The organism is Eisenbergiella porci (assembly GCF_009696275.1).
In the GTDB taxonomy this organism is placed as follows: Bacteria; Bacillota; Clostridia; order Lachnospirales; family Lachnospiraceae; genus Eisenbergiella; species Eisenbergiella porci.
In genome coordinates this window covers 57672-115342 of record NZ_VUMI01000002.1, presented here as the reverse complement: position 1 = coordinate 115342, position 57671 = coordinate 57672, and the positions used below count along the sequence as shown (strand labels likewise).

The following is a 57671-nucleotide window of genomic DNA, read 5'->3' as shown; positions in this document are numbered from 1 at the left end:
TACATTTACCGGCTCTCTCCAGCCGTTCCCGCTGTCATCAAAGATCTCTGAAAGAGTGCATGCCACCAACTGATCTTTTGTATATTCCTCCAGGGTTCCACGGTATCCGTAATACCCATTCCCGATACAGAACTTGCTTCCGAAAAATTCTGTTTTTTCCTTTTGGTATCCCGTTTCAACTATTCTCATGTTCTCATCTCCTCCACTATGCTAACTACCACAATGATAACTTTAGATATTTTATCTTTCTACGTGATTATTTGACTTTTTATTATACTTTTTTTACTTTTCGCTGTTCTGCTGGATTTCCATATTTCTATAAAAGGAAATGAATGTTATAATATCTTTAAATAATTACATTTAAGGACGTTAAAATCATGAGAAAAAAAGTCTTTGATACACTAACTGCAGTACTCATCTGTATCAGCCTCCTCTCCTTAAGTGCCTGCCAAAATAAAGCTTCTCAACCTCCAGTTGAACTCACATTTATGCACGGCTGGGGCGGCACTCAAAAAACTCATACAGTCATGACGGAGATCTATAATGATTTTACAGAAAAGAATCCCGATATTGTTATAAACAGCATTGCATACTCTACTGCATATGAAACGGTCAAAAACGGAAATGATATGCTTGCTGTTGGTAAAATGCCCGATATTATCAGTACAAACGGTCTCTCATACTTTGAAAAAAATGCGCAGAGAAGTGGCATGGCTCTGGATTTAATGCCCTATATTAAAGCCGACCCTGAGTGGGAAAAAGATATATCTCCTGCAGTCTTTGATACTTGGTCTACCAGTTCCGGCAAAATCCACACCATACCTGATGTTTTGGAAGTGGCGGGCTACTGGTATAATGAAAATTATTTCAAAGAAGCTGGTATTTCTGATGCACAGGGGAATGTTCAGCTCCCCCAGACATGGTCGGAATTTATGGAAACAGTCGAGCAGCTTCAGGCATGGATAGACAGCAGCGAACAGAACCTCTCAGTCTTTGCCTTGGAAGATACTCAGACAATCGAATTCCTTTTTCTGGCAAGGCTTGCTGGCGAAGGCCGTAATGGCTTAAGGGCTTCCCAGAATCCTTATATTAAAATCCATAAGGAAGCATTGATGCATACGCTCTCAGATATAGAAATCATCGGTTCACATGCCTCTTGGGTGGACAATATTGAAAATGCCCGTCAATATTTTCAAAACGGAAAAAGTATTATCTATTTCAACGGTGTCTGGGAAAGTGAAGAATTAAAAAACAGTCCCCTTAGTGCTCAATTAAAATATGCCAACTACCCTGCTATAGATGGACAGAGTCTCTCCTATATTTCGCCCTCTTCCGGATATGTACTTGCTGCGCAAGAAGATGAGGGAAAAGCCGAAGCTGAAGTTCGCTTTTTAAAATATATGTTAAGCGAGGAAGTTCAAACGAAGATGGCTATAGAGACAGGGCAGGCTCCGGCCAATCCTAACATTGATATGGAACAGGTAATCCAGGAATATCCTCTGTTCGGAAATGCCATTCAGCAGGCATATACAGCGGATATTCAGTTAAAAACCATTTATTCCGTCTGGCCGGAAGCCAAAATTGATGTGGTAAAACAATATTTAAATCAGAACACTTGGGCCGTAGACCAGGTTGATGAAATGCTGACTGCTTTAAATTCAGGAGATAAATAATGAAAGATAGCCTTTCAATAAAAAAAAGACCCTCTTTGAGAATGAGATTGTTAAAAACAAATCTCGCAATCATTCTGACATATTTCCTGTTATGTGGATTCCTATTTGTCATTGCTATTGGCCGCTTAGTCGGAACCTATGTAGATCATGATCTGGATTTCCTTTTAACAGAGGTAAGCAGTAACCTGAATCAACGCTTTCTATATATGGAGGATGTAGTTAAATCCGTTCGTAATTCAGATGATCTGATGGGTTTTCTGCAGGATAGCTCCAGCGCTCCTTCTTCTGAGTTTTTACAGGAAGAATTGATACGCGTCATGAACATCAGCAGTTCGGCCAACAGGGGGACTGGAAGTACTCCTCTGGTGGAAAAGATTTTTCTGTTCCGTGAAAACGGCAGCTTCGTTTCCAACTCCTACTATACTCTTCTGTATTCTGAAGTTCCAACAACTGAGCAGAAATTCATCTCCCTTTGGAATACCTATCGAAGGACAGACAAAAGAAAAAATCGTTTTGGCGGAATCTGTTATTCCCAGAAAGATATGCTTTATATGGCATATTCTGTTTTGGATGAGAATATGGAGGAACAGGGAGTTATCATTTTCGAACTGAATTCAAATGCCATCAGGGATGTCATGGGAGACTTGCAGAATTATGAAGATTCCATTTGGATGCTTTATAATCAGGACGGCATTATCTCCGGGGACTTTACCGCTGACGCAGAAGCACAACTTTCAGAGCTTCGGGTAACACAGCCCTCTAAACCATATATCGGGAAGATAGCAGAACATTCTTACCGCATCTACACAGACAAGCTGTGTATGCAGATGCAGCTGACAATGGGAATTCCTCAAAATCAGGCCTCCTTTATTTTATACAATTCCCTGAGCATTTATATCATTGGTTTTATCATTATTCTACTGGCCGGCTTGACCAGCTTCCTTCTCTTTACTTATCGAATTACTAAGCCATTGCAGGAAATTACCGGAAAAATGCATGAGGTAAAAGAGGGAGACTTTGAAACCAAGCTTCCCGAGTATGACAGTCAGGAATTTCATGAAATCAGCCATGTTTTTAACGAGATGACGGAATACATTCATCACCTTATCAAGCAGGTTTATGAAAAACAACTCTCAGTTACTGAGATGGAACTGAAATTTATACAGTCACAGATGAATCCGCATTTTATGTTCAATGTCCTTAATGCGATTGGACTTCAGGCCCGGCTCGATGGAAATGAAGAAGTAAGCAATTTGATGTCAACCTTTTCCAAGCTGATACAGGCCAAAATTTACCGCAGCGATACAGAAAAAGTACCCATTTCTCAGGAACTGGAATATGCGGAGTATTATCTTCAGATTCAGAAATTCCGTTACGGCGAAAAGCTCTCCTATACGATTGAAACAGAGGATGAGAGCATTTTGAATTATTCCATTCCCAAGCTGTGCATTCAGCTGATTGCAGAAAATGCTGTTGTACATGGACTGGAACCCAAGATGAAAGCAGGTCATGTGTATATCAATCTCTCCTATTCTGCTACCGGAATACAGATCGATGTAATCGATGACGGAGTCGGTTTTGATGAAGATGGCTATATTACGCTTCCACTGAAACTGGATTCTCAGGATACCAATCATAATCATGTTGGACTTAACAATGTTCATAATATTATTCAGTTATTATACGGAAAATCTTATGGAATAAAAATTTACAGTGTTAAGAACAAAGGAACGACCGTAAGTATACATATTCCTTTGGATCAATAATGAAAAGAGCGGCGTGATGGCCGCTCTTCCGTTATGTTTATTTTGTAATAGTAGCAAAAAAATCCTGATTTGGTATTCTTCCCAGGTGCTTTTCTGCAGCAAGCAGTACATACCTCCAGAATATGCTATCAAACATGCTTCTTCATCAAAAAGCTGCTTTTTTTTAGCACCTTTAGCTGTGTAAATCTACCTCATTTAAAAAAAACGACTGACAGATTTCTCTGAAATCTGTTCAGCAATCCCCTGCTTTTTAATTTCTTTCTCCTTCCAGGATGCTCTCCATTGCCCTGCCATTATTGAGATACATCAGATTGTATCTTATACCCGGTGCGCCGTTTCCAAACGTATTATGATTATTTTGTTCCCAGCGCAGTGGAGATATCGTCAATCATATCAAGCACTGCCTGCCTGGATGCGTCCGCATAGTTGGCGGCGCCAAACTGTGCATATTTTTCCTGCTGATATGCCGCGATGATTCCTCTGGAGGAATTCACGATAGCGCCCAGCCCGTCTTCATTGAAGAAAGGAAGCAGGTCAGCGCCTTTTCCTCCCTGCGCGCCATAGCCGGGAACCAGGATGTATGCCTTGGGCATAATTTTGCGGAGGACCGCGCCCATTTCAGGATAGGTTGCGCCCACGACAGCGCCTACATAGCTGTAGGAATCTCCCATGGCTTCCTCCCCCCACTGGGCAACCTTCTCACCCACCAGCTCATAGAGCGGGCGGCCGTCAATGAGCCTGTCCTGGAATTCGCCGCTGCTGGGATTAGAGGTCTTTACCAGAACAAAAATACCCTTTTTCTCTTCCCTGCACACATCGATGAAGGGCTTCACGCCGTCGGAACCAAGATAGGGGTTCACGGTGGCAAAATCCTCTCCGAAGCCGGACAGATGGCTGCTTCCCACCTTCGCTCTGCCCAGATGCCCCACGGCATAGGCTTCCGAGGTGGAACCGATGTCGCCGCGCTTGATATCGCCGATAACCACCAGATCCTTTTCCTTACAGTAATCCACAGTTTTCTGGTAAGCGATCATGCCTTCGATCCCGAACTGCTCATACATGGCGATCTGAGGCTTTACCGCGGGAATCAGGTCGTAAACCGCATCCACAATCCCCTTGTTGTACTGCCAGATGGCCTCTCCCGCTCCCTTTAAGGTCTCTCCGTACTCCTCAAAGGCCCTATTCTGAATCTGCTCCGGGATGTACTTCAGCATCGGATCCAGTCCCACAACGATGGGCGCATTGGTGTTTTTTATCTTTTCCACAAGCTTGTTAATCATAATACATTCGTTCCTTTCCATTATAGATATTAAACGAAGGTAACTGCGTGGTACCCTCACAGTTACGAACGAAGCTTCTTTTGTCCGCAAAAACAGAACCGCCCGGAAGCGGTTCGTCTACCGTTGCCCGGCCTGCTGAACATTTATGAGAATTGTAACATATTTACAGGTATCGCACAAGAGATTAGTTGGCCGGATTAGCTGGCCGGATGGAACACACAGCTTATGTTTGAGGGACAGGAAAAGCAGAAGTTTAAGATGGCATGCTGCCTTTTTTTCTTGTCAGGAGCAGGCCTGCCATGAGGGCGGTGAAGGGAGCGACGGTTACCAGGCCGAAGCTGCCTACCACGGTATCCAGGACTTCGGCGGCCACATATTTATAGTTCAGGATGTGATCGATGGGGGTTCCCTGGGCCATGAAAACCATGAGGAGGGAAATATAGCCGCCGGAATAGGCGAGAAGAAGGGTTGTAGTCATGGTGCCCATGGCGGCGCGGCCCACGCGCAGGCCTGACAGAACTGCTTCTGCGGGCAGGATATCCGGCTTTTTGGAAATAACCTCGTATACGGCCGAGGTAATGTCAACGGCAAGGTCCATCATGGCGCCGGAAGCGCCGATAAAAATACTCGCCATAAAAATAGAGGTCAGATCAAGATCCTGGTAGCCACTGTAAAGGAGGGATTCGGAGCTTGTCATGACCGCGCCGTGGATTTTAAACAGATCCGTAAACAGGATTCCCAGTATGCAGGTGGTGGCTACGCCGAGAAGCGCGCCCAGGACTGCGGACAGGGTACGTTTGTCCGGGCCGTATACAAAAAAGATGATAATGGCAGTGAGGACAGCCGTGATGGCAATGCCCGTCCAGACAGGGGAACAGCCCTTCAGATAGCAGGGAACAAGAACCTTCCATATCATTAATATGGTAATAAAAAAGGAAAGGATCGCCTGAAACCCGATTTTTCCTGCAAAAACCACCAGGAATACGGCGAAAACCGCCAGAAGGATAAACTCCTTGTCCAGCCGGTAATGATCCGACAGGATTACGGATTTTATTTCCTGCCCTTTGTAGCTTATGGTAAGCAGGGCGCGATCCCCTGTTTTAAAAATTTTATCCTTTTCCAGGGAACCGCTGAGGAAATTCACGCCCTCCAGGGTCTGCCCCGCAAAAATTCCGTTCTCGATTTCCAGGGTGCACAGCTGTTCACCGGACTGGATCAGGCCTGAAGTAATAATCGCAGAATTATCCGTACCCACTACCTTGCCCACGGCGCGCTCCGTCCCCTGATAAATAAGGGCATCCTCATAGCCTGTGGGAAGGCATATGAGGATACCGATGACTATCAGTCCGAAAATTGTGGTAAGTACTACGGAATTCTGCCTTTTGAAAAAAGACATTATTTTCATCATTCCACTCCTAACAGGGCGGCCAGACGGTTATAAATATCCGTATTATCATAGTAGCCGTCAAAGCTGTCCGCTCCGGTTCCCTTAACCAGCACTTCCACGGGAAGCCCTGTATGGGCATAGGAGCCAAAATTTACGCCGCTCTTGTTATTAAGAATATGAGTGATGGTTACGGTCAGCGGTTCGTAACTGCCGTAACGGATATATTCGTCCTGCGCGAACTCCTCTTCCTCCCCGGTGCGGGACATGGTCGTTTCGTAAGCACCTTTAAGAAGCCCGTATTCATAATCCGTCATGACCAGGGCGCCGTCATTTCCGGATTCCGGATGCAAATCCGCACTGTCCTTTTGCTGTGCGGCGCTGCTTCCTTCCCCGGCAGGCGCCTGAAGGCCGAACAGCTCTGTCACATCCAGCATGACTTGCGCGAAATCCGTTTTATTTTCCTTGTAAGCAGATACATAATCGGAATCAAATTTTGCATAGGAGATTTTCTGGTTTTCAAAATTCTTTAAAAAGGTATCGTAATCCGTTCCCGCAAAACCGATGGTCAAACCTCCGGTTTCATGATCCCCGGTGACGATGATGAGGGTTTCCTCCGGATGCTGCTCATAGAATTCCACGGCTTTCTCCACCGCATTATCCAGGGCAATGGTATCCGTAATTGTGGAAGCGGCGTCGTTGGCATGGCAGGCCCAGTCGATTTTTCCGCCTTCCACCATCATGAAAAAGCCGGTTTCATTATCCAGCACCTCAATGCCTTTTTCCACATAATCAGCAAGCGCCCATTCCTCCTGCCCGCGATCCAGCTCATAGGACATGGCGCTGCTGTCTGCCAGATGTTCGTCGATAACGATGACCTTTCCGCTGTCCGCGCCCAGCGCTTCCGCCTCCGCCTGTGTTTTTACCACCTGGTAGCCTGCGTTTTCCGCCAGTGTGTAAAGATCCTCCTGATCCTCATTTTTGCCGGTTGTCTGCAAAAGGCCCCCTCCGGCAAAATAATCAAAGCCGCTCTCAATCAGCTCCAGGCCGATGTCATAATAGCTGCTTCTGGACGCCTGATGCGCATAAAACGCGGCAGGCGTGGCATGGTTTAAGTTTACCGTGGACAGCACGCCGATTTTATAATCCTTCTGTGCTTTCAGCTTTTCCGCAATCGTTTCATAGGTCTGCGTAAAATCCTCGCTTACATTGATGCTTCCGCTCCAGGTCTTTTTGCCCGTGGCTATAGAGGTCGCCGTAGATGCGGAATCCGGTGCAAAGGAGGTGCTGTCAAAGGTCTGCGCGGATCCGGCCACCGGGAAATCCATCATGGCCAGATGATTTTTGCTCTGCAGGATCGTCTTTTCCTCCCCGTCCACAGCGACCGTTTTCCCCACGTCCGCCTGGGAAGCGCTCAAAAAATAATTGGTCAGCTGCACCTGCGGATAACTCATCCCATCCCCGATAAAAAGAAACACATACTTAGGCGTTCCCGCCTGCACAGAGTCCTGCGCCCCAACCTGTTCAGCCGCCGACGCGCCTGCCGCAGTCTGGATATCCTCCGCAGACTGCGTCTCCTTCACCGTTTCGCTGCCCGCCTCACTCGAAGCCTCCGGCGACGCACCCGCCCCCGAACACCCGGTAAGCGCACCCGCCAGCAGCATTCCTGTCATCAATAATGAAACCAATTTCTTTTTCACTCTCTTCATAATCTCCTTCCATATTGTAGTATGTACAATCGACAGGTTCATTATAAAGAGCCAACCTTAAATCTATTGCCGTGTTCACGCAAAAAGTATGTAAAACCAGGTAAAATCTACCGGTATCCCTGCAGTTTTTCCCGATCGAGCATAAACGGATAGTTCTTCAGCTTCGCCGGATTGGCCAGCACCTCATCCATCGTTCTTTCCCACAGCTCCTCTGATATCGCCACCTCTCCCAGCAGCTGCCTGATATATTCGCAGAAGGTCTGCTCTCCGCCGAAATCCAGCAGGTACAGCACCTTCATTGCCTCCTCCTGATTTCCATAATTCCGGATAAAGCCGGGCAGGAAGATACCCACTGCCTTGCCGTGAGGCACTCCCATTTCACAGGTGATGGGATAGCTCAGTCCATGCGGCAGGCTCGTTCCGGTATGGGCGATTGCCATGCCGCCCAACGTGCATGCACGCATAAGCGCCTGGCGCTCTTCTTCACCGATTTCAAAACGCAGCAGCTTATCCTTGATTTTCGCCCAGGTCCGCAGCCCCATTTCACTGTATATCCTGCTGTATTCCGTACTGTTGGTATTCAGGTGGCTTTCTATCAGATGGGCCAGCGTGTCCACCGCTGTATTGATGCAGCCGGTGCGGGAGGCCGTTTGAAGATAAGTTACGTCCACAAGGGCCAGCGCCGGGAAAATATGATGGCTGATGCTTTGCTTCGTCCGTTTTTCCAGATAGGCAAAGGCCTCCCGGTCCTTTTCCAGGGGAACCGTGGTAAGCACAATATCCGGAAGCACATTTTTCGTCAGAATGGCATAAGGCGTCACCTCGGAACCGGTTCCTGCCGTGGTGGGCACCTCAGCCACCGGAAACGCCTCCCTGACCGGGCCGTCCGCGGAGGTCTGCACTTTGGTGTACAGAAGCCTCTCATCATGCTCCGGGTTCGCCATCATCAGTGAAATGGCCTTGGAAGCATCCATGGGAGAACCGCCGCCCACGCCGATGACAAAATCCGCACCCTCGCTGACTCCCAGAGCCCTCGCCTTCATCACCGTTTCCACGGAAGGATTCTCTTCTATCTCATCAAAAATAACATAAGGTATCCTCTCTCTTTCCAACGCGCCCTTCACATCCTCCAGAGAGCCGTTGATCCGTGAGGAATGCTTCCCGGTCACTATCAGGGCTTTTGTCCCCAGCGCCGCCAGCTCGCGGCTGTGGTTTTCCACACAGTTCTTTTCATTATAAACTTTGGTTGGCATATAAAGCTTCATATACGTTCCTCCTCTTTCCCGCTTTTGATGCTTCTATCGTAACTGTAAGATACTGAACAGTTACCTTCTATTTTATAACAAAAAAAGATAAGCCGCCATCCCCTTACCGTAACTACGGCCAGAAAACAACAGCTTTTCTTTTTAATTCCATACAGGGCAGAAGGAGTCCTATGCGTTCACCACATTCTTCTGCTCCGAATATTTCTTAATATTGGATGCATTGATAATCTTACGATACTCTTCCCCGTTCACCACAACCAGGGTAGGCGCCTGCATCACGCCGTATTTGCCGGCCAGCTCCGCATTTTCTTCCGCATCAATCAGAATATAGCTTTCATCCTTCAGATATTCCTTCGCCAGCTTACAGTTGGGGCAGGTCTTCGTGGTAAAGAGATATTTCACATCATCCGCAGACTCCGCCTTTATAGCGGCATTCTTCCCGTAATCCGCCAGGGTAACCACCGCGGAGGAATGCTTCAGTTCGGATCTGGACAGATCATATTCTGTTCTGTTGGTAAATTCCTGTGCCTTTCCGTCGTTCCAGTTCTGCACGGGACGGTAATAGCCGGTAATACGGCTCCAGACCTCTGTCACTCTGCCGCACTTCGGGCACACCTTCTGTTCGCCGGTAAGATAACCATGCTCAGAACAGATGGAGTAGGTGGGTGACAGGGTATAATAAGGAAGCTTGTAATTTAAAGCAATTGTCCTCACCAGGTTGGCCGCCGCCTTCCAGTCGGGAAGCTTCTCACCCAGGAATGCATGGAATACGGTGCCTGAGGTGTAAAGCGTCTGGATTTCATCCTGGATATCCAGCGCGTCAAAAATATCAACGGTATAGTCAACCGGAAGATGGGAGGAATTGGTGTAATAAGGCGTATCTCCCTGTTTTCCTGCGGTTTTGATTCCGGGCCATCTTTTCCTATCATGCTTTGCCAGACGGTAGGTGGTGCTTTCTGCAGGAGTTGCTTCCAGATTATAAAGATCGCCGTACTCCTCCTGATAGTCGGCAAGGCGTTCCCTCATATGGTTCAGCACTTCCTTGGTAAAATCCTGTGTATGTTTGCTGGACAGATCCTCACGCAGCCAGTTCGCGTTCAGGCCGACCTCGTTCATTCCGATAAGGCCGATGGTTGAAAAATGATTGTCAAAATTTCCAAGATATCTCTTTGTATAAGGATACAGGCCTTCATTCAGCAGCTTGGTGATCACCTGTCTCTTGATTTTCAGGGAACGGGCGGAAATATCCATCATCTTATCCAGACGTCTGTAAAAATCTTCTTTATCAGCGGCCAGATAGGCAATACGGGGCATATTAATAGTAACCACGCCCACGCTTCCGGTGCTCTCGCCGGAGCCGAAGTAGCCGCCTGTTTTCTTTCTCAGCTCACGCAGATCCAGGCGGAGACGGCAGCACATGGAGCGCACGTCGCTGGGCTGCATGTCGGAATTGATATAATTACTGAAATACGGAGTGCCGTACTTAGCAGTCATTTCAAAAAGGAGCCTGTTGTTTTCCGTATCGGACCAGTCAAAATCCCTGGTGATGGAGTAGGTAGGAATCGGATACTGGAAGCCTCTGCCGTTGGCGTCCCCTTCGATCATGATTTCGATGAAAGCCTTGTTCACCATATCCATCTCCGGCTTGCAGTCCTTGTATTTGAAATCCATTTCTTTGCCGCCCACGATGGCAGGAAGCTCAGCCAGGTCATCCGGCACGGTCCAGTCCAGCGTGATGTTGGAGAAAGGCGCCTGCGTTCCCCAGCGGCTGGGGGTATTGACCCCATAAATAAAGGATTCAATGCATTTCTTCACTTCCGGATATGTCAGGTTATCAGCCTTCACAAAAGGGGCAAGGTAGGTATCAAAGGAAGAAAAAGCCTGCGCACCCGCCCATTCGTTCTGCATGATTCCCAGGAAGTTAACCATCTGGTTGCAGAGCACGGAAAGATGTGCCGCAGGAGCCGAAGTGATTTTCCCGGTGATTCCGCCCAGGCCCTCGGTGATCAGCTGCTTTAAGGACCAGCCCGCACAATAACCGGTAAGCATGGAAAGATCATGGATATGGATGTCCGCATTCCTGTGTGCCTCGGCAATTTCCTCGTCATATATTTCAGAAAGCCAGTAATTTGCAGTTACAGCGCCGGAGTTGCTTAAAATAAGACCTCCCACCGAGTAGGTGACGGTGGAATTTTCCTTCACGCGCCAGTCCTCTACCTTTACATAGCTGTTCACTACGTCCTTGTAATCCAGGATAGTGGACTTCATATTACGCATTTTCTCACGCTGCTTGCGGTAAAGGATATAAGCCTTGGCTACTTCTGTGTAGCCCGCCTGCTCCAGAACCTTTTCCACGCTGTCCTGGACATCCTCCACATGCACCGCTCCGTCTTTCACTTTATCCTGAAAATCTGCGGTAACACGCAGCGCCAGCAAATCAATAATGTCATTGCTGAATTCCATACCTGTGGCGTTAAATGCCTTCATAATGACATCATTGATCTTAGTGAGCGTAAAGTCTGCCGTATCGCCGTTTCTCTTAATTACATGAAACATATTACTTCCTCCTCTGTGATTTTACTGCTTTCCTTTAACATGTTCATCAGTCCTTTATGCTTAAAAATAGCAAGTGTCCATCCTTTCCGGATGAACACTTGCCCCCTTATCGGGCGTTGGGATCATTGTATCACCATTCCCAGGTGAAGTCAATGGACAACACAACATATTGTATTAGTGGTGAAATCTTGACATAAATGTAGTGCAAAATGACACCGGAGGCGTTCTCCGGTGTCTGAATATTTTACCGTGTCTGAAGGAATTCGTACTCTCTCTGGGCCTTTGCGTCATCCGGATAGGTACTGATATATTTCTGCATCAGTACGGTTGCCTGTTTAAAATCTCCCAGATATTCGTACGCCACAATTTCATTAAATTTGAGCACCTGCATCAGCTCGTTGCCCTCAATTGCAATCCCCGCCTGAAAGGCATTCAGCGCCGCTTCGTACTCACCGATTTTCAAATCACACAGCCCCAGCTGGTTATATATCTGCGCGTCCGGCGTATTGCTCAGGTAATTGCTGTACACACTTGCCGCATAGTTATAATCGCCCAGCTTTTCATAGGTCTGTCCCAGCAGGCTTACCACATCCACACCGGCGTTGGAATCCTTTGCCTTTTCCAAGCTGTTCCTTGCGCTGTTGTAATCTCCCAGGTAAAAGCTCATCCTGCCCCGGTTATAATCACTCAGCTTCTTATCGTCGTTGTCAAGAACCGTCTGCAGATACCCTTCTCCCAGCTCCTGCAGCCCGTTTTCCGCACAGCTGCAGAAAATGTTAATCCGCATGTCGTAATCCTGCGGCTCAATTTCCACCGCCTTGTCAAAGTCAGCTTTCGCCGCCTCCTGGTCACCCTGTTCGATCTCGATGACCCCTTTCAGGTAATACGCCGTTTTTTCCTTGGGTCGAAGCGCCGTAATCGAATCGTATACGGCCTTGGCCTTGTCAAGCTCACCCAGCTTGTAGTAAGCAGTGGCCAGATAATAATTGATATCAAAATCCATCTGCTCCACATTAAAGTCACTGTAGCTGAGCGCCTTTTCCAGATACTCCGCCGCCTTGTCGTATTCAGTAAGCCCCATATAGGCAAGTCCCTGTCCCCGGTAGGAAAGCCTTGCATCCTCCTTATTCAGCAGCGCCGCATCAAAACACTTCAGCGCTTCCTCATAGCTGAGCTGCTCAATCAGCTTCATGCCCTGGTCGATATTCTCCTGCCTGCCTGATCCGCAGGCCGGCAGTACTGTCATACACAGACTGCATAGAAGAACCATGGTCATATATTTTAACTTTATCATATTTATCTGCGCACCTGTAAATTTCCGTTGCTGTTCCTCGTCACAGAGGTTGTCCCTCTGCCCTCACGTCATAGTATAACAAATCAGGGGGCTTTTTTCATCCCTTTTTGCCAATAAATTTTCAGGTGTTCTCTGGAAAAATATAGTTATGTTTCACAAACCGGCTCAGGCATGTTTGGAAACAGCCCTACCGCAGCAGCGGCAGGCTCCCTGTCAGCCGGTTTACCTGCTTTTTCGTTCCCCAGATGCCGATGCCCAGATAGGTGATATCCTCTCCTCTTGCCGCCGCAGCCCTGCTGATAAATTCGTCATAGGTCCTGCAGCTTTGCGCCACATCGGAAAAATCCACCGCCACACATTCTGCAAATTCCGGCTGATAAAGCTGCTCCCTGATTTGCCTGAGTTTTTCCTTATCCGCTTTCAGGATCGGCACCGGGTAAGCGGTGATTCCCAGGTGCTCCCTGCCGTTTTTATCCAGCACGTCCGGGCCGATTACCTCCGGGATTTGTTTTCCCAGCGTCATCCCCAGGATTCCCGCCGCATTGGCAAGCACGCCCGCAGGCAGCTCCTCATCCAGTATCATTACACATTTTCTGTTTTCAGCTTCCATCGTTTCTGTCCTCATTTCCTTCTTTTCTGTTTTATTCCAGCGCCTGCTGCTCCCCTTCCGGCTGTACGGCCGCCTCCGCGGCATCCTCAGCCGTTTCTTTTCCCCATTTCTGGGACAGGAACAGGCCGCCCAGCGTCAGAAGGATGCCCACGGCGGAGGCTGCGGTTATTTTTTCTCCAAGTATCAGCGCCGAGGCCACTGCGGTAATGACCGGAACCATATAAATGTACACGCTTGTTTTCACGCTTCCCAGCGCCCTGACCGCGTAATTCCAGGTTACAAAGCAAAGCGCCGAGGCTCCCAGCCCCAGAAACAGCAGATTGCCCAGGTTGGACAGCTGTATTAGCTGTGCGGCCTCCACGCGGAAATCCATGAGGAAAAGAACAGGGAGCATAAAAATAAGCCCGTAGAAAAAGGTCCTTCTTGTCGCCTGCACCACATGGTAGCCGAAATCCCCGATTTTTCTGGTAAGCAAAGAGTAGACCGCCCATATAATGGCAGCGCCTATAGCAAGAATATCCCCCAGAGGGTTCAGGGAAAGGGCCGCTCCGCTGCTGCCGCTGATGAGGCAGATTCCGGCCATGGCCATCACAAAGCCCAGGAAAAACCTTTTTCCCGGCTTATCCTCCTTGCGCAGGAAGAAGCTGAAAATCGCCGTAAAAAATGGCGCTATGGAAATAATCACCCCCACGTTGGAGGCCAGCGTATACGTAAGCGCCATGTTTTCCATTAAATAATAAAGCGTAACGCCGCAAAGCCCCGCTGCCGCAAAGCACAATTCCTGTTTTTTCTCCGCAGGCTTCAACTGATGGGGATATACCAGCCACAGCGTGGCATAGCCTATCAGGAAACGGATAAAAAGTATCTCAATGGGGCTGAAGCTCTTCAGCAGCACCTTGGTGGAAATAAATGTGGTCCCCCAGATAAAAATCGTTACAAACGCCGCCAAATGCCCTTTCATATCACTTTGTTTCATCTTCGCCCTCTCCTGTCTCATTGCTGTCTTTTTCCTTATCCTGGAAAATACGCTGGTACTGCTTGGGCGTCAGCCCGATAAACTCCTTAAAAAAGTGGGTAAAATGGCTCTGGTCCGAAAATCCGGCCATCCCCGCTGCATCAATAGGTGCAATCCCCTCCTCCAGGAAGCGCTTCGCCTTGTCCAGCCGGATCGTCTGAAGATACCGGTAAGGCGACACCCCGGTCTGCCTGGTAAAGGAACGAAGCAGATAGGATTTCCCGAAATCCGTTATGGAAAGCAGCTCATCCAGCGTCACGTTTTCTGCAAAATGCTCCTCCATGTATTGGCACAGGCTCTGGATCTGACGGTTCGGACGCAGCACATCCGCCGATTCAAAATCGGACGCATACTCCCTGAGAATCTGGTCCAGCAGGAAAAACAGGTTCTCCTCCTTTTCCAGCAAAGGCGCATCATTCAGCACCGCCCGGTAAAGATCCTGTACGGACTGCGCAATATCGCTCTTATAGACCACGGTTTCCGTAAAATAAGGCATATAAGCCTCGCCCGTAATTTCCTTCACCGCCCGCGACATCACCTCCGGCTTGATATTCACCGCCCGGTAGTCTAAAAGCTCCCCGTTTACAGGCGCGCAGTAATGATTATCCCTGGGATTGAACAAAATCAGATCCCCCGCCGACGTATCATACTCCTTCCCCTTGCACCACAGATGGCGCTTTCCTCCCTCAATAAAGCCAATCACATAATATTCATGAAAATGATTGGGAAATTTCTGGACAATACCGCTCAGATTATAAGCCTCAATATCCAGATCCCGATCATAATATACATGCCTTTGTTCCTGTTCCTGCAGCATGGCCGTTCTCCTTTCGTTCCGCCCTGTCCGGTTCACCATCCACAGTTCCGCTTCAGAGCATGTATATCCACTTTACCATACGCCGGAAGGGCTGTCTTGTATGATCTGACACCTCACAGAATCTGGAAAAAACTCCCCTATAATACAACTGCCCCGCAGCATGCGGGAGTATTCTCAGAATACAGCCGCCGGCTGCAGGACATTTTTTTCATACTATAATATCTGAAAGTTTCACTGCTTTCCTGCCTGCATGATCCCCCGCAGGTATTTATCCCGGATCCTGACTGAGTCCCTCTTACAAGGGCAGGCTTACTCCTTCCATAGCATACATTCCTGTTCAATCACCTTACCGGTTTCCAGAATACATTTTTTCAGTCCTTCCAGAGTTTCCGGCACACTCAATTTACGAAGCTTATCCAGGTAAGCTTCCTCTACCGCCGCTGCTTCCTCCGCATACTTCAAAAAAGTTTCTTCATCCATCCACAACGGCTGAAGCTTTGGAAATATATTTTTCTGAATATGCTGGAAAATCCGGATCCCTCCATAATCAAGATCGCCCGTATGAAAATATTCCACACGTTTCTTTTTAAGAACCGTCTCCAGCTTCTTTAGAAAAAATCGTTCCTTCGGGGAAAAAAATCCATGGGTATAAACCAACAGGGTTCCTTCTTCATAAGGCATCTTCATAAAATTTGCCTTATTCTCCACGGTAACTACCTTACATATATCCTGTTCCTGGCAAATCTCCGCATTTTTCAGCATATCCGCATTCAGTCCGACGCCAAACGGGAACTCCGAAAAACCGGAAACTTTTCCACATACCTGAAGCCTGAGCGGTCCCTTTATCCACAATTCCTGACTATAGGTTTCCACAAAAATCTGACTCAGAACCTCTTCGGCGCTCATTACCTCCGGATCAGAATCCACATCAGGATGGAACCTCCTGGCAGCGCTGATTACAACTCCCTGAATTTCATTCTCAAATACCTTCGATTTTCCCAGGAAATGCTTACTGAACACCCTTTTGTAAATCGGTTCATTTAACTGGTTCAGCCCGGCAAGAGCCTTCAAATAATACTCTTTTTTCTCATACACTCTGGGTATCTTTCCAGCTTCCAGCGGCTTCCTCAGTTCCTCCAGGCTGTCCAGCAGCCAGGGTTTCCATTCCCTGCTGCCTATCAGCTCCTCCAATTCCTTCAGACGTGCCTGCGCAAGTTCCCTCTTTGGCCGCCTGCCATCCAATGCATAAAAAGCATTCATATCCTCCAGACGATATATAAAACACTCTACTTCACTGCCTGTCTGATACCATTTCACATCAAGAAGCCCCTTCTTACTGAGCTCCACTATCTGTGCTATCAGTTCCTGCCTCCCAATCTCATCATATAACTCCTGTTCCACAAAAACAGATCTGCGTCCCGCCGCACCCTCATCCCCGTACTTCTTCCAGTCAGAGGAATGCTCCTCATACCTGTCTAAGATAACCGCAACAACATTCCTGCCTTTTTCCTTCTCGCGCTTCTTCATAGTTCTTCCTCCCATGCGGCCCCTGAGTCCGCCACCTTCCCTGTCCCCGCCGGCTTCTGTCCGGGCCGGACGCTGTTCTGTAAGGGAATCACACAAAAACAGGAATATTTCTTACCGCTTCCATCCTGCCTTCTGAAGTCCGCCCCTAGCGGCTTGTCTGACGAGCCCAAATGACTAAGGTCAATTATATATAACGTAAAAGGCGAGGAGTTCCAGCCGCGTTGGACTTCAGGAGGCAGGATGGAAGCGGTTAGAAATATCCTGTTTTTGCGTCTGACCGCACAGAACAGCGCCCGGCCCGGACAGAAGCCGGCGGGGACAGGGAAGGTGGCGGACTCAGGGGCCGCATGGCGCACACAACTTAATCTTCCTTCATAAGCTGGGAAAAGTCCTTCTTTTCAAATTCCTGTATGGAAATACTTCTTTTATTGGGATTGGCATAAACAAAGGTCTTATCCACGTTCTCCAGATAGTTCTGGATCTTGTCATTTGTGGCGCTGATAATAGCCTGGAAGCCCAGCCCCCTTATCAGTTCGATACAGCTGGCCACCTTCTCGGCGTCCATTTTGGAAAAAGCCTCATCCAGCACCACCAGGCGGATGGTGGGACGGCGGGACAGCTTGGGCGACAGATTGATGTGGTAGGCCTGGGCAAAGCTGGCTAATAGGGCCACATACAGCGGGTTCTGCCCCTCACCGCCGGAGTTTTTCTTGATCATTTTGCTTAAGCCTATGACAAGGCGTTCCTCGCCTTCCACAATCTGTTCCATTTCAAAGGAAAGATAGGTGCGGTAGTCCGCATATTTTTCCATATTCTTTTTGGCTTCCTCCTGCTCCCTGGCGCTGGCATTTTCCGGAGGGATGAAAATATGGATCAGGTCGTTCATCAATGTGCCGTACCTGCTCTCATGATCCATGGAAAACATGTTTATTTGATGCTCCACGGATCCGGACAGGGTGGCCGGATCGATTTCCAGGGATTCATCCATGAACATATCGTAATATTCCCCATCCAGTCCCTTGTTTTTGCTTATCCGGAACTGATAGCGGTCCTTCCCGAAGTTCAGCTTGCGGATAATGCGGTTCAGCTCGTCACGGCGGATATAGGCTTCCTTGATGGCGCTTCGGATTTTGTAAACGAAGTCTTCCTTAAAATGCTCCACGGCCACCCTGGCCTGCTCCATCGCCTTTTCTTCATAATCCCGGATCCGGTCGCAGGCCAGCTCATCCAGCAGCTGCTGATATTCCCCGTTATTTTCCGCGCTGGCGGAGAAATCCCGGTTGGGGTGGCGTCTTAAGTACTCGGAGCGGACGTCAACCAGGCGGTTTTTCTCCGCCTCCAGGCGTTCCTCCGATTCGGTGATTGCGGAAAGTGTCTGGCGGATCAGCGCATCGTATCTGGGATTCTTCACCTGGGAAAACCAGGCGTCAAAATCTTCCTCCCAGGCAGGGGCGCCAATCAGCTGTCTCTGTCTGTCAAGAAGCTCCTCGTTTTTCTCGATGCAGGCGGCATTGTCCGCTTCTATTTTTTTCTCCCGGTCATGGATTTGCAGCTTCAGGCTGTCGATATGACCGTCCAGGACCTTTTGCTTTTCCATGATTTCCCCACGCTGCTGACGGAGGATATCCACGCTTCCCGCACCGAGTTCTTCCATCCTTTTTTCCAGCTTTCGCAGCTGGGCTTCTTTTTTCCTTTTCTCCTCCATATCCTGGAACAGCTCCAGATAGTTTTCGAAAGGTTCCTGCAGATATTCAAAATCCAGCAGGCGCTTTGCCGCCGCTGCCATGGCTTCATATTCTTCCCGGCTGCGGTTCAGCTCCTCCAGACGCTCCTGCAGCTCTTTCTGGCGCTTACGCATACTTTTTTCACCGATAAAGGCGCGTCTGGTATAGTTTTCCGGATTCAGGCGGCGCAGCTGGAAGTTCTGGTACAGCAGGCAGTCTGCGGTCACGCCGATTTTACACTGGCGCAGTTTTGCAACATCCTCGCATTTGATTACATTTCCCAGTAAAAATTGAATGAAGGACTTCACATAAGGCTCTTTACATTCGATTTCCTCTGCCAGCGCGTTTTCCCGGACAGGATATTCCTGGGCGATGAGCTTTTCCGTATCCACAAGGGAAACCCGCCAGAATTTTTTGGCATCCAGCTGCTCGTAAATCTCCATGGCCGCCTTCACATATTTCGGCTCCACGATCAGGGCAAGCTTGTTCCAGGCCAGATAGCCTTCGATGGCGTTTCTCCATTTTTCATCCCGGATATCCAGAAGATCCGCCAGGATGCGGACGGGTATGTTTTTGCCAAACTGCTCGTATAGGCTCTTTTGGATCTCTCTTCTGGCCTCCTCCAGCTCCCTTGGGTAGGTTTTCCGGCCCAGCATGATTTCCATGAGGTCCTTTTGAATCAGATCCGCTTCCTTCTGCAGGCTCTTACACTCGGCTGCCGCCTCCTGGTGCTGTTTCTCCAGGTCGGTCCGCACCTCCTGCAGGCTCTTTTTCAGACGGCCCAGCTCCTCTCCGGAGATGGTTCCCTTCCGGAATTTATCAATATCCCAGATTGTCTGGTTGGAAATGTTCTCTTCCTCCTCCCAGCTGCCGATTTTTTCAGAAAGAGCGGCCCACCTGCGTTCACTTCGCTCAAGCAGAGCAAGGTTCTCCTCCAGGCTTTTCTGCTTGGCTTCCAGCTCGGCATACCCGCTGCCTATGATCTGGCGGTTGATCTCATCGTAGGCGGCCCCATATTCCTCCCTCAAAAGAAGCTGTGCGTCCAGGGCTTCCTTCTGGGCCAGAAGATCCTTTTTCCCTTCCTCCACCCGCAGCCCAAGCTCCCTGATCAGCTCTGTCAGCTGGATAATTGTCAGCTTATCCAAACGATAACGGCAGCTTTCGGTATTTCTTTTTCCCTCCACAAAACGGTCGAACTGATTTTTGATTTCTGTCAGCTCGTTGATTTCCTGCATGGCGTCCTCAATTTTGCGGCGCATACGGCCGTAAAGGACGACGCTCTCCTGCATATCTTCTATATGAATGTCCTGCTCCATGCAGATATACTCTTTTACGAAATCCTCCAGCTTGATATTCATGCGGAAGGGAATTGCGCGCTTGAACAGCCGGGGGAATTTATCCATATCCAGCCCGCCCAGGTAAACATCGTACAGATTCCTGCGGAACCGTTCATTATTGGAGGTATAGAACCAGTCGTCCCTGGCAAAATTGTGCTGCAGGTAACTCTTTAGTTCCCCGATGGCCATAGCCCGCTCCTGCGTCCGATAGCTGTTTTCCAGCAGGCCTCCCCGATGCCAGAAAAACAGCCTGCCGATTTCATTGGTTGCCGTTTCCACATCGAAAATAACGCCCACGCATTCCTTTTCACCGCTCCCGGTCTGCTCCAGTTCCAGGACGATGGTGGTGGAAAAATTGTGGTTTCTTTTGTATTCAGCCTGGTTGTTTTCCCCGATATTGATCATGCCGCGCAGGTATTCCAGCAGGCTTCGGTCCGAATCGTCCGCCGCCGCTTTGTTGAAAAAACCCCGGCCGTCGGTATTCGCATACAGGACGATCTGCATGGCGTCGATGACCGTAGATTTGCCGCTTCCGGAATGGCCGGTAAAAAAGTTGATGCTTTTGTTCAGCGTCAGTATTTTATGATCAATGTAATGCCAGTTGTTCAGTGCGATTCTGGTAATCGCCTTGAAGGACTGGCGGCCGGCCTCAGTCAGCTGCTGTGTCTGTGTACCCGGCATCTGTGTACCCGGCATCTGTGTATCCGGCGTCTGTGTATCCGGCATCTGCATCACCGCTGTCTGTGTATCCGGCGTCCGGATCTGTGAACTCTCCGGCAGCATTGTCTGTGTCTGCTGTATCTCCATCTGGCATTTCTCCTTCTTCTTCCTCATTTGCATCCGGGACGGCTTCTTCCTCACTGAAGCTATTAAGCAGCTTCAGAATATCCTCCCGCATCAGCACCAGGTTGATGCAGGGATAGATAATGATGCGGGTGTGTTCGTTCAGCTCCTCCAGCACGTCAATCAGTTCTATCATCTGGTATTTTTTCAGCAGCGCCAGCGCCCTTTTAATCTCCGTAAGGGAGGACAGGCTTTTTGCCAGCCGGAACTCTCCCACTTTTCCATTCAGCTCCCCGAAGGTGGTGACAATGTTCACGCTGGAGGATACCGCCGCCATCTGTTCATCATAAATCAGCTTCAGCAAAAGCAGATAGATGGTTGCAAGCTTGGGCAGCCGTTCGCCCATGGTAGCCTCCCCCTGCAGCCAGATGGTTCCCAGCTCCGTATTCTGGTTCAGCCGTACGCCCGCCACCGCAAAATATGCCGTCAAAAACTCCATATGCTTGTCGCAGAAATAAAAATCCTTATTGGCAATCATCCGGCCTGCTTTTTTATCATATTTTCTTTCCAGCAGGAAGGTCTGACGGTACAGCTGCCTGATGACATCCTGCAGCTTTTCCTGTTCCTCCTGCGTCAGCTGTTCATATATTTCCAGCATCCTCTTTTTCCCCTTTTCTCTTAACGAATATCATTGCGGGATAGGCAAAGCGTTCGCCTTCCACCTGTTCTCCCGAGGTGAGCACCTCAAAACGGCTGTTTTTACGCATGCAGATGTCATAGGCAAGGATCAGCTTTTCAAAATCCTCTTCACTCTCAAGGGCCATCGTCCCTGTCTCCATCACGCCGTCCTTCATATGCTCTTCAATAAAGCTTTCAATCTGCTGTTTGGTAAACCGGTGATGGATCTTGTTCAGCTGCAGTATCTCTTCTTTGGAAAGCTCCCTGTTTTCTTCCTCCGGCAGCAGATCTCCGGCAAAATTCTTCCGACGCCTCCGCCTGTACAGGGGATTATCATTCAGTACCTCCCAGGCGGAAAGATTCATCTTCTCCGCCACCCTGTTAATCCGCGCAAGCTGCGCTCCGTCCTCCTCCTGCTCTCCCAGCTTGTTAAGCAGCTGGATCACCAGGCCATGACGGTCGCTTTCATCGCTTAAAAGATAATTCAGGCGGCTTACCGTAGCGCGGATGTACTTGCTGTGCTCCCGATCCATATTGGTTATCCTGTGTTCAATAGATTCGAAGCCCCTCTCGATCTGGTCAATCAGATCCAGCACATCGTCATCCTGCCGCTTCTTAAAAAAGCCTTCCGGCTCCTTTTCCTTTTTATCCTGAGACGCGCTCTGCTTTGCCCTGATCCGCTCTATCCATACATCATCCTCACGCATTTCCTTCAGGCAGCGTTTGATATCCATTTTATAGATATAAAAATTATCGCTTGTTTTCAGGATGTGGTATTTTCTCTTTACCACCTCTTCCACGTAGCCCTCCAGATGCTCCTCCAGAAGCTCCCCATAGGACTGTTTTGCCAGCAGGCGGTCAAAGAATTTATCCATATTATGGAGCATATCCTGAAGCGCCTTATTCAGCTTCCTGGTATTGACCAGGGCAGTCTTTAGCATGGCAATATTCATCCTGGAGTCATTTTTGAAGGAAAAAAGAGTGGCATATACGTTCTGGATATAAATATCCGTATCCTCCATCGGCTGGTTCACCAGCTGTTCAAAGGCAGCGATAAAAACCGCCGCATAGTCGGGAATGACTATGTTGGTGGTCATCGTGGTATAATCTTCTATTTTCCGCAGCCATTTTGCCCGCAGCAGCCAGTTCAGGATACGCTTGGGAACCGCTTCCAGCGCCTCCTCTTCTGTTTCCGTTTCTTCCTTTTCCAGCTGGAACCTCCGCCGGGCGCACATATCCGCCAGAATCTGCACACAGGCTTCCCTGCTTAAAAAGAAGTTGTTGTACTGATATTCATCATCTATGGTAAGGAGCGCTTCCATATAGATATCCCGGTTCACGGACCGGAAAAGGCCCCAAAAGGAGCCAGGAATCTCATATATAAATTTCAAATTTACTCATCCTCTTGTATTGTTTCCATCTGTTGGCAAGCAGAAATTTGCCTGCGTACCTCCTCGGACATGGAATCCAGCAGGTAGCTTTTTTCTGTTTTCTGCTGTTCCAGATATTCTCCCCGGAGCCTGGCCGCGGCAAGTTCAATGTCTTCCTTCAAATCCCTTGCAGAAAGCAGCCGGCAGCCCTGGCCGCGGATTATAATCTGTTCCAGGCCGTCCGAGGTGGCCACTGTAATATCATATTTTTTCCCATTTTCATGGGTAAACTTTTCAATATACTGATCCGCGGTTTCCGCCTCTCTGGTATATACCACATGAATATTATGATAGTCAAGCACTTCTGTCGTGTGCCCATGCACACGGTAGGCGTCAAATACCACGATAACCTGTGAATGCACCATGCCCTGGTAATTGCACAGAATATCCTGCAAGCGGCCTCTCGCCCCGTCAATATTCGCCTCCGCCAGGCTTTTTAACTCCTCCCAGGCAAAAATAATATTATAGCCATCCACCAGAAGATACTTTTCCCTGGGCGCCCCGTCTTTTCTGCTTCCCATATATACGGTTTCCCTGGGCGGTACGGCTGTTTTATGTCCAAAACGGTTCCAGCCGTCCTTCCTTGGAAGCTCCTTATTTCTTTTATTGGCATGGAAGGTACGGGACAGAATCTCGTCAATTTCTTCCACATCAATCCACTCTCCGGCCGCCGCATTTCCCTTTTTTCCGGCATCGGCCCTTTTTATTCCTCCGGGATTTCCTTCCGCATTCCCATTGCCGTCCACGCTTCGCCCTCCGCCGGGGCTATCTGCGCCAAACGCTCCATCACTTCCGTCAGCGCCCTCCTGTCTCGGCAGCAGATCATCAAACCTCCTGCATTCCAAATGCATGTAGTCGGTCACCTTGTCCCATGGCGCCACAAAACCTGCTCCATGGGCACAGAATACCGAACCGGTGGGGTTTTCCGTATCCCTCTCCGGATCATAGCCGCTCTGCTCCATAACCTCAAGCGCATTGTGGCAGGGCTCATAGCCCTTTAACGAACAAAACAGCCTGCCATAGCCCTTCGAATAGGCGATTACCTCCTTCTGGTAATCCCGCATCGTCACCACAGGGCAGACACCGGTCAATACGGCCATGTCTCCTTCCGTAAATGGCGCATTGAAGCTGCCGTTCATTTTTTCAATATCCGTCATGGCCCGGCCCACCAGCTTTTCCGGCACCTCCAGCCGGAAGGCATACCAGGGCTCCAAAAGGATGCTGTGAGCCTGCATCAGTCCCTGCCGCACCGCCCGGTAGGTTGCCTGCCTGAAATCTCCGCCCTCCGTATGCTTCAGATGGGAACGCCCGGTCAGCAGCGTGATTTTCATATCCGTGATGGGAGCGCCGGTCAGCACGCCTCTGTGCTCCTTTTCCTCCAGATGGGTGAGCACAAGCCTCTGCCAGTTCCGATCCAGAATATCTTCACTGCAGTCGGAGGCAAACTGCAGGCCGCTTCCCCGCTCTGCCGGCTCCAGCAGCAGATGGACCTCGGCGTAATGCCGGAGCGGTTCAAAGTGTCCCACACCTTCCACACGATCCGCAATCGTTTCCTTATATACAATGTGTCCGGCTCCGAATTCCACCGCCACGCCAAATCGATCCTGAATCAGGCTTTTCAAAATCTCAATCTGCACTTCTCCCATAACCTGGGCCTGGATTTCCTGCAGCCGCTCATCCCATACGATGTGCAGCGCAGGCTCCTCTTCCTCCAGCTGCCGCAGCCTGGGAAGAATGACCGGCACCTCACAGCCCTCCGGAAGCTTCACCTGATAAGTCAGGACAGGCTCCAGCAACGGCGCTGCGGAGGCCTGCTCCACGCCCAGCCCCTCTCCGGGACGGGTATGTCCCAGGCCTGTCACGGCACAGACCGTCCCCGCCTGCGCCTCGTTTATCAGCTCATATTTATCTCCGGAGTATATACGGATCTGGTTGACCTTCTCCTCCCAGACCTCCTGACCCGGCCGGAGCTTATCCTCCGCCCCTGCATTGGTCAGCATGCTTTTTACCTTCAGGCTTCCGCCGGTTATTTTCATATAGGTCAGACGGTTTCCCTGGTCATCCCTGACGATTTTAAATATTTTGGCGCCGAATTCCTGCGGATAAACCGGCTGTACAGTATAGCGCTCCAATCCGTCTAAAAACTCATCCACACCGGTCAGCTTCAACGCAGAACCATAAAAACAGGGAAAAAGCTTCCGTTCCCGGATCAGCTGTATCAGCTGTTCTTCCTCCAGCCGCTCTTCTTCCAGGAACTGCTCCAGCGCCGCCTCATCGCACATGGCCGCCTGTTCATAAAACGCTTCATCCATTTCCCCGGAAAAATCCACGCAGCCCTCATCCAGCCTGTCCTTCAGTTCCTTCTGAATCGCCTCTTTGTCCGTCCCCGGCTGATCCATCTTATTTATGAAAAGAAAAACAGGGATCCCATACCGCTTCAGCAGCTGCCACAGCGTCTGCGTATGTCCCTGTACCCCGTCCGCTCCGCTGATTACCAGCACAGCGGCATCCAACACTTGAAGCGAACGTTCCATCTCCGCAGAAAAGTCCACATGTCCCGGCGTATCCAGGAGGGATACATCCATGCTTTTCCATTTAAAATTTGCCTGTTTTGAAAATATGGTAATCCCCCTGGCTTTTTCCAGGGCATAAGTATCCAGGAAGGCATCTCCGTTATCCACCCGGCCCGGCTTTCTCAGCAGGCCGCTGCGATATAGAATGCTTTCCGATAAGGTTGTCTTTCCGGCGTCTACATGTGCAAGAATCCCTATAACTAATTTTTTCATATCTTATCCTGACTGTTGAATGAATTAGATGATTTATACTGGCTGTATAAGTTTTACAGTTATGTTCCTTTTGTATTTTCATGGCCTGGCCAGTTCGCAGAGGCTTTCTGACCAAAAGTTTCACGTCACCGCAGCACACGCGGCTTAGTCAGCATTGGAAGCAGCCGTCTTATGCCGTTTCTTTCATGAAAACGTTTTAAGTATACCATAAAATCAGGTCAAAAAACAGAGGAAGCTGTTCTTCAGATACGCTGAAATGAAGAAGCTGCTTCCCCTATTTTTATGTATGTTTCCTATTTATCCATATTTTCAGCAAAGTCTTCTATTGAAGCGGCTTTAATTGCTTCCTTCAGCCAGTTCTTCAACCGTTGCAAATCAGTCTCCTCCAGGAGCCTTCTGCGCAGTCCCTCCGGAACTGTACCAAGTTCTTCCAGTATTTCAAGAATACTTTCCGCTCTTCCCATAACCCTTCCTTTGACTTTTCCTGCTTTGTTACCGTCCTCCCAGCTGTACTCCTTTTCCTTTGCTAAAAAGCGTTCTTCATTGAATTCCGCCCACATTAATTCCTCCACCTCCGCTCTCTGTGTTCGCAAAATATCCGCAAGAACTCCCTCTTTCATACAGATATCCACCGCTTGCTTTACAGCTTCCTCCAGTTGTTCTCCTGCAGCAAGGCGTTCCCTGATGCGTTCCACAAACACCGCATATTCCCATAATATCCGGCAATTGTCCATCAGCTCCCGATTATGGCCCAGATTAATATTCAGCATCAGCGCACTGCATTCCAGGGAAGGCTCCGCCGCCAGCCCTTCCGGCAAATAATAGGATTCCGACAGCTTTAAAACCATGCGATCAGGCAGCTGTGCCGTTCCATTATAAAAAACCAGATATTGAGGTAACGGCAGCATCAGCCTTCTGCTTCCATATAAATCCCCTCCGGAAGCATCCACATACTTCCTGTATATATCCGCTAAATAGAAAACTCCCCGGAGCGGCATGTTGGGACAATAGGTACTCTGATGCTCATATAAATTCAGCACATCGTCAAGCAGGAAGGACAGATCATTTTTCATTCCCATATACAAGACATCATCTAACGTCGTAATCTCTAGTGCCTCAGCATCCTTATACTGTGTACCTCTCACGGCATTATATAACGCTAAAAGTTCTTACTTACTGCTGAAAATCAACCGGAATAAACGGTCCTTATAAACTCTGTTCACTTTTACGTCCAATTAATTGCCTCCATTATATTAATATTTTTTCTACAATGCAATAGTAAGTTACTTATTTTTATATATATAATTACAATAAACTGATATATCAAAGAAAAAACTCAACTTTTCTTTTCAGTGCCTTTTCGCTCTTTTCACCATCAGCTGTCATTATAATAAGCAGCTCTCCTTCATAAATACCTTCTACGATTCCGCATAAGAGCATAAACTCCCCCGTCCCGCAGCGCATATCCCGGAGTTCTCCAAGCATTACTGCAAATACGCCATTTTTCCTGCCGATTCTTGTTACCGAACGCAGGCGATATTTATCATCTTCTCCCTTTTCATAAAGAAGAGTCGGCCTGACAAAAAACAGTAATACTATTGCAAGAAGCAGTAAAAATACTGCTGCGCATATCACCGCCTTCAGTATTCTCATCCAGCCTGCTTGCTCTGCGCGGCAGTTTTCAGGGTTAATGCTGCATAACGGGCAGTCCGGATTATTCTTTTTGCATCTGGTAAGGCAGATACATTCCGCCGGCTCTTCCGTTTCTTCCAGGGCAGACACTACCTTTTCATCTGCTCCCTCATTTCTTTCCTCCGCAATATACGTTTCTTTTTCCGGCTTATCTTTCTTCGGTTTGTGCTTACGATCCGGCTGCTTCATATTATTATCTGAATTATCCGGTTTCTTTTTTCTTCCGGGTTCTTTTCCTGCGCCTTTTTCATCTGATAAGTCAGGTTCTAATAGTGGATTATCTGTTCCGCCATCATCAGGCGCAGTAACAGTTTCGTTATTATCCGTATCGTTATTATCCGTTTGGCCGCCGTCCGGCGCTCCGTCTTCATTGCCGCCGTTGCTGTTCCCGCCGCCTCCCTGATTTCCTCCGTCGCCGCCCTCGTCCGGTATCTGCATACGCCGCAGGGTAAATGAAGCTTCCGTAATATTTTCCAGTCTGTCTCTCACATAAAAATGATAGGTGCCCGGTTCGCTGAATTCATATTCTCCTATATCCGTCCATTCCTCGCCATCTGTTGAAAAGGCCTTTCGGGCCAATCCGCAACCGGAGGCGCCATCCGGCTGCAAATCCTGCGCTTCCAGAATAATCCTTGCCTTACCATACAGCCATAGCTGTGGTTTCTGGGTAAAACTGAGCCTTGGGCCGGTTCTGTCAATATTAGCCACACGGATTTCTCCTGTGGCCTGATTGCCGAAGCCATCCCTCACTGCTATATGAAAGGTACCGTTCTCCTTCACCTGTAACCTTTTATCCTCCGCCCAGGTCTTCCCGCCGTCACAGGAATATTCTTTTACACCGGCCCCCGGCAGGCCGGCATTATTTTTATCCGATGCATCCACAACTATGATGCATTCACAGCTCCAGCCCTCCGGTTCCAGGGACAAGGTAAATTCCGGCGGGGTCGTGTCGATATTCTGAATATCAATCGTCTGCTTTGCTATATTCCCGGTTTTGTCTCTCACTGCAACCGTAACGGTACCGTTTTCCCTGATATCGATTTGGCTGCTTTTTCCCCAGGTTTTACCGCCGTCAAAGGAAAACGGTTCCTCTGCCAGGCCGCTTCCCGCTCCGCCATCCGGCTGGAGATCCTCGGCCTGGACTGTCACCCGGTTTACCCGGACATTAGCCGCGGTGTCCCAGCCAATATGGATTTTGGGCGCCGTGTTGTCTATCGTATTAATTACCAGGCTCTTTTCCCCTTCATTGCCCAGTTTATCCCGCACCTTAATCAGATAAGTACCGTTTTCCGTAAATGTATGTATGTTCTCCTTCCAGGTGGCTCCCCCGTCAAAGCTGTAACCCGCTTCAGCGATTCCGCATCCCGGATTGCCGTTTTCCTGGAGGTCCTGTGCTTTTACGGTTACCTCCACACCGCCGCCGGTCCAGTCTCCGGCATAGGTAAGCTCCGTAATCTCCGGCCCCCTTCTGTCTATATTATTGACAGCAACAGATACCTCCGCTTCCGCAGAATTGTTGTTGCTTCCGGCATTCAGCCTGCAGGTATAGGTTCCGTTGCTTTCCACAGATAATTCATTCTGTGCGGACGGAGCCCCTCTATTCCAGATAAAGCTGTCGGAGGCAACCGCAATGCTGCCTTTTATTTCATACCCTGCTTGCAGCTTCACTTCTCTTGTCCACTGCGTGGTATCCGGACGCACCGTCAATACCGCAACCTCCGCTCCCTCCGTTTCACCGCAGGACATTTCATAACCTGTCACCTCGCCTTCATGGCTGCAGTCCAGTTTTTTATCTGTATGCGTAGTGCTGTCGTAGCCTCTGAAGCCGTCCGTTCCCGGACCGTGGTGTTCTGTAAAATGTATCTGTGTGTATTGATCCGCCGCACCGCAGGCGCTGTGTTTTTTAATGACATTCTGATAGATTTCATGTACCTGTCCATGGCAGTCGCAGTATGCATCCCCCTGCGACCAGAAGCCGCCGTTCCCATGTACGGTAACCGTACAGCTGACGGTACGGTAACATCCCTTCTCCTCGGAATGCTCATGAAACAGTTCCCGGAAGCAGCTTCCTCCGTTCTCCTCACTGCCTTCATGTCGATGGACTATGGACGCGGATACGCTGCCGTCCGCTTCTTCCGCTGATATTTTAAATCCGCCCAGGCCCGCCGTTATCAGTGCCAGACATAGAATGCCCGCCATAATCCCCAGCCAGGCTGTTTTTCTTATCGTTTGTAATCCCATAGGATACCTCCTTCATTGTTGTGTAAATTGAGATTCTAAAGTCCCTTAAAGGGTTGATAAATAAATCTAAGCACCAAAAGCATATTTAAGCGCCAAACCAAAAAATGAGCGCAAAAAATACACCAGAAGCTCAGTCCATAGGCATCTCTCCCTTCTTTTGTCCGACCTGTTCCGTAAAAATTGGAATTCATACCGGCTGATTCGCCATGATGCCGTCTTACATACGGCCTTTGAAATGGAAAAACGGATTACCAGGAAATGGTAACCGCCGTGAAAATACTTTATCACAAAATCATTCAGCCCGCAAGCTGTTTTTTACATCAAAAAATATGTAAAACCAAATGCCATATAACTATAAAAAGGCTTGAAAAAAGCTACAGTATAGAACCGAAAATGTATTTTCCCAAAACTATCCAGTTTCTTCGCTGATACAGCCAAAATCCGTCCTCAACCACCTTCGCCGATGGATTTTGGCATCCCTGAATCACTCTCTTACGAGCAATACAGTAAATGCGCTGCCCCGCTTAACAGTAACTTTACCCCATATTATATAGCATAATCCTGCATAAAAAACAGCGGCAGGGAAAGAACTTTACTTCCGTAAAATTTCTCCCTGCCGCCGCTGCTTTCACCGCCGCATAAAGAGTTCTTCTCCTCTGCCGGTGCCTGCGTCAGCCAGAGAAGCTAACCAAAGAAGCAGAATTATTCCCACAATCACAGTTATTACAAGCGTCGCATATTCCCCAAATCCATCCCTGTTTTTTCCCCGGGCCCCGTTCAAAAACGGAATGCCGAGTACGATGGCAAAATACCAGAATACCGGTACCGCCCATTTGATTTGTCTGCGTTGGCGTCTTACCTCCCCTGCAACTATCCCCGCCATAAAATCCGCCGCCTGATAAATCAGCAGCAGCGCCATAAAATAAACCACAATCCCAATCAGCGTATGGAGACGTTGTGCCGTCAGCCACCCGCCTCCGGCCAAAACACCCTCCAGCCGAAGCGGCAGATATATGGCTACCATTGACAAAAACAGTAAACAGATAGGAAAATACCATGCTTCCCGCCAGCCAAATAGTCTTTTTCTTTCCTGTTTTCATCCGGTGTATGCAGCCGTAAATAAGCGCTGCCATGCTCACAAGCATAAACTGGACGCCGGAACAGGAGGCGGCAATGATAAAACGCAGTTCATGATTTACATAGCCCTGCTGCGCTTCATAGGCAAAGGAAGCCCTTTTGCCAAACCTTCCGTAAATAAAAAATACCCGGGCTGCAGGGCCTTTTCCGGTAAAGGAATGTCCGCCGCAGTAAATCCGGGATATTTTTTCCTATCCTGCAGCTGTTTAAGAAAAAACCGCCGCAGGATTCATTTTTCAGTTTATTCAGGCCGTCCTGCCCGCATATCCGGCAAATAACTGCCTGATATCATACCACCTGATACTTCGCCACATAAACAGGGAAGCTGTCCGTTCCCTTGATTTCCTTATCGGCAGTAATGGTCACATTCTTATCCGAGATAATGTATTCCACATTCACTCCCGGTTCAATCACGGTATCCTGCATCAGCACACAGTTCTTTACCTTTGCGCCCTTTCCTACCCTGACGCCACGGAAGAGAACGCTGTTTTCCACTTCCCCTTCTATGATACAGCCGTCAGCGGCCATAATATTTTTCGCCTTCGCTCCTTTTATATAGCGGGTCGGGTTGTCGTCACGGATTTTGGTGTAAATATGGTTGCCGCCGAAGAGCGCGTCCAGGTTTTCCTCGTCCAGAAGCTTCATATTTTCATCGAAATAGCTCTTAATACTGCTGATACGCGCAATATAACCGCCGAACTTATAGCCGCGCACATTCAGCTTATCCAGCTGGGGCGCCAGGATATCCCGCTCAAAATACACATAGCCCCTGACAAACGCGGCGGAGATCTGGCTGATCAGCAGCTCCCTTTCAATAATATAGATGTTCAGGGACAGGTTCTGAATCCCCGGCTCCTCCGGATTGATCTGGATTTCCCTGACACGTCCGTCCTCGATATCCAGGGTATAGTACAGATCCTTATTCACATCGAAGGGTTTGATCAGCCCCTCCGGGATTTCCTCCTGGGCATAGGCCAGGGTCACATCGGCGCCGCTTTCAATATGGGCATTCAGCATGGCCTTGAAATCAAAATTGGCGGCCAGGTTAGCCTCGGACATAATCACGTATTTTTCCTTCTGATCCTTCAGAAAGTCCAGAATGCTTGCCAGCGCCTCCACACGTCCGTTGTAGACCTTCACCGTTTTTTCCGCAAAGGGGGGGACGATGTTCAGCCCGCCGTTTTTACGGGTCAGATCCCATTCACGCCCGGAACCCAGATGGTCCATAAGAGAATGGTAATTCTTGCGGACAATCACGGAAATGTTGTCAATTCCGGCATTGACCATGCTGGACAACACAAAATCAACCATCCGGTAACGCCCTGCAAAGGGAATGGAGGCCATCAGACGCTCCGCAACCAGTTCAGGTACCAGGGAATCATAGCTGTTGGGAAAAATGATGCCGAGTGCATTTGCATTGGAGTTTACCATTCTACTTCACCGTCCTTTACATTATGATCGATCATGGCATTGGGGCCTATCTTGGCGCCGTCGCCGATATACACACCTGCCCCCACCGTGGCCACGCCGTTTTCCGCGCCCTCAGGCATGGCGCCCACTTCGGCATTTTCACCGACAACCACATTTTCCGCAATGATGCAGTGCTTAACCACCGCGCCCGCCTTGATCACCGTGCCGCCCATAACAACCGCATCCTCCACATCTGCGCCAGGCTCCACAATAACGCCGGCAAACAGGACCGAATGCTTCACATGGCCGCCGATACGGCAGCCGTCCGTAATCATGGAATTCTCCACCTCAGCCTCGGAAGAAATCTTGTGGCCGGTCATACCGCTGTTCCTGCTGTATATTTTCCAGTTATCGTCAAACAGGTTGATTCCGCTGTGCTCCGGATCCAGGACCTCCATATTGGCCTCCCACAAAGAGGCGATGGTTCCCACATCCTTCCAGTATCCGCTGAAATGATAAGCATACATCTCACGGCCATCACGCAGCAGGCTGGGAATAATGTTGTTGCCGAAGTCATTCTCCGATTCCGGATCCGCCTCATCCTCTATGAGATACCTCTTAAGCACGTCCCAGTTGAAAATATAGATACCCATGGAAGCCAGGTTGGATTTGGGATTCTTCGGTTTCTCCTGGAATTCGGTGATCTTATCGTTCTCATCCGCCACCATCAGACCGAAGCGGGAAGCCTCCTCCCAGGGCACTTCCATGACGGCCACGCTGAATTCCGCGCCCTTTTCCTTATGGAACCTCAGGAAATCACTGTAATCCTGCTTGCATATCTGATCTCCTGAAAGAATAATCACATATTCCGGATTATAGCGTTCAATAAAAGGAATGTTTTGATAAATCGCATTGGCAGTTCCCTTGTACCAGTCCGATCCGGATGCCTTCTGGTAGGGCGGCAGGACATGCACTCCGCCGTAAAGACGGTCCAAATCCCATGGCTGACCGTTTCCTATGTACTCGTTGAGCACCATGGGCTGATACTGGGTCAGGATTCCCACCGTATCAATACCGGAATTCACGCAGTTGGATAACGGGAAATCGATGATACGGTATTTTCCGCCAAAAGGAACTGCAGGTTTGGCCAGCTTCTGCGTCAGGGCATACAATCGGGAGCCCTGGCCGCCGGCAAGAAGCATCGCAATCATTTCTTTTGCCATAAATGTTTCCCCCTGTTTTCTAATTTCTTATGTTAAAATTGTACCACATAATGACAATTACCGACAGCCTTTTGTGCAATTTAAGCAAAAATTTTTAGCTGTTTTTCGACCGTACATTTACAATTCCAGCCCGGGGTGTTATTCTTTTCGTAAGAAAAGGAATTCTGCGGCGCAGAATATGGGTAAACTTACAGATGGCAATCAACAAAGCGATGCGCACCGTCCTCAAGGCGCTGTCCTACGGCGACATTAACGTACAGTCCTCCGGGGCTTTTGCCAATATCAAGGCAATCGATCCGCTGAAGCGTTTTTACAGGACCATAGACACGAAGATCTACAATGGAGACTATGAGGTTCCCACCCGCATCTATCTGCCCGGCGGGGGCGAATTCATGCCGCAGCAGCAGATCCTGATCTACCCCGCCGTAAACAGCGATTACTCGGAAGCCTCCCCTTTCCCCTCCGTGCAGGAAAACGGAACTGATTTCCTGCTTACCAGGCAGAAGCTCTGCCAGTATCTGGAATATTACCAGGGTACGGAGGCCGACCGGCTGAATCCTTATTTTGCCCCCATCCTTGCACAGGATCTCTCCCGTCAGCCCCGGACGCTGATACTTACGTCCCAGTTCGATCCCCTGCGGGATGAAGGGGAAGCCTACGGAGAACGGCTCCGGGAAGCCGGAAATGAAGTGGAAATCCACAGAATCAAGGATGCGCTGCATGATTTTTTCGCCCTTGGCATCAAATATTACCACGTACAGGAAATCCTCACCCTCATCAATCAATTTCCAGCAATAAAAAAGATACGCGGGTTTTCCGCTTTTACTGTGAATTAAAGGAGCCTGTGGAAGGTAAAGCCCTGCAGGCGGCCCTGGATAAAACCATGGAAAAATATCCGGTTTTCCTGTCCGTCATGCGCAAAGGCCTGTTAGTGGTTTTCCTTCTCCTGCATCGCCGCTGCCTGCGCAGCGGTTATGGTGAATCTGATTTTCACGCCCTCCCTGCGCTGGTCCGTCTATGTCATCGGCGGCGCCCTGAGCATGTGGCTCGCGCTTGCCCTGGGCTTTTTCAAACGGCATAACCTGCTGAAAAACGCCATCTGGCAGATGCTTCTCCTGCCTACCGTATGTGTGATCTGGGATCTGTGCACAGGCTGGCACGGCTGGTCCGTTGACTATGTGCTTCCTGCGGTCTGCATGCTTATCCAGCTTTCCATGCTGATTATCACAAAGGTGCAGAAGCTGCCAGTGCAGGAATATATGATCTATTACATTTTAGCCGGCCTTATCGGACTGCTTCCCGCCCTGCTGCTGGCGCTGGGCGCGGCGCAGGTGGTATATCTCTCCGTGCTCTGCGGCGGCATCAGCTTCCTGATGCTTACCGGCCTGCTGATCTTTAAAAGCAGGGATATGTTTACTGAATTGTACAAAAAGCTGCACTTTTAGGCCTGCTCCTTCAGGTCGTTTTGTGATGGAAGGCCATATATGGCATATCCAACCGCCATGCTCACAAGGTCAAATTACTGCCGGGAAACAGAGTCCCTCCCTTCGCCCGATAAAAATAATGCCTCCGGACACCAGCTGTCCGGAGGCATTATTTTTCGTTGTAATATTTTCTCTTTTTGTATTAAAAGCACAAATTTTTATCTTTTGTTCTGTTTTCTTCCTAACATTTTCCTAAGGAAGGGTTCTCCCTTCACAAATATCTGTCCGAAGTTCTCACAGTTGTAAAAACGCTCTGTGGTCACCCATTCCGGGTACATGTTTTCCTGCTTAACAATCAGGGAATTGTTTGTGATATCAAAGCTGAATGCGTTCATAACATAACCTCCTCCGGTACGTCTGCTTACGTTCCTTTTCAATTACAATATATAATTATATGGACTTTTCGTCCATAATCTGGTAGTCTGAAAAAAACGGCATGTTTATGTACTATCAGTACATATTTTGAGGTTCTGGCTGCATTGACATCAAAGCATGGGGGAAATTGTATGGCAATCCGATTCTGGGAAATTTACGAAGAGACAAAAGAGAAGTATAAGCTGCGCATTTTAGCTGGAAAAAATGGGATGGACAACGTAATCGGCTGGGTGCACATGCTTGAGGATGAAACAATAATCAACCGTTTCAGCGGAGAGGAGCTGGCTGTCACCACCGGACTGAAGGCCCGGATTGACGGCTGGCTGCTTCATCTGGTCGCTTCCATGAAAAAGGCGGAAAGCGCCGGCATCATCATCAACACGGGAATGTATCTCAAGCAGGTGCCCCGGGATGTTATCGACTGGTGCGAAGCGCACAATTTTCCCCTTCTTGAAATGCCCTGGGAAATCTCCATCACCGAGCTGACCCAGGATTACTGCATGCGCATCATGCAGCAGGTGAGGAAAGAGGAACAATACGGAATCATGTTTGAACGGCTTCTCAAGGGTAAGGATGTCCCTGATGACTTCCTGGAGGAAATCGGGATACGCTACCATCTGGACGGCACCTTCCGTCTTTTCTATATGCAGCCCCAGTATACGGCGGAGGAAAAGGTCCTGTTCCGCCAGGCCGCGCTGAAGCTGGAAAACGTGTTCGGCCTGTGGCAAAACGGGACGAAAATCCGCTATCCCTATTTTCTCATGGACGTAAAGGAATACTACGTCCTGGCCGTCAATGATTTCCCGGAGGAATCCGTGGCGGAACTGACCTTACAGATCCGGACCATTTTTTCCTATTTCTTTGAAAGGAAGCAGCTTTGTCTGGGAATTGGCCCGGAATGCCACGGCATACGGAACTTAAGCCGCGCGCTGGGCCGCGCGCGTATTGCGGCCCAGATGGCTCTGCGCATGGAAAAGGATGTGGTTGACTTTGATCAGATGGGCTTTTTCGGCATCCTCTTTTCCTCCGATGATCCGGAGATTTTAAAGGACTATGCCGACAGGCTGCTTGGTCCCCTGGAGGAATATGACCGGCTTCATCATTCCGGCAGCGGCGAAACCATCGGCTATGTGGAAACCCTGCGCAGCTATATCGCAAATGACCGCAGCCTGATCGGGGTTTCCAGGGACACCTACACCCACCGGAACACGGTAAATTACCGGATCCAGAACATAAAAAGGCTTCTGGACAATGAGCTGAAAACTACTGCCGATCTTTTTCCCTATCAGGTTGCTTTTTGTATCCGGGATATGAAATTATAGCGTACGGATCACTTTGCAGGGATTTCCAACGGCTAGGCTCCTGGGCGGTATGTCCTTTGTGACAACACTGCCCGCTCCGATTACGCTGTCCGCTCCGATTGTTACGCCCGGCAGTATAATGGCCCCGGTGCAAATCCAGACGTTGTCGCCAATCGTAACCGGATGTGTGTATTCCAGCCCGGCCACCCGCTGCTCTACATCCATTGCATGCTCTTCCGTTACAATGCACACATCCGGCGCGATAAATACGTTGTCGCCAATCGTAATCTTACCGCTGTCCATAAGCTTACCGTTTACGTTCATGAAAAAATTTTTGCCTACCGTAGTATTGTAGCCATATGTACAAAAAAGCGGCTGCTCCACGACACAGTTTTCCCCCGCTTTGCCCAGCAGGCCGCGTATGGCTTCCTGCCGCGCCTCAAGATCCAGCGGATGCAGATTGTTGTACTCGTACAGCTTTTTTACAGTCACTGCACGGTCCGCCACAAGCTCTGGGTCGCCGGGCTGATATAACAGGCCTGCATATGATTTTTCTTTTTCCGTCATTTTGCTCCTATCCGCGCTTAACCGCGCCTGTAGATTATGTTGCCTGAAGGTTGGGCGATTGAAGCGTACTTCTTTCTATACCTTCCTATTATAAATATTTGGCAGTTGCGCTTTCAGTATACTACAGATGCTTCATGAATGGCAGGGCCATCCATGGAGATGTGTTGTTGTACCTTTGCCACAAAAACCTGCATATCCCCTTCACACAGATAGGGATATTCCCGATCCAGATCTTCGTGAGGCTCTCTGTAAAAACCCGTAATATAAATTCTACGTCTGTCAAAAGCATCCTCGGCAAACTCCTCCATAAAACAGTTCTGAAAACCAACCGCATTTTCATACTCCAGGAACGGTTGGAAATCAGGGTGGTTTCTGATAAAAAGATGGTCCAGATCGTACCAGTCCTTTTTGAAGGTCCATATGGCCTCCATCCTGTCCCTGTCGTAAAGTTCCCGGTGCTTTTCTATCGTCGGATACACCACTTCATCGCGCCACAGCTCATCCGTAAGCAGGTGCACATAGTATCCGAGGAAAAAGGATTTCGCCTTTTCTCCATAGGCAGCCCATTTTTCCCCGGTCATATATTTATTCAGGAATTTAGGGATATCAATCTCTCCGTCCGTTTTAAAATGCGAGGTATTGGTATCCGGTGTGAAAACCAACCAGTCCTCATTGGGAACGCCGCTGTCAGGAGCGATATTACCCACAATAAACTCCTGCCGTTCCAGCTTGGGAAATACTTCAAGCATCTGTTCCGCAACTCTTAAATGAACCATCCATGTTGCCATTATTTTTCTCCTCCTATTTTTATGGTAATCATTCCGCTGCCGGGTCTTCCACGATTCCTATAAATATAGGAAGATCCGTTTCCTTATCTACAATGGCATAAAGGAAGGGGCGGTCCAGAATCACATTTTCAGTTACCGTATATGCTCCTCCGGCCTCCATTTCCACTACCGTGGCCGCCCCGGCTTTTGTCCCCAGCTCGTCCACTTCAATATACGTCTTATGAAGTATGCGGCTGATACTGATATTCCCGCCTTCACAGCTGCCGATTCCTGAAAAATCAGCAAGACCGGAATCAAAGGCCAGCGGCATTCCCATTCCTGCCAGGGTATCCGACAGCTCCAGGCTCGATTCTCCCTTAAATTTGGGAAGCGCGGTTTCCACTGCCGCTTCTGCAGGGCTGGTAAACATATTCCGCAATGCTTCCCCATCCAGCTGCCTGATATATTCCTGCAAAGTCCATCCTTCCTCCGGGAGAATCGCTGCAAAGTAGTATCCTGATGCATAGGGCCTGCAAAAACCAACAGCGTGTTCTCCCTTCAAAAATACGGATTCCATGGAATACATCATGGGAACCTCGCTTTCGCTGCCATCCTCCTTCGTGAAAGTCCCGTTCCCCACCTGACTGGATTGATAGGGTTGTTCCCATTTTGCATCGAATGCCGCTGCATTTACAAGATACATGATGGCTTCCCTGGGAATTCTGTCAAGGATGTCCTTTACCATTCCGTCCGTATTCTGTTCCACCCATTGATTCAGCTCCTTGCAGGCGGCTTCATCGAAGGGAGCGCCATAAACTGATGCCCCGGATTCCAACGCATTTCGTTTCAGGAACTCAGCATCCGGCTGAAACTGTTCATTTTCCGTGTTGATCCAGACCGAATTGGCCAGCTTCATTTCGGCGCCGTCCGCACTTGGCAGGCCTTCCGCCCAGGAAAGCAGCTGTTTTCTCCCCTGCTCCGGCTCCATTCCCGGATACATGGTCATGCCCATCTGCTCCAATGTCCCTGTTCCTGCCCCAATCCGCGTCATTTCCAGCGCCTGAAGGACGGAAATGGGCGCAATCATGAGATTGCGCGTTCCATCAGCCTGCACGGCGTCGGCAGCTTCTCCGCTGGTTTCTGCCTCGTTGTTTTGTACCTCGCTGGTTTGTACTTCATTGGTTTGTATCTCACTGTTTACGGCATCCCTGAGCAGTCCAAGAGAAAATTCACAGTAAGCCCGGGCGAAATCTTCTCCGATCTCTACGGTTTCATTTTTTTTGCTTCCGCTGCGATATTCCTTTGTCAAATCCATGGTTGATGCAGGCAGCTGTGAGGCTTTGCCGCAGGCGGGTACTGCCGCTGCAATAAGAGACAACAGCAAAAGGAGAACCGGAAGTCTTTGTGTTTCGGAACATTTGATGTGTTTTTTCAGCAGAAATGTTTTTTTATGGTTTGCTGGAGATTTTCTTTTCATCATTCCTCCCATCTGCACATGGAACGCGCGGGTGTTTCTTGTTATGTACTCATCTGGCCGAGCTGTATTACTATTTTAAAGAAAGGCGCATTATCCGATTAGCCGGAAAATCCGTCCTGAATTCTTCTCTTTTTTATTTTACCATAAACAAACTTTTTTGCATTTTTTATTGGGAATATTAATACAAAATTAAAAGAATCATAAGTTGTGCTAAGCTTTTGCCTCCATCGACGGCAGGTGTCCCACAAACTGTCTGAACATCCTGTAAAAATGAGCCCTATTGGAAAATCCGCAGGCTTCGGCCGCCTACCGGATACTGCAGTTTTCCGCCAGAAGCATCCGCCGCACGCCGTCGCAGCGAACAGACTGTATCGCCATTACAAAAAAGGCAGAGGAAAAAACTTTCATGTTTTTGCCCGCCACGTGCTACGTTATTCCGGATTCTACCAAAGAATCAAAGAGGTTCCGGAGGCGGTTGAAAGCCATTTGATTGTGAAAGCTTGTGAGAAATCAAGAAAGCTGGATGGGGAATGTGTTCCGGTACATGGGAACAACCTTTAATACCGGAAGTATCAGGGGATAGATAAATGGCCCCGGCAGAGGCGCCGCGCTGTTTTTTCAGGAAACATCGCGGCCTGCCGCCAGCTCCGACAGCTGATCCAGAACGCTTTTTCCGCCGTTCAACGTAATGCTGCCCACCTTATCGCAGATTTTTTCCAGATACTCCATTTCCTTCAGGCGCATCAGCGTCCTGTTCTCTTCCATCAGCTTCGCCGTGTTCAGAAGGCTCCTTGTGGATGCCACCTCCTCCCGGCGCATGATGACGTTGGCCTGGGCCTTTTTCTCCGCTACCAGGACGGTGTTCATGATTTCACGGATTTCTCCCGGGAGGATGATGTCCTTGATGCCTGCATTTACGATTTCCACGCAGTATTCCTCTTGTCCCGCCTTCATTTTTTCCAGAATGACAGCAGACAGCTCTTCTTTCTGATTGAGCAGTTCATCCAGACGGAAACGGCCTACCTGTTCCCTGAGCAGCAGCTGGGCCCTGGTGTAGAGGAGGCCTGATACGCCATCCACCTTTTCCACCAGTTTTTCCGGATTGGTGATCCGGTAGTTTACCACCAGGTTCAGGCGGATGCCCACCTTGTCGGCAGTAAGGATTTCCTGTCCTGAAATATCCAGCTGCTGGATTTTCATGTTGAAAATCTTGCAGGTTACTTCCCGTCCGTAATTCCAGAAATAATAGGTGCCCGTGGCCAGCCTTTTTTCGTAGTGCATATCAAAATACAACAGACCTGTTTCCCCATCCTTGATGGTGATTTTTTTATAGAATTTTACAGGCATCAGGTCCATATAGATGCGGGGAAGGGTGTCTTCCATGCAGGGCTGGGTGATATCCACCAGTTTGAATTCGTTTTTTTCATAAACGTTCCAGAACAGGGTTTCCGCCTTTGTAAGCACTTCCTTGTATGCCCCGTTGACAAAACGGATGGCAATGCATTCGTCCGGCACAGCGGCTTTTACCACACGTGCAGAAAACTCCTTATCCTGCATGAGGATATTCTCCGGAATGCCGCAGGTTTTTACCTCCCCGCTCATTGGCACGATCTGTACGTCATAGCCAAGGGCTTTGGGATATGTATATTTACCGGCAGCCAGAAGGCGCAGAAACTTTCCGTTGCGGCAAAGATAGCCGGCTTCCTGTTCTTTGATAATATAGTGTGTCATAGCAGCACTTCCTTTCCATATTTATTTGCTGCCAGACAGCAATTTCACAACATATCAGTCACTTGGACTGCTATTGGATTTTTGCTGCAGGCCGCATGATTTTTTCTTTTTTGAAAAAAGATATCTGCCCCGTCCCATCCCTTTTGTGCGGGTCCTTCCTTCAGTTTCTCCGGGACAAGGCGATCGTAAGTCCGGCGGCGCCGGCCCGTATATCGCCTCAGACAGAGGCGGGAAATCAAAGGTGCTGATTCCCGGCGCTGTTTCCAGGAAAACGGTATCCGAAGGGACGCTGGCTCAAAAGGGACTGCCTTTTTCGGAAAATCCGGCCGGTACCTGCCGTTTTGCCGGCATTTCCTTCCTTTTTCCCGGGCCGGAACGGGACAGTTCTCTTTTCCGGTTGGTTGAAACATTGATAAGATGTTTCTGAATGATTGCTATACCAGCTTAGCTACGTGACGAAGCACGGTGGGATTCGAACCCACGACACATCATGTCTTTTAGCGTATCCGTTTTTTGCGGATATCATCTATGCCCACTGCCCGGCATGCCATTCTGTCAGAGACAAACGGCACCATTGAGGCGCGCTGCAGCGTCCGGTTTTCCCGGATACGCTACGGCAGGCGAACCTCAGGCAGTTTCAGCCTTTCACTACTCCTATGGTTTTCAGCCGTTTTACCGGCACCACCAGATCTGTCTGGTTATCCATGACCTCTTCAATATTTTTATAGGCGAAGCGGCTTTCCTCGGCCACGTCGCTCTTGTTCTTTTTTCCAAGAATCACGCCTGTTTTCTGCAGATCCAGAATTACCTCCTCGCAGGTAAAGGCCTGCATGGCGCCCTTTCTGGAATACTGGCGGCCTGCTCCGTGGGAGGAAGAACAGAAGCTGTCGGGATTTCCTTTCCCCATCACCACATAGCTGTAGCTCCCCATGGCCCCGGGAATCACCGCCAACTCACCGTTTCCGGCCCGTACGGCGCCCTTGCGGTGCACCCACACATTTTTTCCAAAATGGTTTTCCAGCGCCGCATAATTATGGTGGCAGTTAATATCACCGGAAAATTCCAGCTGCAGATCGGTATATTTCCCAATCCATTTTTCCAGAATCGCCTTCACGGCCAGAAGCATTTTCTCCCGGTTTTCCCTGGCAAAATCCATGGACAGCTGCATCCAGTGCAGATACTGCTTCCCTTCCTTCGTATCCACTGGCAGAAAAGCCAGCCGGTACTCATCGGGCACCTCGCTGTACCATCTCCGGTTCAGTTCCCGAGCCTTTGTATGGAAGTAATCGCACACGGATTTTCCGAAATGACGGCTTCCTGAATGAAGCATCACGGCCAGATAGCCATTATCATCCTCCTGAAGCTCAATAAAATGATTTCCGCCTCCCAGCGTCCCTATCTGGAAATATCCCGCTTCCAGCTGTCCCAGAAGCTCGGCGTCCTCCTCATATTTTTCCATCTCCTCAAAGGCCATATCCAGGGTATAGCACGGCATTACGGTCTTATGATGACCAAAGCCCACTGGGATATTGCGCATAATATCTCCAATAATCGCCTGCAGCAGGCTCCCGTTTCCGGTCATCCCCCCGCGGATATCCCCCACCTTAATGTTCGTTTCCGTATAAGCCATGCCGCAGCCGATATCAACGCCCACCGCATTGGGAATCACCACATCCTCCGCCGCAATCACACCGCCGATTGGCATCCCCATCCCGGTATGCGTATCCGGCATCAGGCTCACCCACTTATGTAAAAACGGAAGTCTTGAGAGATGATACGCCTGCTCCATGCACCCCTTTTCCAAATCGCTTTCCTCTTTCAGCCAAACCTTTACCGGAACCTTCATGTTATCAGGTTCATACATAACAAACATATCTTCATCCCCTTTCCAATTCTTTTTGTGTTTGTATAGGTATCTCGGTTACATGCTCATTTTATGGGTTTTGGAAATTTTTATCATTTAAAAAAAGTTGCGAGGATCGTATAATTTGAATATAGTCGGTATCCTGGGGGCGGCTGTCCGGTTCCTGTGTCCTGGCTGCATCCTCCCGGGGGTGGTGTCTGCCGGTTTTCCGGGGCGGCTGCGGGATATTTTCCAAACCATGGGAAAAAACGGTGATGTTTCTTACTGCTCCCAAACGCCGGGATTCTGCCGTCCTTAGCGGCTTGTCTGACGACACAGCCGTTCACAGCCACCACAGCCGTCAGTAGTTGTGGCTGGCTGCGGAGGAGTTTTGGCCGCGTTGGCAAAATCCCGGCGTTTGGGAACAGTTAGAAACATCCCGTTTTTGAGGTGGTTTGGAAAATATCCCGCAGCCGCCCCGGAAAACCGGCGGACACCAACCCCGGGAGGACGCAGCCAGGACACAGGAACCGGACAGCAGTGCATAGATTCGGCATTTTGAAAAATATACCCGACACAGGAGCTTTGCCATGAGCGAATTTCAGGAATTAATTAAGAATTTTGATAAAATAAGGGATTATATGCGCCAGTTCTATGTTTATGGGTTTAAGGTGCGCAGTGACTTTGATGCGAAGAGCGCCAGAACCTATGATAATGAAAGGCGGCGGGTGGAAAGCTGGCTGGGGGAGTATACGAAGGCCGGGTATACGGGGAAGGGGAAGCATGTATATATCAGCGTGGATGGGAAATCGGTGGCCGGGAACCCTCTGTTTGCCGCGTGGAAATCCAAAAGCTTTACGGATAATGATCTGCTGCTGCATTTTTTTATCCTGGATCTTTTCATGGAGCACAGAGAGGGGCTGTCGGCGGGGGAGGTCTGTGATGAAATTTCAGACGTTTATGGTTGTGTGTTCGACAGCCAGACGGTGCGGCTGAAGCTTCGGGAATACGAGAAACTCGGGCTGCTCGTTTCTGAGAAAAAGGGGAAGGCGCTGGTCTACTCCACGGCAGACGGTTTTCTGGAAGGGCCGGAGGACTCCGGTATCCGGGAACGTCTGCTGGATGCGGTGAAATTTTTTCAGGAGGCCGCGCCCTTTGGCTTTGTGGGAAGCACGCTGTTAGATCAGGCCGGGGAGGAGAATTGTTATTTCCAGTGGAAGCATCACTTTATTGTACATACGCTGGAGGACGGGGTTCTGGCGGAGGCGCTGTCCGGAATCCGGGAGCGGCGGCGGATTTGCATGGATGTTAAGGGCAGCCGCAGCAGACGGATGTCTTCCCTGGAGGGCGTGCCGCTGAAGATTTTTGTCAGCACGCGGACCGGAAGGCGGTATTTATGCGTTTACCAGGAGATGGGGCGGCGTTTTAACAATGTGCGCCTGGATTGTATTGTGAAGCTGCGCCTGTTGGAGGCATGTCCGTACTATGAGGAGCTGGTTGAAAAGCTGGCGCGGAATCTGGCGCATTGCTGGGGTGTTTCCTTCGGCGGCAGTAATTCCCGGCTGGAGGAGGTCGTAATCAAGCTGTGGATTGATGAAAAAAAGGAGCCTTACATTATAAACCGGCTGACCAGAGAGGGCCGGGGCGGTGAGGTTCTGAGGATACGGGAAAATGAATATCTTTACAGCGGCGCTTTTTTTGATACCAATGAAATGCTTTCGTGGGTGAAAACCTTTACCGGAAGAATTCTGGATATACAGGGCAGCAGTCAGGCATCCATAGATAAAATTACGGTTGACTGGGAACGGATGTACCGGATGTACTGCAGCGGGGATGGCCTGGGGCCTTCTGAGGAGGAAGAAAAGGACGAAGACTGCTGAGAGGACGCGGGCGTACCGGAAAGCCATAGTGTGGGAACGCGCTGCGTTTACAGGATTGCCGCAGTTTGAACCGGAATGCGGAAGGGAATTGCAATGGAATTATTTCATGAAATATACAGCTGTTATTTTGATGTGGTGCGGCGGATTCTGGCGGAGGCGCAGGATACGCCTGTTTCCGTAAAAAGGATGGAAGAAATCGCTTTGTCGCATGGCTTTCAGGAGACGGCTCTTGCCATTCTGCCGAAGCTGACCTCAGGCGCCTGGCCGTTGCTTGAGGAAGCTGGGGAAAAGGAGTATCGTTCCAGGCTTTCCCAGGCTCCCCGGACGCCGTTAAGCAGCCTGCAGAAGTCGTGGCTGAAGGCGCTTCTTCGGGATCGGCGAATCCGGCTGTTTCTTACGGATGAGGATATCGCCAGGCTGACCCGGGAGCTTTCCCATGTACAGCCGCTGTACAATGACGGGGATTTTCATTATTATGATCGGTACACGGATGGGGATCCTGTGGAATCGGAGGTGTACCGGGCACATTTTCAGACAGCGCTTTGTGCGCTGCGGGAGGGGAGAATCCTTCTGGTCACCTATGAAGGAAAGGAGGGGCAGACGCGCAGCTTCGAAGCGGCGCCTTATCAGATACAGTATTCTTCCAAGGATGATAAGTTCCGCCTCTGTTGTCTGAAGTACAGCCGCGGCGCCTTTCGTATCAACACGCTTCTGAATTTTGCAAAAATCAGGGAATGCCGGCTTTCCTCCGAACATGTCCCGGATTCTGTCACCGGATACAGATTCCAGCCGGTAAGCCGGGCTGCGGAGCCTGTGCTGCTGCAAATCAGCGGCGAACGTAACTCTCTGGAACGGTGCATGCTCCATTTTGCCAGCTATGAAAAGCATACGGAATATGATGAGGAAAACGGCTGCTGGCTCTGCTCGATCTATTATGATTCGGCGGATGAAACCGAGCTTTTGATTGATGTGCTTTCTTTCGGGCCCGTGGTAAAGGTACTGGGGCCGGAATCCTTTCTGACGCAGGTGAAGGAACGGGTGAAGAGGCAGCATAAGCTGCTTTACAGGATGGAGCTTTGAGATTTTCCTGCTTTACCGCCCTTTATCAGCTGCAGGAAGCATACCACGCTGATAAAAAGAAGCGCCGCACAAATCCACGGCCTTGCCAGCGCCCCGCCCAGGCCTGCCGCGTCGATAAGAAGGAACACGGTTATGTTCCCTATCCCATGGAATATCATGGGCGCCAGCAGGGTTCCCGTATGTTCCATCGTCCATGCAAGCACGGTTCCCAGAAACGCTGCATAGATACCCTGCACCAGATTCCCGTGATAAATTCCAAATATCAGGCCGGAAAAAACCATGGCCGCCGGAGCCCCGAAGATATCTCTTGCTTTTCCATAAATGATGCCCCGGAAAACCAGCTCCTCGGAAAAAGGCGCTGCCAGGCCGTAAAGCACTATCCCCAGCCAAAGCGGCACATCGGCCTGGGCCCGGGATACCTCCCGGAACGTTTCGGAAAACCGATCCAGCTGCAGAAATGCCATAAGGATATTCAACCCCAGCGCCAGCGCCGCCGCCATGATAAAAAACGGCAGTATTTCTTTCCGATCCGTCCGTTTTGCGGGCCGAAAATGAAGAAACGGCTTCCATAGCGCAAAACAGGCCAGCCCTCCGGTGAGAATCATAATCAGGTTTGCAAGCCCCCCGGTCAGACCTGAATTCAGCATTTCTTCCGCATTTTCCCCGCCGCCGATAAGCGCTCCTGCCAATAGCAGGCCTGCCATTTTCCCTGCTTCATACACAAGCAGAGCCCCCAATACGGAAAAAAGCGCTCTATACACCGTATTTTTATCTGCACGGCCTTTTATATTCTTTTCCGTCTCTTTCTTTCCGCCGATTCTCATATCCGCTCCTGTCAGCTCACATTTTTCCTTCTAATAAAAATAAGCCCAAATCCTCTACACTCTCCGCAATATACTCCGCCCCGGCTTCTTCCAGCTCCCCTTCCGGCGCATATCCATAAGTAACGCCGATTTGATGAAGCCCATATTCTTTTCCGCTATATCTTTTTCCCACTATAGCAAAGTTCGGTACGGAAGTCAAAAATCTTTATTGAACCTTTTTAAATGAAGCAGGAACTGTTCAGCTGCAATAAAAATACAATATTTGGGATAATTGCACAATTTTTATCCTTTATTTTTGTACGTTATTTTCTCGACTCCTATACGGCGAAATGCTATTCTATAAGTCCGTTCATAAATAAAAAATGACGGTTCTGATAAATTCAGACAGTGATGCTGTGCTCCAAGCAGCCTCTCATTGTTCTTTATACAGGGAGCTATCCCCGTTTCTTAATCGGTACCTTCTGAAGAAGGAAATACCGGTAAAATTTCTTTTTTGTTCCTGTTATGTTTTTAATTCGTATACATTATTATGTGTTCTGACTTAGCGCACTATTGTGGTATTCTCCCGATGCCGCCGAACTGCGGTTGACCTGCCACATTTTTGCCCATTTTACGGCCACATTGAACTAATACCGGTCGGAAACACTGCAATGTATACCACCGGAAAGGGGTGACTTTTTTACATGATCGAAGTGTCGCATATCACCAAGACCTACCGTGTTGCCAAGCGCGACGCGGGCTTTATCAACGCTTTTCATAGCCTGTTCCACCGTGAATATGAGGAAATCAGGGCGCTGGACGATGTTTCCTTTACGATTCAGGACGGAGAAATGGTAGGCTACATAGGGCCAAACGGGGCCGGAAAAAGCTCCACAATCAAAATCCTCAGCGGAATTCTGACGCCGGATAGCGGGACCTGCGTCATAAACGGCCGGATTCCCTGGGAAAACCGCATCCGGCATGTGGCAGATATCGGCGTAGTTTTCGGACAGCGTTCCCAGTTGTGGTGGGACGTGCCTGTGGCCGATTCCTTTGAGCTTTTAAAGGATATCTACCATATTGATGATGCCGTTTACCGGAAAAACAGGGATGAACTGACGGAGCTGTTAAATCTGTCCGAGCTTCTGCGCACGCCTACCAGGCAGCTTTCCCTGGGCCAGCGGATGCGCTGTGAAATCGCGGCCTCTCTCCTGCATTCTCCAAGGCTTCTTTTCCTGGATGAGCCGACAATCGGGCTGGACGCCGTTTCCAAGCTGGCTGTCAGGGATTTTATCAGGCGCCTTAACGCAGAGCACCACACCACGGTGATTCTCACCACCCACGATATGCAGGACATCGAAGCACTGGCAAGCAGGATTCTGCTTATCGGGAAAGGCAGGATCCTTATGGACGGCACGCTGGACGATATCCGCCGGGGCGGTGAAAGCATTGACGAAACCGTGGCCTCCCTCTATCAGCAGTATGATATTTAGGAGGGCGGCCATGAAAAAATATCTTTCCTTTTTCCGCCTGCGTTTTAATACGGGGCTGCAGTATCGGGCGGCAGCCCTGGCCGGGATCGTCACGCAGTTTTTCTGGGGAGTTATGGAAATCCTTACCTTCCGTGCTTTTTATGACTCGGATCCCTCTTCCTTTCCCATGACCCTACAGGCCACAAGCTCCTATATCTGGATGCAGCAGGCATTTCTGGCACTGTTTATGGCCTGGCTCATGGAAGGGGAAATTTTCGAATCCATTAAAAACGGGAATATTTCCTATGAATTATGCAGGCCCTTTGGAATCTATAATATGTGGTTTTCCAGAAGCCTGGCGACAAGGCTGTCACGCGCCGTACTGCGCTGTTTTCCCATTCTTCTTATAGCGGTTTTCATCCCGGCTCCCTACGGGCTTGGCGCGCCGGCAGGTCCGGCCTGCTTCCTTGTGTTCCTCCTGACGCTGGCATTGGGGCTTTTGAATGTGGTGGCCTTCTGCATGATCATTTATATGCTCTCGTTTTTTACCATTTCGCCGGATGGCATACGGCTTGTTTCGCTGTCTATGGTGGAGTTTTTCCAGGGGGCAATCATTCCGCTTCCTTTCTTTCCCGATGCGGTGAGAAAGGTGATGGAACTGCTGCCCTTTGCCGCCATGCAGAATGTGGCTCTGCGGGTGTACAGCGGGGATTTGGCAGGGGCGGCATTGCAACGGGCTGTTATTCTGCAGATTTTCTGGTTTTTCGCCATGCTGGCATGCGGTAAGGCACTGGAATACAGGGCAATGAAAAAGATCGTGGTGCAGGGAGGGTGAGCGTATGAATATGGCAATTCATAAAAATCAGAATGGGCCGGACGGGAAACTGTTTGAAGGGCTGATTAAAAGACTGGCCGGCAGCCTGCATTTATATAAGCAGTATTTTATGATACAGCTCAAAAGCACCATGCAGTATAAAACCTCCTTTTTCCTGACTGCCCTTGGGCAGTTTCTGGCATCCTTTAATGTGTTTCTGGGCATGTATTTTATGTTCCAAAGATTCCGAAACGTGAGGGGCTACGGCTATGGCGAGGTGCTGCTGTGCTGCGGTATCCTTCTGATGGAATTTTCCCTGGCGGAGACATTTGCAAGAGGGTTTGACCAGTTTTCCTCCATTATTGGGAATGGAACCTTCGACCGGATTATGGTGCGTCCCCGCAGTTCGGTGCTTCAGGTGCTGGGACAGCGCATTGAGTTTACGCGGCTGGGGCGTATGGTACAGGCTGTGATTATTTTTGCTTACAGTCTTTCTGTGGGTACGGTTGACTGGAGCTTTTCCAGAATCGTGGTCCTTATTTTTATGCTCCTTGGAGGAACCGCTTTGTTTGCGGGAATTTTCCTGATATATGCGGCTATTTGTTTTTTCACGCTGGAAGGGCTGGAATTTATGAATGTGCTCACGGACGGGGCAAGAGAATATGGGAAATATCCTTTTGATATTTATGGGAAGAAGATTCTTCTGTTCGCAACCTTTGTGGTTCCTTATGCCTGTGTGCAGTATTATCCGCTGCTTTTCGTGTTGGGGCGGGGAAAATGGTGGTATGGGCTGCTGCCGGGGGCAGGGGTGGCATTTCTGCTGCCGTGTTATCTGCTTTGGCGGGTGGGTGTGAGGCATTATAAGTCTACGGGATCTTAAAACTGCTTTGGCTGAACAGTTATATACTGACCTGCTGAACAGACAAACTGCGAGCCTTAATTTTATTGAAAATAACTGTTCAGCAGGTCAGCGCATTTACTGCGTTGACCGTAAGAAAGTGATTCGAGAGTGCTAAAATCCATCGCCAAAGGCGATTTAGGATGGATTTTAGCAGTAACTGTGAGGGGTACTGAACAGTTACGAAAATTATATGCGGTACCGCTTCGATAAGCTTACCATCCTGAATGCTTAGGTTGTTTGGCAGTCCTTGAACACTACTTTATATCCCTGGTCAATTTCCTCTTGATTACTATGTTAAGAGGACTGGATTCCATTGTTAAATGGAACGCAGTCCTTTTTTTGCATTCTCGGTACAAATCTTCATATAAAAATGTGAGTTACTACACCAAAAAGTTATTAATTATGTGGGATCCTTGTAATTTCAATATGAATTGCATATAATAAAAGTGTGATTTATAAACACATAAATATCAATAAAAGTGTGATGGAGGGTATCTATGGAACGATTGATTTTGAAAAAGCTACTGGAATGGAAAAATTCTCCCTACCGTAAACCACTGATCTTAAAAGGCGTACGGCAGGTAGGCAAGACCTGGATTCTTAAAGAATTCGGCAGATGCTATTATGAAAATACAGCTTATTTTAACTTTGATGAAAATGAGGAATACAGGCAGTTTTTTGAAACTACCAAGGATGTGGAGCGGATTCTACAAAATCTGATGTTGGCCAGTAGTCAGAAGATTGTTCCTGAAAAGACCCTCATCATCTTCGATGAAGTTCAGGACTGCCCCAAGGTCATCAACTCCATGAAGTATTTCTGCGAGAATGCACCGCAATATCACATTGCCTGTGCAGGATCTCTGCTTGGCATTGCTCTGGCGAAGCCTTCCTCTTTCCCCGTAGGTAAGGTCAACTTCATGCAGATAGATCCCATGACCTTTACAGAATTCCTGCTTGCCAATGGCGACGAGAATCTGGTGAAGTTTCTGGAAAGCGTAGATACGCTTGGGCCAATCCCCGATGCTTTCTTTAACCCTCTTTATGAAAAACTCAAAATGTACTATGTGACTGGCGGTATGCCCGAACCTGTTCTTATGTGGACGCAGGCACGGGATGTGGCCGCCATGCAGGAAGCCTTGTCCGGAATCATCGGTGCCTACGAACGGGACTTCGCCAAGCATCCCAATATCAGCGAGTTCCCGAAGATTTCTATGATCTGGAGATCCATACCGTCCCAGCTGGCCAGGGAAAACAAGAAGTTTATTTACAAGGTCGTCAAGGAGGGCGCAAGAGCCCGTGAATATGAAGATGCCTTACAGTGGCTGGTAGATGCCCGTCTGGTGCATAAGATATACCGAAGCTGTGCTCCCGGCCTGCCAGTGGCTGCCTATGATGACCTTTCTGCCTTTAAGATCTATCTGGTAGATGTGGGTCTTCTCCGCCGTCTGGCGCTGCTGGCACCTACGGCCTTTGGCGAAGGCAACCGCCTGTTCACCGAATTCAAGGGCGCATTAACCGAGAACTTTGTGCTTCAGACCCTGGTAACCCAGTTTGAAGTGGTTCCCCGGTACTGGACGCAGATCAATCCTCCTTATGAGGTGGACTTCCTTATTCAGCGGGAAAATGACATTATCCCCGTGGAGGTCAAGTCTGAGACCAATACTACCAGCAAGAGTCTCAAGAAATTCAAAGAACTGTTCCCGGATCAGGTGAAGCTCCGTGTCCGGTTCTCTCTGGATAACCTAAAACTGGATGATGATATGTTGAACATCCCATTGTTCCTGGCAGACCAGGCGGATCGATTGATTGGGTTGGCTTTAGAACTGCGAAAAGGTGTGATGTAGCCTGTCCTCGCAAAGCTAGTCACTCCACCGCACCTTCCACACCTGAGCAGAACATATGTAATACAACAAGAACCATCGGCTATTACCGATAGTTCTCTGTAAAGGGCTTTTTCGCAACCCTATTTTTTTGAAACCACACAATTTAATTTATTACTTGGAAATAATGTTCAGCCCAAAACTATCAGGTTCTGGGTGAGGTTGCAGCCGGTACTGCTTCAAGAGAAGCGCCCTTGGCTACTATAAAGGTTACATTTACAGCACCACCAAATGCAGGAAGTGCGATTGCGACCATACCATTCTTAATAACTACAGGTACAGCTACCCATGTACCGTCAGCTCTCTGGTATAATGCCTGAATGGTTTCACCTTCAGCCAGAGTAGTGCCGCCAAGGATTTCTGCAAGCGCAAATGCTGCGGAAACAGATCCACTGTGAGCAACTGCTTCACCAGCAGCTGTTGTCAGACCAACAGTAACGTTGTTAACAACATTCAGGTTGCCATATCTGTCTGTCAGAGACAGGGCATTCCTGCCGGTGAAATTAATTACCTGTGTTTTTCTGGAAGCAAGTGCTGCTGCCAGAGATGCTGCAGCGGCCTGAGCCTGACTTGCAGTAGCAGGTGCTACCACCATTGCTACTGCAGCAGGATCCACCACCTGTCCGCCAACGGTTTTGAAGGTTGTACCAGGAAGAACTGCTGACTTTTCACTGCTGACAGATGTAGCCTGTACTGCAACATTGTTGCCTGCTGTTCCGACAGTAGGGTTAACTACCACCTGCGCAACGGGCTCTTTTTGGATGGACGGACTAGGCGCCGCCATCGCTGTCATGCCCATAGAGCATGCGAGAATTACTGAAAGAACAATTGCCACTTTCTTTTTCATGTCAATCATCCCCCTTTCTTAGTTTTTGTGTGTGGTTTCTTTATATTAACATCCGGTCGGCCGGACGCTAATACCATTCATTCAAATACTTGTTATAGTTATTTCCAGAAGAAAAGTTGAGCACTAATAGTTATATTTTTTTGCTATTTCAAAAGCAGCTTTCTTTAAATCTTCTGCATATTGAATATTATGGAATTTTTCCAATTTTACTTATTTAATAATATTTTCATTTTCGTTATTTCCAATTAAGAATCCATGACATGCTGTATCTTTACAAATAGAACAATCACGTAACTTGTCACCAATAGAAAAACTATCTTTTAAATCAATATCAAATGTTTTAATTGCCTCTTCAAATAAACCTATCTGAGGTTTGCGACACTGACAGTCTATGCGATATTTGTCTATTTTTGCATCTGGATGATGTGGACAATAGTAGGATGCATCTATTGGAACATTTTTAGACATAAGCATTTTGATCATCCAATCATTCAATAAATGGTATTGCCTTTCAGAATAATATCCCCGGGCTATTCCTGATTGATTAGTAATTATAATTAATAAGAAACCCAAATTTCGAAACATATTAAGTGCACTGATTACACCTGGTAAAAGTTCAAATGCATCTATTTCATACAGATAGCCCTTATCTACATTTATAGTACCATCTCTATCCAAAAAAATTGCTTTATTCAATTCCTATAAACCTCAATCATCGCATTTTCGATAAGTCCACATAAAATATGGTATAAACATTCATGAACCTCCTGTATATGTGTTGTTACATCCGAAGGCGCAATAATACATAAATCACATATATCTTTTAATTTGCCACCGTCTTTGCCGGAAAATAAATATGCCTTTCCTCCAATTTCATGTGCTTTTTCAACCGCCTTAATTATGTTCTTTGAATTTCCACTTGTTGAAATACCAATAAGTACATCCTTATCTGTCATCAAACCTTCAACTTGCCTCGAAAAAACCTGGTCATATCCATAGTCATTAGCAATAGCTGTCATCGTTGCAACATCAGCATTAAGCGCAATTGCATTATATGCTTTTCTCTCTTTTTGAAACCTTCCAACAATTTCACCAGCAAAATGTAATGCATCACTTGCTGAACCACCATTACCACATAACAAAATCTTACCGCCTTTTTTTAACGTCTCAGTAATCTGGTCCGCCATTAATTCCAATGTTTTTAATATTTCAAAGTTGTCAAGAACTTTTTGTTTCGCTTCGATAGAATCCTGGATTTCTCCTATAATTTTTTCCTGGATACAACTCATTTTATTGCTCCTTTACACTACACTTCAAGAAATCGGACAATATTCTCTTCCATTTCTGTTGTAAGAGAATATAAATCATTATAATCAATTCTGGCAATCTGTTGATCGTTACCTACAACTCTTGTCTTATTTATTGTTTTTAAAGAATAACTGCGTAACAGATATTGACAATTAATTCCCCACTCTTTTAGCATTTCATGTAAGCTATCCCCATCTTGGTCCATTCCAAACGTAAATATCACAGAAACTTCGGAACCAAGTGCAACTGCATTACGTGCAACATTTCCAGCGCCACCTAAACATTGCATAATTTTAAATGATTCTATCACCGGTACAGGTGCTTCAGGTGAGATTCTACCTACCTTGCCATATATGTATGTATCAAGCATTGCATCGCCTATAATGAGTACTTTGTTAGACATTTCTTTTGCTCCTTTTCTTTAGGAAACTTTCTATAATCTGCTTTGTTTCCCGCCAACCATAGAAAATAGTCTCTTGAGCCGACAAATCCATTTCTTTATGTGCCTTTACCATCCATGCCCAAGCATTGTAAATCCCCTGGCTAATAATCTGAGCTACAATTAATCCCCATACACCATAGTGAAACCATCCCATAAAAATAAACGATAAAACCACACATCCAATTGATGATATTAAAAAAGCTTTAATGTACGGAATTCTATTTGTACATGAAAAATAGGATGTATAACAATTACGAAATTTTCCAACCAGTATGCTCCATAAAACGCATAGAATCTATTCCAGACCAAAGACTGATATCCTGTTTTTCCAGAATAACTTCCGGCCTTCCGTAACCAAACTTCTCGGAAACATCAGCTACAACGTCCGCAATTTCTGTTAAAGTATATCTGCACCGATCCCATCCCATATTGTATACTTTTTCCCACTTAGGCGAGCTCAATAACATAGACACAATACCTTCGGCAGCATCTTCAGCATCAATAAATGAAATCTCTTTCAGATAAGACTGAAAACGTTCACGTTCTTCAACCAGAACAGGAAACAGATGATATACATGCTTCGCTTCCTGATATACATTCTGGAAACTGACTAGCCGCCCCAACAGCAGTTCTATCTGTCGGCACATAATCCGCCTTCTGTTTTGTGCAAAGGAGTGTCTCCTACTCATTCATTATCATTTCCGCTCGTTCAATATCCATGCCTGCAAAAACCGGGTGCGCCATCCTCACCATCTGATAGCTGTCCCATCTGGTGTCTTTGACAATTCCGGTAAAGGAGCAGCCGAACACATCCTTCAAGCCGAAATCCGGCCGTCTGCACCCTGCATTCCGAACCATTTACAGTCCTCCCCGCCACAGTCCAAGGTCACCTGATTAAAATACTTCCAGTTTCTCACTCTGGAAGCATAGTAATTTTCTTTGCTCTCATAGATGCTCCTTTTAGGCTTCTTTCTTTTTGAAGAATCCTGTCATTTTCAGCAGGAGGTCATCTGAGGGATAGTAATGTACCACCACTGTTTAGAGGCGGCCAGGATGAATCCGACAGGGTTGGAAACCAGGCTCATAAGGGCGAGCAGGAAGTTATTCCCTATGGATTTTACTAGGAGGAGTTATGCATGATCTTCTCGTAACTCTGGAAGCCTATGAATTTATCCTCACCGAAGCCAAGGACCGCCTTCGGCTGTACATTTCCGCAGCTTACGGTATCGGGCAACGTCCGCATCCATGTTGCGCTGGAACATTTCATTCAATACGATTGTCAGGTCATTGGCGAGGGTGCCGAAGTTGCTGCTGTCATAGCAGTTGTTAGCAGAAGAGCTGAATTCCAGCGGGCTGATGCTTACAATATAGGAAATGGGAGCCGCGTAATCTGCCGGCATATATCCGCCCAGCTTGCCGACATTCCTGGCAACTCACCTGTGGTACTGTAGAAGACCAATACGTTCCTTTCTTTTGATTTATATCGCTTCTTCTTGCATGGATGTCTAGCGTTATCCTCTTTTGATGTAATAAAAACACATTGATATTTTTCAAATATCCAAGCCCATTCATTTAATTCCGTATCAATACTGTCAACATCCACCACAAGCCCCTTTAATTCAGTAATACATCGAAACATAGCTATCACCCCTCAATTACCATTGGCTGCTTCCAGTCTGTTCCTTCATCGTCCGGCAATTTTTTCTTCATAATTTTCTGAGTTTCTTCTAAATAATCTGCCAATGTCTGCTGCACTGTTTCTGTTTTTTTCTTCATCTTAAAGATATTATTATCTGCCAAAACCTTTAACACATCCATAGGACTTTTCACAACGGCAGCCCCATTCTTGACATATTTCTGAGCCCATGTAATCTTCGGAATACTTAGCACATTTTCCGGAATGATAATCTGACGCCCTTGTTTAAATGCAAAATCTGCCTGCTTTAACGCTCCTGAAGTCTCCCCAGCTTCCATAATTACTGTAGCCAGGGAAAGCCCGCTCATAACTCCATTACGCAAAGGAAAAAACCAACATACTGTCTGACCTAATATGAAAACTGTAAATAACATTATTATTACATCTAATCCTGGTATAAATCATTACTAATAAGAGAGCTATTCAGAGAAAAGGGGCTATCCCTTTACTGATAGCCCCTTTCTCTGACAAATATTCCATTAATATATAAATCTACTTTTCCATAGCTAACAACACATCCAGTTTTACCTGCTCATTAAACCGTTCTACATCCACACAGCCGCATAATCTTGTCAGAACCTGCGGTTTATACATTTCCTTTGACTTACGGGAATACATCTTCCAATAGCCTTCCGCCTGCTTAAGCAATGCTACTGCTTCTTCCTGCTGTGATGCTTCTCCGGTCATCCTGTACATACAAAGTGAAACTGCTGCACGAATTTTCAGGGAGTAATAATACCCAAGGTAGCCTAATGCCTGGATATCGTTCAGCGTATTCATAAGTTCTTTTCCTGCCGTGCCCTCTTCAAGCAGCTTTCCCACACCTTCCAAAGCTGTTTCCGCGTGATTCCAAATAGACTCAGCCTGCTCCAGGGGCGTTATCTTGTCGCTGTTTTCATCTGCCGCCTTTTCTCTGCAATATTCCTCCACAGATAAATAGTTATCTCCCGGCACACTACGGCAGGAAATGAATTCATTAATGTCTGCGAATACCAGCTTATCGGTCTGAGGTTCATACATACAGCAGCCTTCCGGATACCACTGGAAGTCAAAATCATGCCAGTGTGTACAATTAACCTCCGGTACAATATCGGACGCCACTTTCCACGTATCATACAGAAGCTGTTCTTGATTAATTCCGAAATAGTTCTTTATCTCGTGCTCAAAATATTCTCTGGGCAGCTGTAGGTTATAGGAAAGCTGCCCCCAGATCATAAACATATACCACATTTTGGCTATGAATAATGGATGAGACATATCATGCTTATCCATATAATCCCGTCCCCAGGTATATCCATCAGGTCCCATATAAAAGCCCTGCATACAGGAAACCGGCATCTGTTTCAAATACTCATAGGCAAATTCGGGATCACCCCAGCGATACATATAGAAATCATCATTTCTTACAGTCAGCCATATTTTAACGTCCGGATTCTTTTCTTCTAAGAAATCATCAATAAATGTTGGTCTGGTATTGGAATACATATGTGCCTGTGAATATTTAAAGCTAATTTCAAAAGGACACGGAAATTCTTCAAATTCTTTCATTATGCTGTCATATCTGGTCATCTGCATTCTGTGAATAAAGCGGAACGGCCGCTCCGGTGTCTCCGCCAGAACGTCCCGGATGCCTCTTCCATAGGAATCTGCAATAAAAGGCACATCC

48 protein-coding genes and 1 pseudogene (2 of these 49 cut by a window edge) are annotated in these 57671 nt (G+C 48.3%); 11 read left to right on the top strand and 38 right to left on the bottom strand.

Annotation, left to right across the window (positions count from 1 at the left end; genetic code table 11):
* A protein-coding gene (locus tag FYJ45_RS01675; protein ID WP_154463167.1) for a glycosyl hydrolase family 65 protein crosses the window boundary here: on the bottom strand, nucleotides 1-189 show its start. It extends 2076 nt beyond the left edge of the window; the window shows 189 of its 2265 coding nt (coding positions 1-189); the start codon lies at nucleotides 187-189; its stop codon lies off the left edge, out of view.
* A 188-nt stretch (nucleotides 190-377) separates the two neighbouring features.
* Between FYJ45_RS01675 and FYJ45_RS01670 the strand changes: the two genes are divergently transcribed.
* The gene (locus tag FYJ45_RS01670) at nucleotides 378-1673 is read left to right on the top strand and encodes an ABC transporter substrate-binding protein (RefSeq protein ID WP_154463166.1); all 1296 of its coding nucleotides are present in this window, start codon (nucleotides 378-380) and stop codon (nucleotides 1671-1673) included.
* 47 nt (nucleotides 1674-1720) lie between these two features.
* Nucleotides 1721-3439, top strand: coding sequence for a sensor histidine kinase (locus FYJ45_RS01665; protein WP_330588484.1), 1719 nt, complete (start codon nucleotides 1721-1723; stop codon nucleotides 3437-3439).
* A gap of 353 nt (nucleotides 3440-3792) precedes the next feature.
* On the opposite strand, the gene pyrF is transcribed toward FYJ45_RS01665, so the two are convergent.
* From pyrF to FYJ45_RS01570, 20 genes and pseudogenes are all read right to left on the bottom strand, one after another.
* The gene (gene pyrF / locus FYJ45_RS01660) at nucleotides 3793-4719 is read right to left on the bottom strand and encodes an orotidine-5'-phosphate decarboxylase (RefSeq protein ID WP_154463164.1); all 927 of its coding nucleotides are present in this window, start codon (nucleotides 4717-4719) and stop codon (nucleotides 3793-3795) included.
* Nucleotides 4720-4972: 253 nt separating this feature from the next.
* Nucleotides 4973-6127 (bottom strand): YibE/F family protein, encoded by a 1155-nt coding sequence (locus tag FYJ45_RS01655; protein ID WP_330588483.1) that lies wholly within the window; start codon nucleotides 6125-6127, stop codon nucleotides 4973-4975.
* The gene (locus tag FYJ45_RS01650; protein WP_235930495.1) at nucleotides 6124-7812 is read right to left on the bottom strand and encodes an alkaline phosphatase; all 1689 of its coding nucleotides are present in this window, start codon (nucleotides 7810-7812) and stop codon (nucleotides 6124-6126) included. The genes FYJ45_RS01655 and FYJ45_RS01650 overlap by 4 nt, the downstream gene beginning before the upstream one ends.
* A 107-nt stretch (nucleotides 7813-7919) precedes the next feature.
* Nucleotides 7920-9077: an iron-containing alcohol dehydrogenase family protein gene (locus tag FYJ45_RS01645; protein ID WP_154463163.1), complete on the bottom strand. Its 1158-nt coding sequence runs from the start codon at nucleotides 9075-9077 to the stop codon at nucleotides 7920-7922.
* Nucleotides 9078-9245: 168 nt separating this feature from the next.
* Nucleotides 9246-11633 (bottom strand): ribonucleoside triphosphate reductase, encoded by a 2388-nt coding sequence (locus FYJ45_RS01640; RefSeq protein WP_154463162.1) that lies wholly within the window; start codon nucleotides 11631-11633, stop codon nucleotides 9246-9248.
* Nucleotides 11634-11877: 244 nt separating this feature from the next.
* Nucleotides 11878-12927 carry a tetratricopeptide repeat protein gene (locus tag FYJ45_RS01635; protein WP_154463161.1) on the bottom strand — a complete coding sequence of 350 codons (1050 nt, stop codon included), beginning with the start codon at nucleotides 12925-12927 and terminating at the stop codon, nucleotides 11878-11880.
* Between the two features lie 187 nt (nucleotides 12928-13114).
* Nucleotides 13115-13537, bottom strand: coding sequence for a DUF2000 domain-containing protein (locus FYJ45_RS01630; RefSeq protein WP_154463277.1), 423 nt, complete (start codon nucleotides 13535-13537; stop codon nucleotides 13115-13117).
* A gap of 31 nt (nucleotides 13538-13568) precedes the next feature.
* Nucleotides 13569-14513: a DMT family transporter gene (locus FYJ45_RS01625; RefSeq protein ID WP_154463160.1), complete on the bottom strand. Its 945-nt coding sequence runs from the start codon at nucleotides 14511-14513 to the stop codon at nucleotides 13569-13571.
* Nucleotides 14500-15369 carry an AraC family ligand binding domain-containing protein gene (locus tag FYJ45_RS01620; RefSeq protein ID WP_154463159.1) on the bottom strand — a complete coding sequence of 290 codons (870 nt, stop codon included), beginning with the start codon at nucleotides 15367-15369 and terminating at the stop codon, nucleotides 14500-14502. Before FYJ45_RS01620 ends, FYJ45_RS01625 begins: the two co-directional genes overlap by 14 nt.
* 309 nt (nucleotides 15370-15678) lie before the next feature.
* Nucleotides 15679-16896: a Wadjet anti-phage system protein JetD domain-containing protein gene (locus FYJ45_RS01615; RefSeq protein WP_195841604.1), complete on the bottom strand. Its 1218-nt coding sequence runs from the start codon at nucleotides 16894-16896 to the stop codon at nucleotides 15679-15681.
* Between the two features lie 361 nt (nucleotides 16897-17257).
* On the bottom strand, nucleotides 17258-20638 hold the full coding sequence (locus FYJ45_RS01610) for an ATP-binding protein (protein WP_154463275.1): 3381 nt from the start codon (nucleotides 20636-20638) through the stop codon (nucleotides 17258-17260).
* Nucleotides 20607-21398, bottom strand: coding sequence for a DUF4194 domain-containing protein (locus FYJ45_RS01605; RefSeq protein WP_154463157.1), 792 nt, complete (start codon nucleotides 21396-21398; stop codon nucleotides 20607-20609). The genes FYJ45_RS01610 and FYJ45_RS01605 overlap by 32 nt, the downstream gene beginning before the upstream one ends.
* On the bottom strand, nucleotides 21382-22809 hold the full coding sequence (locus FYJ45_RS01600) for a Wadjet anti-phage system protein JetA family protein (protein WP_154463156.1): 1428 nt from the start codon (nucleotides 22807-22809) through the stop codon (nucleotides 21382-21384). The genes FYJ45_RS01605 and FYJ45_RS01600 overlap by 17 nt, the downstream gene beginning before the upstream one ends.
* Before the next feature lie 2 nt (nucleotides 22810-22811).
* A complete protein-coding gene (locus FYJ45_RS01595) occupies nucleotides 22812-25634 on the bottom strand; it encodes a translation factor GTPase family protein (RefSeq protein WP_154463155.1) in 2823 nt (940 codons plus the stop codon).
* A 293-nt stretch (nucleotides 25635-25927) separates the two neighbouring features.
* The gene (locus tag FYJ45_RS01590) at nucleotides 25928-26713 is read right to left on the bottom strand and encodes an RpnC/YadD family protein (protein ID WP_235930494.1); all 786 of its coding nucleotides are present in this window, start codon (nucleotides 26711-26713) and stop codon (nucleotides 25928-25930) included.
* A gap of 244 nt (nucleotides 26714-26957) precedes the next feature.
* Complete coding sequence (locus FYJ45_RS01585) at nucleotides 26958-29567, bottom strand: PKD domain-containing protein (protein WP_154463154.1); 2610 nt, start codon at nucleotides 29565-29567, stop codon at nucleotides 26958-26960.
* Nucleotides 29568-30195: 628 nt separating this feature from the next.
* The gene (locus tag FYJ45_RS01580) at nucleotides 30196-30552 is read right to left on the bottom strand and encodes a hypothetical protein (RefSeq protein WP_235930492.1); all 357 of its coding nucleotides are present in this window, start codon (nucleotides 30550-30552) and stop codon (nucleotides 30196-30198) included.
* A 64-nt stretch (nucleotides 30553-30616) separates the two neighbouring features.
* Nucleotides 30617-30742: pseudogene (locus tag FYJ45_RS33015) on the bottom strand (exosortase K); the annotation flags it as partial.
* Between the two features lie 250 nt (nucleotides 30743-30992).
* Entirely contained in the window at nucleotides 30993-32135 is a 1143-nt protein-coding gene (glgD, locus tag FYJ45_RS01575) for a glucose-1-phosphate adenylyltransferase subunit GlgD (RefSeq protein WP_021638339.1), read from the bottom strand.
* The gene (locus tag FYJ45_RS01570; RefSeq protein ID WP_154463152.1) at nucleotides 32129-33337 is read right to left on the bottom strand and encodes a glucose-1-phosphate adenylyltransferase; all 1209 of its coding nucleotides are present in this window, start codon (nucleotides 33335-33337) and stop codon (nucleotides 32129-32131) included. Before FYJ45_RS01570 ends, glgD begins: the two co-directional genes overlap by 7 nt.
* Before the next feature lie 194 nt (nucleotides 33338-33531).
* Here FYJ45_RS01570 and FYJ45_RS01565 point away from each other — a divergent pair, with 194 nt between their 5' ends.
* The gene (locus tag FYJ45_RS01565) at nucleotides 33532-34173 is read left to right on the top strand and encodes an alpha/beta hydrolase fold domain-containing protein (RefSeq protein ID WP_154463151.1); all 642 of its coding nucleotides are present in this window, start codon (nucleotides 33532-33534) and stop codon (nucleotides 34171-34173) included.
* Between the two features lie 138 nt (nucleotides 34174-34311).
* The gene (locus FYJ45_RS01560; protein ID WP_195841603.1) at nucleotides 34312-34782 is read left to right on the top strand and encodes a DUF6320 domain-containing protein; all 471 of its coding nucleotides are present in this window, start codon (nucleotides 34312-34314) and stop codon (nucleotides 34780-34782) included.
* A 197-nt stretch (nucleotides 34783-34979) separates the two neighbouring features.
* Here FYJ45_RS01560 and FYJ45_RS01555 read toward each other — a convergent pair whose 3' ends face one another.
* Complete coding sequence (locus tag FYJ45_RS01555) at nucleotides 34980-35156, bottom strand: hypothetical protein (RefSeq protein WP_154463150.1); 177 nt, start codon at nucleotides 35154-35156, stop codon at nucleotides 34980-34982.
* Between the two features lie 171 nt (nucleotides 35157-35327).
* Here FYJ45_RS01555 and FYJ45_RS01550 point away from each other — a divergent pair, with 171 nt between their 5' ends.
* On the top strand, nucleotides 35328-36518 hold the full coding sequence (locus FYJ45_RS01550; RefSeq protein ID WP_154463149.1) for a PucR family transcriptional regulator: 1191 nt from the start codon (nucleotides 35328-35330) through the stop codon (nucleotides 36516-36518).
* Here the strand turns inward: FYJ45_RS01550 and FYJ45_RS01545 are convergent.
* From FYJ45_RS01545 to FYJ45_RS01525, 5 genes are all read right to left on the bottom strand, one after another.
* Nucleotides 36513-37064, bottom strand: a complete 552-nt coding sequence (locus tag FYJ45_RS01545) for a sugar O-acetyltransferase (protein ID WP_025488899.1) — start codon at nucleotides 37062-37064, stop codon at nucleotides 36513-36515. The genes FYJ45_RS01550 and FYJ45_RS01545 overlap by 6 nt on opposite strands.
* 113 nt (nucleotides 37065-37177) lie before the next feature.
* Nucleotides 37178-37852 (bottom strand): zinc dependent phospholipase C family protein, encoded by a 675-nt coding sequence (locus FYJ45_RS01540; protein ID WP_154463148.1) that lies wholly within the window; start codon nucleotides 37850-37852, stop codon nucleotides 37178-37180.
* A 28-nt stretch (nucleotides 37853-37880) separates the two neighbouring features.
* Nucleotides 37881-39308, bottom strand: coding sequence for a serpin family protein (locus tag FYJ45_RS01535; RefSeq protein ID WP_207708381.1), 1428 nt, complete (start codon nucleotides 39306-39308; stop codon nucleotides 37881-37883).
* Nucleotides 39309-39926: 618 nt separating this feature from the next.
* Entirely contained in the window at nucleotides 39927-41039 is a 1113-nt protein-coding gene (locus FYJ45_RS01530; RefSeq protein WP_154463146.1) for a slipin family protein, read from the bottom strand.
* 637 nt (nucleotides 41040-41676) lie between these two features.
* The gene (locus FYJ45_RS01525; RefSeq protein WP_154463145.1) at nucleotides 41677-42912 is read right to left on the bottom strand and encodes an RtcB family protein; all 1236 of its coding nucleotides are present in this window, start codon (nucleotides 42910-42912) and stop codon (nucleotides 41677-41679) included.
* Nucleotides 42913-43472: 560 nt separating this feature from the next.
* Here FYJ45_RS01525 and FYJ45_RS01520 point away from each other — a divergent pair.
* Together FYJ45_RS01520 and FYJ45_RS01515 are read left to right on the top strand one after the other, a co-directional pair.
* The gene (locus tag FYJ45_RS01520; protein WP_154463144.1) at nucleotides 43473-44762 is read left to right on the top strand and encodes a WYL domain-containing protein; all 1290 of its coding nucleotides are present in this window, start codon (nucleotides 43473-43475) and stop codon (nucleotides 44760-44762) included.
* A gap of 93 nt (nucleotides 44763-44855) precedes the next feature.
* Nucleotides 44856-45842, top strand: coding sequence for a WYL domain-containing protein (locus tag FYJ45_RS01515; RefSeq protein WP_154463143.1), 987 nt, complete (start codon nucleotides 44856-44858; stop codon nucleotides 45840-45842).
* Here the strand turns inward: FYJ45_RS01515 and FYJ45_RS01510 are convergent.
* Both FYJ45_RS01510 and FYJ45_RS01505 read right to left on the bottom strand, forming a co-directional pair.
* Nucleotides 45824-46666: a CPBP family intramembrane glutamic endopeptidase gene (locus FYJ45_RS01510; protein ID WP_154463142.1), complete on the bottom strand. Its 843-nt coding sequence runs from the start codon at nucleotides 46664-46666 to the stop codon at nucleotides 45824-45826. The two genes, FYJ45_RS01515 and FYJ45_RS01510, sit on opposite strands and share 19 nt — an antisense overlap.
* 16 nt (nucleotides 46667-46682) lie before the next feature.
* Nucleotides 46683-46838 carry a hypothetical protein gene (locus tag FYJ45_RS01505; protein WP_195841601.1) on the bottom strand — a complete coding sequence of 52 codons (156 nt, stop codon included), beginning with the start codon at nucleotides 46836-46838 and terminating at the stop codon, nucleotides 46683-46685.
* Between the two features lie 511 nt (nucleotides 46839-47349).
* Between FYJ45_RS01505 and FYJ45_RS01500 the strand changes: the two genes are divergently transcribed.
* The 4 genes from FYJ45_RS01500 to FYJ45_RS01485 all read left to right on the top strand — a co-directional run bounded on the left by FYJ45_RS01500 (nucleotide 47350) and on the right by FYJ45_RS01485 (nucleotide 51676).
* Entirely contained in the window at nucleotides 47350-48138 is a 789-nt protein-coding gene (locus FYJ45_RS01500) for an ABC transporter ATP-binding protein (RefSeq protein WP_154463141.1), read from the top strand.
* Between the two features lie 10 nt (nucleotides 48139-48148).
* On the top strand, nucleotides 48149-48952 hold the full coding sequence (locus FYJ45_RS01495; protein WP_154463140.1) for an ABC transporter permease: 804 nt from the start codon (nucleotides 48149-48151) through the stop codon (nucleotides 48950-48952).
* A 4-nt stretch (nucleotides 48953-48956) separates the two neighbouring features.
* Nucleotides 48957-49811, top strand: coding sequence for an ABC transporter permease (locus FYJ45_RS01490; protein WP_330588481.1), 855 nt, complete (start codon nucleotides 48957-48959; stop codon nucleotides 49809-49811).
* A 518-nt stretch (nucleotides 49812-50329) separates the two neighbouring features.
* Nucleotides 50330-51676 (top strand): ATP-binding protein, encoded by a 1347-nt coding sequence (locus FYJ45_RS01485; RefSeq protein ID WP_154463139.1) that lies wholly within the window; start codon nucleotides 50330-50332, stop codon nucleotides 51674-51676.
* A 181-nt stretch (nucleotides 51677-51857) separates the two neighbouring features.
* Here the strand turns inward: FYJ45_RS01485 and FYJ45_RS01480 are convergent, their stop codons facing one another.
* The 9 genes from FYJ45_RS01480 to FYJ45_RS01440 all read right to left on the bottom strand — a co-directional run.
* Nucleotides 51858-52559 carry a hypothetical protein gene (locus tag FYJ45_RS01480; protein ID WP_154463138.1) on the bottom strand — a complete coding sequence of 234 codons (702 nt, stop codon included), beginning with the start codon at nucleotides 52557-52559 and terminating at the stop codon, nucleotides 51858-51860.
* Nucleotides 52560-52769: 210 nt separating this feature from the next.
* On the bottom strand, nucleotides 52770-53255 hold the full coding sequence (locus tag FYJ45_RS01475; protein WP_154463137.1) for a D-glycero-alpha-D-manno-heptose-1,7-bisphosphate 7-phosphatase: 486 nt from the start codon (nucleotides 53253-53255) through the stop codon (nucleotides 52770-52772).
* On the bottom strand, nucleotides 53252-53848 hold the full coding sequence (locus FYJ45_RS01470) for a D-sedoheptulose-7-phosphate isomerase (protein WP_154463136.1): 597 nt from the start codon (nucleotides 53846-53848) through the stop codon (nucleotides 53252-53254). The genes FYJ45_RS01475 and FYJ45_RS01470 overlap by 4 nt, the downstream gene beginning before the upstream one ends.
* Before the next feature lie 17 nt (nucleotides 53849-53865).
* Complete coding sequence (locus tag FYJ45_RS01465) at nucleotides 53866-54270, bottom strand: bifunctional heptose 7-phosphate kinase/heptose 1-phosphate adenyltransferase (protein ID WP_154463135.1); 405 nt, start codon at nucleotides 54268-54270, stop codon at nucleotides 53866-53868.
* A gap of 290 nt (nucleotides 54271-54560) precedes the next feature.
* Nucleotides 54561-54956 carry an NAD-dependent epimerase/dehydratase family protein gene (locus tag FYJ45_RS01460; protein WP_154463134.1) on the bottom strand — a complete coding sequence of 132 codons (396 nt, stop codon included), beginning with the start codon at nucleotides 54954-54956 and terminating at the stop codon, nucleotides 54561-54563.
* A gap of 34 nt (nucleotides 54957-54990) precedes the next feature.
* A complete protein-coding gene (locus tag FYJ45_RS01455; RefSeq protein WP_154463133.1) occupies nucleotides 54991-55167 on the bottom strand; it encodes a hypothetical protein in 177 nt (58 codons plus the stop codon).
* A 317-nt stretch (nucleotides 55168-55484) separates the two neighbouring features.
* Nucleotides 55485-55709 carry a hypothetical protein gene (locus tag FYJ45_RS01450; RefSeq protein WP_195841600.1) on the bottom strand — a complete coding sequence of 75 codons (225 nt, stop codon included), beginning with the start codon at nucleotides 55707-55709 and terminating at the stop codon, nucleotides 55485-55487.
* A 244-nt stretch (nucleotides 55710-55953) separates the two neighbouring features.
* Complete coding sequence (locus FYJ45_RS01445; RefSeq protein ID WP_154463132.1) at nucleotides 55954-56379, bottom strand: DNA-processing protein DprA; 426 nt, start codon at nucleotides 56377-56379, stop codon at nucleotides 55954-55956.
* Nucleotides 56380-56497: 118 nt separating this feature from the next.
* Nucleotides 56498-57671: the 3' portion of a glycoside hydrolase family 20 zincin-like fold domain-containing protein gene (locus FYJ45_RS01440; RefSeq protein ID WP_154463131.1), read on the bottom strand. Its footprint extends 866 nt past the window's final position; the window shows 1174 of its 2040 coding nt (coding positions 867-2040); its start codon lies off the right edge, out of view; the stop codon is at nucleotides 56498-56500.

What these genes read in the sequence shown, in the direction of transcription:
- FYJ45_RS01670 (WP_154463166.1), top strand. Translation starts at nt 378, where the DNA reads ATGAGAAAAAAAGTCTTTGATACACTAACTGCAGTACTCATCTGTATC.
- pyrF (WP_154463164.1), bottom strand. Translation starts at nt 4,719, where the DNA reads ATGATTAACAAGCTTGTGGAAAAGATAAAAAACACCAATGCGCCCATC.
- FYJ45_RS01655 (WP_330588483.1), bottom strand. Translation starts at nt 6,127, where the DNA reads ATGATGAAAATAATGTCTTTTTTCAAAAGGCAGAATTCCGTAGTACTT.
- FYJ45_RS01650 (WP_235930495.1), bottom strand. Translation starts at nt 7,812, where the DNA reads ATGAAGAGAGTGAAAAAGAAATTGGTTTCATTATTGATGACAGGAATG.
- FYJ45_RS01645 (WP_154463163.1), bottom strand. Translation starts at nt 9,077, where the DNA reads ATGAAGCTTTATATGCCAACCAAAGTTTATAATGAAAAGAACTGTGTG.
- FYJ45_RS01640 (WP_154463162.1), bottom strand. Translation starts at nt 11,633, where the DNA reads ATGTTTCATGTAATTAAGAGAAACGGCGATACGGCAGACTTTACGCTC.
- FYJ45_RS01635 (WP_154463161.1), bottom strand. Translation starts at nt 12,927, where the DNA reads ATGATAAAGTTAAAATATATGACCATGGTTCTTCTATGCAGTCTGTGT.
- FYJ45_RS01630 (WP_154463277.1), bottom strand. Translation starts at nt 13,537, where the DNA reads ATGGAAGCTGAAAACAGAAAATGTGTAATGATACTGGATGAGGAGCTG.
- FYJ45_RS01625 (WP_154463160.1), bottom strand. Translation starts at nt 14,513, where the DNA reads ATGAAACAAAGTGATATGAAAGGGCATTTGGCGGCGTTTGTAACGATT.
- FYJ45_RS01620 (WP_154463159.1), bottom strand. Translation starts at nt 15,369, where the DNA reads ATGCTGCAGGAACAGGAACAAAGGCATGTATATTATGATCGGGATCTG.
- FYJ45_RS01615 (WP_195841604.1), bottom strand. Translation starts at nt 16,896, where the DNA reads ATGAAGAAGCGCGAGAAGGAAAAAGGCAGGAATGTTGTTGCGGTTATC.
- FYJ45_RS01610 (WP_154463275.1), bottom strand. Translation starts at nt 20,638, where the DNA reads ATGCCGGGTACACAGACACAGCAGCTGACTGAGGCCGGCCGCCAGTCC.
- FYJ45_RS01605 (WP_154463157.1), bottom strand. Translation starts at nt 21,398, where the DNA reads ATGCTGGAAATATATGAACAGCTGACGCAGGAGGAACAGGAAAAGCTG.
- FYJ45_RS01595 (WP_154463155.1), bottom strand. Translation starts at nt 25,634, where the DNA reads ATGAAAAAATTAGTTATAGGGATTCTTGCACATGTAGACGCCGGAAAG.
- FYJ45_RS01590 (WP_235930494.1), bottom strand. Translation starts at nt 26,713, where the DNA reads ATGGGAATGAAAAATGATCTGTCCTTCCTGCTTGACGATGTGCTGAAT.
- FYJ45_RS01585 (WP_154463154.1), bottom strand. Translation starts at nt 29,567, where the DNA reads ATGGGATTACAAACGATAAGAAAAACAGCCTGGCTGGGGATTATGGCG.
- glgD (WP_021638339.1), bottom strand. Translation starts at nt 32,135, where the DNA reads ATGGTAAACTCCAATGCAAATGCACTCGGCATCATTTTTCCCAACAGC.
- FYJ45_RS01570 (WP_154463152.1), bottom strand. Translation starts at nt 33,337, where the DNA reads ATGGCAAAAGAAATGATTGCGATGCTTCTTGCCGGCGGCCAGGGCTCC.
- FYJ45_RS01565 (WP_154463151.1), top strand. Translation starts at nt 33,532, where the DNA reads ATGGCAATCAACAAAGCGATGCGCACCGTCCTCAAGGCGCTGTCCTAC.
- FYJ45_RS01560 (WP_195841603.1), top strand. Translation starts at nt 34,312, where the DNA reads ATGGTGAATCTGATTTTCACGCCCTCCCTGCGCTGGTCCGTCTATGTC.
- FYJ45_RS01555 (WP_154463150.1), bottom strand. Translation starts at nt 35,156, where the DNA reads ATGAACGCATTCAGCTTTGATATCACAAACAATTCCCTGATTGTTAAG.
- FYJ45_RS01550 (WP_154463149.1), top strand. Translation starts at nt 35,328, where the DNA reads ATGGCAATCCGATTCTGGGAAATTTACGAAGAGACAAAAGAGAAGTAT.
- FYJ45_RS01545 (WP_025488899.1), bottom strand. Translation starts at nt 37,064, where the DNA reads ATGACGGAAAAAGAAAAATCATATGCAGGCCTGTTATATCAGCCCGGC.
- FYJ45_RS01540 (WP_154463148.1), bottom strand. Translation starts at nt 37,852, where the DNA reads ATGGCAACATGGATGGTTCATTTAAGAGTTGCGGAACAGATGCTTGAA.
- FYJ45_RS01535 (WP_207708381.1), bottom strand. Translation starts at nt 39,308, where the DNA reads ATGAAAAGAAAATCTCCAGCAAACCATAAAAAAACATTTCTGCTGAAA.
- FYJ45_RS01530 (WP_154463146.1), bottom strand. Translation starts at nt 41,039, where the DNA reads ATGACACACTATATTATCAAAGAACAGGAAGCCGGCTATCTTTGCCGC.
- FYJ45_RS01525 (WP_154463145.1), bottom strand. Translation starts at nt 42,912, where the DNA reads ATGTTTGTTATGTATGAACCTGATAACATGAAGGTTCCGGTAAAGGTT.
- FYJ45_RS01520 (WP_154463144.1), top strand. Translation starts at nt 43,473, where the DNA reads ATGAGCGAATTTCAGGAATTAATTAAGAATTTTGATAAAATAAGGGAT.
- FYJ45_RS01515 (WP_154463143.1), top strand. Translation starts at nt 44,856, where the DNA reads ATGGAATTATTTCATGAAATATACAGCTGTTATTTTGATGTGGTGCGG.
- FYJ45_RS01510 (WP_154463142.1), bottom strand. Translation starts at nt 46,666, where the DNA reads ATGAGAATCGGCGGAAAGAAAGAGACGGAAAAGAATATAAAAGGCCGT.
- FYJ45_RS01500 (WP_154463141.1), top strand. Translation starts at nt 47,350, where the DNA reads ATGATCGAAGTGTCGCATATCACCAAGACCTACCGTGTTGCCAAGCGC.
- FYJ45_RS01495 (WP_154463140.1), top strand. Translation starts at nt 48,149, where the DNA reads ATGAAAAAATATCTTTCCTTTTTCCGCCTGCGTTTTAATACGGGGCTG.
- FYJ45_RS01490 (WP_330588481.1), top strand. Translation starts at nt 48,957, where the DNA reads ATGAATATGGCAATTCATAAAAATCAGAATGGGCCGGACGGGAAACTG.
- FYJ45_RS01485 (WP_154463139.1), top strand. Translation starts at nt 50,330, where the DNA reads ATGGAACGATTGATTTTGAAAAAGCTACTGGAATGGAAAAATTCTCCC.
- FYJ45_RS01480 (WP_154463138.1), bottom strand. Translation starts at nt 52,559, where the DNA reads ATGAAAAAGAAAGTGGCAATTGTTCTTTCAGTAATTCTCGCATGCTCT.
- FYJ45_RS01470 (WP_154463136.1), bottom strand. Translation starts at nt 53,848, where the DNA reads ATGAGTTGTATCCAGGAAAAAATTATAGGAGAAATCCAGGATTCTATC.
- FYJ45_RS01465 (WP_154463135.1), bottom strand. Translation starts at nt 54,270, where the DNA reads ATGTCTAACAAAGTACTCATTATAGGCGATGCAATGCTTGATACATAC.
- FYJ45_RS01460 (WP_154463134.1), bottom strand. Translation starts at nt 54,956, where the DNA reads ATGTGCCGACAGATAGAACTGCTGTTGGGGCGGCTAGTCAGTTTCCAG.
- FYJ45_RS01455 (WP_154463133.1), bottom strand. Translation starts at nt 55,167, where the DNA reads ATGGTTCGGAATGCAGGGTGCAGACGGCCGGATTTCGGCTTGAAGGAT.
- FYJ45_RS01450 (WP_195841600.1), bottom strand. Translation starts at nt 55,709, where the DNA reads ATGCCGGCAGATTACGCGGCTCCCATTTCCTATATTGTAAGCATCAGC.
- FYJ45_RS01445 (WP_154463132.1), bottom strand. Translation starts at nt 56,379, where the DNA reads ATGTTATTTACAGTTTTCATATTAGGTCAGACAGTATGTTGGTTTTTT.